This window comes from Catenulispora yoronensis (assembly GCF_039531695.1).
Lineage (GTDB): Bacteria > Actinomycetota > Actinomycetes > Streptomycetales > Catenulisporaceae > Catenulispora > Catenulispora yoronensis.
The window spans coordinates 56,688-114,358 of record NZ_BAAAQN010000015.1 but is presented as its reverse complement, the minus strand read 5'-3'; the positions used below and the strand labels follow the sequence as shown (position 1 = coordinate 114,358).

At 72.0% G+C, this 57,671-nt stretch carries 45 protein-coding genes and 4 pseudogenes (2 of these 49 cut by a window edge); 26 read left to right on the top strand and 23 right to left on the bottom strand.

The window, feature by feature from the left end:
- A protein-coding gene (locus tag ABD481_RS15350; RefSeq protein WP_344666314.1) for a sigma-70 family RNA polymerase sigma factor crosses the window boundary here: on the top strand, positions 1-740 show its 3' portion. 247 nt of this gene lie to the left of the window's left edge; the window shows 740 of its 987 coding nt (coding positions 248-987); its start codon lies off the left edge, out of view; it ends in the stop codon at positions 738-740.
- On the opposite strand, the gene ABD481_RS15345 is transcribed toward ABD481_RS15350, so the two are convergent.
- From ABD481_RS15345 to ABD481_RS15330, 4 genes are all read right to left on the bottom strand, one after another.
- Positions 646-1,824: an alpha/beta hydrolase gene (locus ABD481_RS15345; RefSeq protein WP_344666313.1), complete on the bottom strand. Its 1,179-nt coding sequence runs from the start codon at positions 1,822-1,824 to the stop codon at positions 646-648. The genes ABD481_RS15350 and ABD481_RS15345 overlap by 95 nt on opposite strands.
- A gap of 71 nt (positions 1,825-1,895) precedes the next feature.
- Complete coding sequence (locus ABD481_RS15340; protein ID WP_344666312.1) at positions 1,896-3,266, bottom strand: M56 family metallopeptidase; 1,371 nt, start codon at positions 3,264-3,266, stop codon at positions 1,896-1,898.
- Positions 3,263-3,649 carry a BlaI/MecI/CopY family transcriptional regulator gene (locus ABD481_RS15335; RefSeq protein WP_344666362.1) on the bottom strand — a complete coding sequence of 129 codons (387 nt, stop codon included), beginning with the start codon at positions 3,647-3,649 and terminating at the stop codon, positions 3,263-3,265. Before ABD481_RS15335 ends, ABD481_RS15340 begins: the two co-directional genes overlap by 4 nt.
- A 42-nt stretch (positions 3,650-3,691) precedes the next feature.
- Positions 3,692-4,042 carry a hypothetical protein gene (locus ABD481_RS15330; protein ID WP_344666311.1) on the bottom strand — a complete coding sequence of 117 codons (351 nt, stop codon included), beginning with the start codon at positions 4,040-4,042 and terminating at the stop codon, positions 3,692-3,694.
- Between the two features lie 451 nt (positions 4,043-4,493).
- On the opposite strand from ABD481_RS15330, the gene ABD481_RS15325 reads away from it, so the two are divergent.
- Positions 4,494-5,168 (top strand): response regulator transcription factor, encoded by a 675-nt coding sequence (locus tag ABD481_RS15325; protein WP_344666310.1) that lies wholly within the window; start codon positions 4,494-4,496, stop codon positions 5,166-5,168.
- Here the strand turns inward: ABD481_RS15325 and ABD481_RS15320 are convergent.
- Complete coding sequence (locus ABD481_RS15320) at positions 5,145-5,606, bottom strand: MarR family winged helix-turn-helix transcriptional regulator (RefSeq protein ID WP_344666309.1); 462 nt, start codon at positions 5,604-5,606, stop codon at positions 5,145-5,147. The two genes, ABD481_RS15325 and ABD481_RS15320, sit on opposite strands and share 24 nt — an antisense overlap.
- 102 nt (positions 5,607-5,708) lie before the next feature.
- On the opposite strand from ABD481_RS15320, the gene ABD481_RS15315 reads away from it, so the two are divergent.
- Positions 5,709-6,425 (top strand): NAD(P)H-dependent oxidoreductase, encoded by a 717-nt coding sequence (locus ABD481_RS15315; protein WP_344666308.1) that lies wholly within the window; start codon positions 5,709-5,711, stop codon positions 6,423-6,425.
- 57 nt (positions 6,426-6,482) lie between these two features.
- Here ABD481_RS15315 and ABD481_RS15310 read toward each other — a convergent pair whose 3' ends face one another.
- Complete coding sequence (locus ABD481_RS15310; RefSeq protein WP_344666307.1) at positions 6,483-7,070, bottom strand: GbsR/MarR family transcriptional regulator; 588 nt, start codon at positions 7,068-7,070, stop codon at positions 6,483-6,485.
- Between the two features lie 75 nt (positions 7,071-7,145).
- Here ABD481_RS15310 and ABD481_RS15305 point away from each other — a divergent pair, with 75 nt between their 5' ends.
- The 3 genes from ABD481_RS15305 to thrS all read left to right on the top strand — a co-directional run bounded on the left by ABD481_RS15305 (position 7,146) and on the right by thrS (position 11,097).
- Positions 7,146-8,042 carry an ABC transporter ATP-binding protein gene (locus tag ABD481_RS15305; RefSeq protein ID WP_344666306.1) on the top strand — a complete coding sequence of 299 codons (897 nt, stop codon included), beginning with the start codon at positions 7,146-7,148 and terminating at the stop codon, positions 8,040-8,042.
- Positions 8,039-9,697 carry an ABC transporter permease gene (locus ABD481_RS15300; protein ID WP_344666305.1) on the top strand — a complete coding sequence of 553 codons (1,659 nt, stop codon included), beginning with the start codon at positions 8,039-8,041 and terminating at the stop codon, positions 9,695-9,697. The genes ABD481_RS15305 and ABD481_RS15300 overlap by 4 nt, the downstream gene beginning before the upstream one ends.
- Before the next feature lie 170 nt (positions 9,698-9,867).
- The gene (gene thrS, locus ABD481_RS15295) at positions 9,868-11,097 is read left to right on the top strand and encodes a threonine--tRNA ligase (protein WP_344666304.1); all 1,230 of its coding nucleotides are present in this window, start codon (positions 9,868-9,870) and stop codon (positions 11,095-11,097) included.
- 16 nt (positions 11,098-11,113) lie between these two features.
- Here thrS and ABD481_RS15290 read toward each other — a convergent pair whose 3' ends face one another.
- Positions 11,114-11,518: a bpX5 domain-containing protein gene (locus tag ABD481_RS15290; protein WP_344666303.1), complete on the bottom strand. Its 405-nt coding sequence runs from the start codon at positions 11,516-11,518 to the stop codon at positions 11,114-11,116.
- 112 nt (positions 11,519-11,630) lie between these two features.
- Between ABD481_RS15290 and ABD481_RS15285 the strand changes: the two genes are divergently transcribed.
- Both ABD481_RS15285 and ABD481_RS15280 read left to right on the top strand, forming a co-directional pair.
- Positions 11,631-12,095, top strand: a complete 465-nt coding sequence (locus tag ABD481_RS15285) for a DUF5990 family protein (RefSeq protein ID WP_344666302.1) — start codon at positions 11,631-11,633, stop codon at positions 12,093-12,095.
- A gap of 102 nt (positions 12,096-12,197) precedes the next feature.
- Positions 12,198-14,489 carry a protein kinase domain-containing protein gene (locus ABD481_RS15280; RefSeq protein WP_344666301.1) on the top strand — a complete coding sequence of 764 codons (2,292 nt, stop codon included), beginning with the start codon at positions 12,198-12,200 and terminating at the stop codon, positions 14,487-14,489.
- A 44-nt stretch (positions 14,490-14,533) separates the two neighbouring features.
- Here the strand turns inward: ABD481_RS15280 and ABD481_RS15275 are convergent, their stop codons facing one another.
- From ABD481_RS15275 to ABD481_RS15235, 10 genes and pseudogenes are all read right to left on the bottom strand, one after another.
- Positions 14,534-15,715 (bottom strand): 4-hydroxybenzoate 3-monooxygenase, encoded by a 1,182-nt coding sequence (locus ABD481_RS15275; RefSeq protein WP_344666361.1) that lies wholly within the window; start codon positions 15,713-15,715, stop codon positions 14,534-14,536.
- Between the two features lie 308 nt (positions 15,716-16,023).
- The gene (pcaDC, locus tag ABD481_RS15270; protein ID WP_344666300.1) at positions 16,024-17,157 is read right to left on the bottom strand and encodes a bifunctional 3-oxoadipate enol-lactonase/4-carboxymuconolactone decarboxylase PcaDC; all 1,134 of its coding nucleotides are present in this window, start codon (positions 17,155-17,157) and stop codon (positions 16,024-16,026) included.
- A pseudogene (locus ABD481_RS47375) lies at positions 17,154-17,834 on the bottom strand (lyase family protein); the annotation flags it as partial. The gene pcaDC and the pseudogene ABD481_RS47375, both read right to left, overlap by 4 nt.
- 504 nt (positions 17,835-18,338) lie before the next feature.
- Positions 18,339-18,791, bottom strand: a pseudogene (locus ABD481_RS47370) (lyase family protein); the annotation flags it as partial.
- A 148-nt stretch (positions 18,792-18,939) separates the two neighbouring features.
- Positions 18,940-19,467, bottom strand: a complete 528-nt coding sequence (locus tag ABD481_RS15260; protein ID WP_344666298.1) for a peptidase associated/transthyretin-like domain-containing protein — start codon at positions 19,465-19,467, stop codon at positions 18,940-18,942.
- Complete coding sequence (pcaH, locus tag ABD481_RS15255; RefSeq protein ID WP_344666297.1) at positions 19,464-20,246, bottom strand: protocatechuate 3,4-dioxygenase subunit beta; 783 nt, start codon at positions 20,244-20,246, stop codon at positions 19,464-19,466. Before pcaH ends, ABD481_RS15260 begins: the two co-directional genes overlap by 4 nt.
- On the bottom strand, positions 20,246-20,986 hold the full coding sequence (locus ABD481_RS15250) for a 3-oxoacid CoA-transferase subunit B (protein WP_344666296.1): 741 nt from the start codon (positions 20,984-20,986) through the stop codon (positions 20,246-20,248). Before ABD481_RS15250 ends, pcaH begins: the two co-directional genes overlap by 1 nt.
- Positions 20,986-21,744, bottom strand: coding sequence for a CoA transferase subunit A (locus ABD481_RS15245; protein ID WP_344666295.1), 759 nt, complete (start codon positions 21,742-21,744; stop codon positions 20,986-20,988). The genes ABD481_RS15250 and ABD481_RS15245 overlap by 1 nt, the downstream gene beginning before the upstream one ends.
- A 53-nt stretch (positions 21,745-21,797) precedes the next feature.
- A complete protein-coding gene (locus ABD481_RS15240; RefSeq protein WP_344666294.1) occupies positions 21,798-23,258 on the bottom strand; it encodes an aldehyde dehydrogenase family protein in 1,461 nt (486 codons plus the stop codon).
- Positions 23,259-23,393: 135 nt separating this feature from the next.
- The gene (locus tag ABD481_RS15235) at positions 23,394-24,212 is read right to left on the bottom strand and encodes an IclR family transcriptional regulator (protein ID WP_344666293.1); all 819 of its coding nucleotides are present in this window, start codon (positions 24,210-24,212) and stop codon (positions 23,394-23,396) included.
- A 117-nt stretch (positions 24,213-24,329) separates the two neighbouring features.
- Here ABD481_RS15235 and ABD481_RS15230 point away from each other — a divergent pair, with 117 nt between their 5' ends.
- The 4 genes from ABD481_RS15230 to ABD481_RS15215 all read left to right on the top strand — a co-directional run bounded on the left by ABD481_RS15230 (position 24,330) and on the right by ABD481_RS15215 (position 29,179).
- On the top strand, positions 24,330-25,634 hold the full coding sequence (locus ABD481_RS15230; protein ID WP_344666292.1) for an NADH-quinone oxidoreductase subunit D: 1,305 nt from the start codon (positions 24,330-24,332) through the stop codon (positions 25,632-25,634).
- A gap of 290 nt (positions 25,635-25,924) precedes the next feature.
- Positions 25,925-27,475 (top strand): flavin-containing monooxygenase, encoded by a 1,551-nt coding sequence (locus ABD481_RS15225; RefSeq protein ID WP_344666291.1) that lies wholly within the window; start codon positions 25,925-25,927, stop codon positions 27,473-27,475.
- Positions 27,472-28,395 (top strand): SDR family NAD(P)-dependent oxidoreductase, encoded by a 924-nt coding sequence (locus ABD481_RS15220; RefSeq protein WP_344666290.1) that lies wholly within the window; start codon positions 27,472-27,474, stop codon positions 28,393-28,395. The genes ABD481_RS15225 and ABD481_RS15220 overlap by 4 nt, the downstream gene beginning before the upstream one ends.
- A gap of 232 nt (positions 28,396-28,627) precedes the next feature.
- On the top strand, positions 28,628-29,179 hold the full coding sequence (locus tag ABD481_RS15215) for a TOPRIM nucleotidyl transferase/hydrolase domain-containing protein (RefSeq protein WP_344666289.1): 552 nt from the start codon (positions 28,628-28,630) through the stop codon (positions 29,177-29,179).
- Between the two features lie 490 nt (positions 29,180-29,669).
- Here ABD481_RS15215 and ABD481_RS15210 read toward each other — a convergent pair.
- A pseudogene (locus tag ABD481_RS15210) lies at positions 29,670-30,956 on the bottom strand (chitinase); the annotation flags it as partial.
- A gap of 296 nt (positions 30,957-31,252) precedes the next feature.
- Between ABD481_RS15210 and ABD481_RS15205 the strand changes: the two are divergent.
- Complete coding sequence (locus ABD481_RS15205; protein ID WP_344666287.1) at positions 31,253-32,575, top strand: chitinase; 1,323 nt, start codon at positions 31,253-31,255, stop codon at positions 32,573-32,575.
- A 127-nt stretch (positions 32,576-32,702) separates the two neighbouring features.
- On the opposite strand, the gene ABD481_RS15200 is transcribed toward ABD481_RS15205, so the two are convergent.
- Complete coding sequence (locus tag ABD481_RS15200) at positions 32,703-34,259, bottom strand: MFS transporter (RefSeq protein WP_344666360.1); 1,557 nt, start codon at positions 34,257-34,259, stop codon at positions 32,703-32,705.
- Between the two features lie 117 nt (positions 34,260-34,376).
- Here ABD481_RS15200 and ABD481_RS15195 point away from each other — a divergent pair, with 117 nt between their 5' ends.
- Complete coding sequence (locus ABD481_RS15195) at positions 34,377-34,829, top strand: MarR family winged helix-turn-helix transcriptional regulator (protein ID WP_344666286.1); 453 nt, start codon at positions 34,377-34,379, stop codon at positions 34,827-34,829.
- 28 nt (positions 34,830-34,857) lie between these two features.
- Here the strand turns inward: ABD481_RS15195 and ABD481_RS15190 are convergent, their stop codons facing one another.
- Positions 34,858-35,556: a DUF1275 family protein gene (locus tag ABD481_RS15190; protein WP_344666285.1), complete on the bottom strand. Its 699-nt coding sequence runs from the start codon at positions 35,554-35,556 to the stop codon at positions 34,858-34,860.
- Positions 35,557-35,654: 98 nt separating this feature from the next.
- On the opposite strand from ABD481_RS15190, the gene ABD481_RS15185 reads away from it, so the two are divergent.
- Positions 35,655-38,618 carry a protein kinase domain-containing protein gene (locus ABD481_RS15185; protein WP_344666284.1) on the top strand — a complete coding sequence of 988 codons (2,964 nt, stop codon included), beginning with the start codon at positions 35,655-35,657 and terminating at the stop codon, positions 38,616-38,618.
- A 281-nt stretch (positions 38,619-38,899) separates the two neighbouring features.
- A complete protein-coding gene (locus ABD481_RS15180) occupies positions 38,900-39,100 on the top strand; it encodes an MbtH family protein (protein WP_344666283.1) in 201 nt (66 codons plus the stop codon).
- Positions 39,101-39,134: 34 nt separating this feature from the next.
- Here ABD481_RS15180 and ABD481_RS15175 read toward each other — a convergent pair whose 3' ends face one another.
- The 3 genes from ABD481_RS15175 to ABD481_RS15165 all read right to left on the bottom strand — a co-directional run bounded on the left by ABD481_RS15175 (position 39,135) and on the right by ABD481_RS15165 (position 41,296).
- On the bottom strand, positions 39,135-39,800 hold the full coding sequence (locus ABD481_RS15175; protein ID WP_344666282.1) for an MBL fold metallo-hydrolase: 666 nt from the start codon (positions 39,798-39,800) through the stop codon (positions 39,135-39,137).
- 62 nt (positions 39,801-39,862) lie between these two features.
- On the bottom strand, positions 39,863-40,477 hold the full coding sequence (locus tag ABD481_RS15170; RefSeq protein WP_344666281.1) for an MBL fold metallo-hydrolase: 615 nt from the start codon (positions 40,475-40,477) through the stop codon (positions 39,863-39,865).
- A 45-nt stretch (positions 40,478-40,522) separates the two neighbouring features.
- Entirely contained in the window at positions 40,523-41,296 is a 774-nt protein-coding gene (locus ABD481_RS15165; protein WP_344666280.1) for a maleylpyruvate isomerase family mycothiol-dependent enzyme, read from the bottom strand.
- Positions 41,297-41,464: 168 nt separating this feature from the next.
- On the opposite strand from ABD481_RS15165, the gene uvrA reads away from it, so the two are divergent.
- From uvrA to ABD481_RS15115, 10 genes and pseudogenes are all read left to right on the top strand, one after another.
- A complete protein-coding gene (gene uvrA, locus ABD481_RS15160) occupies positions 41,465-44,560 on the top strand; it encodes an excinuclease ABC subunit UvrA (RefSeq protein WP_344666279.1) in 3,096 nt (1,031 codons plus the stop codon).
- Between the two features lie 82 nt (positions 44,561-44,642).
- Positions 44,643-45,098, top strand: coding sequence for a Rieske (2Fe-2S) protein (locus tag ABD481_RS15155; RefSeq protein WP_344666278.1), 456 nt, complete (start codon positions 44,643-44,645; stop codon positions 45,096-45,098).
- Positions 45,099-45,280: 182 nt separating this feature from the next.
- Entirely contained in the window at positions 45,281-48,841 is a 3,561-nt protein-coding gene (locus tag ABD481_RS15150; protein WP_344666277.1) for an nSTAND1 domain-containing NTPase, read from the top strand.
- Between the two features lie 141 nt (positions 48,842-48,982).
- On the top strand, positions 48,983-49,525 hold the full coding sequence (locus ABD481_RS15145; protein ID WP_344666276.1) for a hypothetical protein: 543 nt from the start codon (positions 48,983-48,985) through the stop codon (positions 49,523-49,525).
- A gap of 67 nt (positions 49,526-49,592) precedes the next feature.
- Positions 49,593-51,593, top strand: a complete 2,001-nt coding sequence (gene uvrC, locus ABD481_RS15140) for an excinuclease ABC subunit UvrC (RefSeq protein ID WP_344666275.1) — start codon at positions 49,593-49,595, stop codon at positions 51,591-51,593.
- Positions 51,594-51,791: 198 nt separating this feature from the next.
- Positions 51,792-52,778: an RNase adapter RapZ gene (gene rapZ / locus ABD481_RS15135; protein ID WP_344666359.1), complete on the top strand. Its 987-nt coding sequence runs from the start codon at positions 51,792-51,794 to the stop codon at positions 52,776-52,778.
- A gap of 89 nt (positions 52,779-52,867) precedes the next feature.
- Positions 52,868-54,298 (top strand): gluconeogenesis factor YvcK family protein, encoded by a 1,431-nt coding sequence (locus tag ABD481_RS15130; RefSeq protein ID WP_344666274.1) that lies wholly within the window; start codon positions 52,868-52,870, stop codon positions 54,296-54,298.
- A 342-nt stretch (positions 54,299-54,640) separates the two neighbouring features.
- Positions 54,641-55,591 (top strand): annotated as a pseudogene (gene whiA / locus ABD481_RS15125) (DNA-binding protein WhiA); the annotation flags it as partial.
- A gap of 822 nt (positions 55,592-56,413) precedes the next feature.
- Positions 56,414-57,439, top strand: a complete 1,026-nt coding sequence (gene gap / locus ABD481_RS15120) for a type I glyceraldehyde-3-phosphate dehydrogenase (protein WP_344666273.1) — start codon at positions 56,414-56,416, stop codon at positions 57,437-57,439.
- A 107-nt stretch (positions 57,440-57,546) separates the two neighbouring features.
- Positions 57,547-57,671 carry the start of a phosphoglycerate kinase gene (locus tag ABD481_RS15115; RefSeq protein WP_344666272.1) on the top strand. 1,069 nt of this gene lie beyond the right edge of the window, so only the first 125 of its 1,194 coding nucleotides appear in the window; its start codon is at positions 57,547-57,549; its stop codon lies off the right edge, out of view.

Sequence of the window (57,671 nt, the reverse complement as noted above, 5' to 3'; positions counted from 1 at the left end):
AGGGCCCGGCCGGCGCCGCGGCGGCCGAGACCGCCGACCGCGACGCGCTGGCCGACCCGGAGCTGGCGGCCGAGCTGTCGGACTCGCTGGGCCTGGCCCTGCTGGTGGTGATGGACACCCTCGGTCCGTCCGAGCGCCTGGCCTTCGTCCTGCACGACCTGTTCGCGGTCCCGTTCGAGGAGATCGCCCCGATCGTCGGCAAGAGCACCGCCGCGGTCCGCCAGCTGGCCAGCCGCGCCCGCCGCCGGGTCCGCGGCCAGGCCGAGGAGACCGAGAACGACCGCGCCCGGCAGCGCCAGGTGGTCGGCGCCTTCCTGGCGGCCTCGCGCGGCGGCGACTTCGCGGGACTGCTGCGGCTGCTGGACCCCGACGTCGTGCTCCGCGCCGACCTGACCGCCGCCGGCTTCGGCGCCCCGGCCGAGGTCCGCGGTGCCGGCGACGTGGCCGAGCAGTTCTCGGGCCGGGCCCAGGCCGCGCAGCTGGCGCTGGTCGACGGGACGCCGGGCCTGGCGTGGGCGCCGGGCGGCGCGGCGCGGGTGGTCTTCGACTTCACGGTGGTCGGCGGGCGGATCGTGGCGATCGAGATGCTGGCCGATGCCGGGCTGCTGGCGGGGCTGGAGATCGAGCTGGTGGGGCCGGTGGGGGCTACCGAGTCGGTCGAGTCGGTCGAGTCGGCGGGGTCGTCGGAGTCGGTCGGGTCGGCGGAGTCGGTCGAGTCGTCGGAGTCGGCGACAGGGTGAGCTCCGCGAAGCGGACGACGGCGTCGGTGACCGCATGGAACCGCGGCGACTGGAAGAAGTCGAAGTTGTGCTGCGTGCCGGGTAGTTCGGCGTAGACGACCGGCTGAGCGGAGGACGCGCGCAGCCGGTCGGCAAAGGCCCGGGCGTCGCGGCGCAGCACCAGGGTGTCCAGCGTGCCGTGGACGATCAGGAACGGCGGAGCGTCGGGGCTGACGCAGTCCTGCGGGGACGCCGGCGCGCCGGGCTCGGAGCGGCCGACAGGTCCGTAGTACCCGTAGAACCCGATGACGCCGCGCACCTCGGTCCCGGCTCCGCCTTCGGACGGCGGAGCCATCGCGGCCATCGCTGCCAAATGCGCTCCCGCAGAACCGCCGGCCACGAAGATCGCCTCGGGGCTGCCGCCGTACGCCGGCACGTTGGCGCGCGTCCAGTCCAGCGCGGCCCGCACGTCGGCGAGCTGATCCCCGTAGCCGACGCGAAGGAGCCGGTAGTCGATGCTGATACAGACCCAGCCCTGTGCCGCGAGCCGGTACAGCAGAGGCCTGGCACCCAGCATCTTGCTGCCTATCAGAAACCCGCCGCCGTGGATGTAGACCAGCACCGGCGCCTCTGACCGTCGGCGCCGACGGGAGACGTACACGTCCAGCCGGTTGCCGCGCCGGGCCGGGCCGTAGCGGCGGTTGCGGACCCGGCGCACATCCGGTCGCCACGAGATGATCGGCACCACCAGACGCCACCACGGCGGTCGGGTGGGGCGGGGCGCGCTGTCGGGCCCGTAGACCGCCCGGAACGCCTCGGACAGCGCCGGTCGCGCCGACCGGGCCCGGACCGCGATCCGGCCGAGCAGCAGTGCGTCCAGCGCGGTGAGGGCCACGAGCAGCCACCACACCCCCGGCCGCGGGGCGACCAAGGTGCCGACGGTCCCCGCGACCAGCCAGCACAAGCCCAGCACTGGCAGCTCGTTGATCCACCAGCCCAACACGAACTGGATGTTGAACGGCGAGGAGTGGCGCGGCATCGGAGGGAACAAGGCCAGCAAGGCGAACAGAGCCAGGTTCAGCGTGGTGGTCAGCGCGCCGGACATGTCCTCACCCTGCCTGCGGGGACACGCCCAGGTCGCTCCTGGCCGCGTGCTCCGTATCGTACAACGCTGATTCAGTGCGCGATGTCCGCCAAGGGCTGGATCCGCGAGTTCGGCGCCGGGAGGTGCGGCCAGCAGTCGACCGACGCGCCGCAGCCAACGGGAGCGTCGGCGTCGAGGAACACGGCGGTCACCGCCGCCGGGCCCGCGTCGTGGTCCTCAGTGTCGGGCGGACAGTGGGTGATCAGCGACGCGCCGGAGACACCGATCAGCGTGATCGGGAGCGCGATCATGAAGACGGCGGCGGTCAGGCTCAGCGCGCGGGCCCGGCCGGTGAGGGCGCGGTCCAGCCGCAGCAGGCGGCGCACGCGGCGCAGGGTCGGCGAGGAGTCGATGCTCAGCGTGCTCGGGTCGGCGGTGAAGGCGGTGTTGGGGGACGGCACCGGGGCGGCCTTGGCAGCCGTGCCAGCCGCACCCTTCGAGCCTGCCGCGCCGACTCTGGCCGCTGCGCCGGCCGGACCCTTCGAGCCTGCCCCGCCAGCCGCACCCTTCGAGCCGGTCGCGCCGGTCGCACCTTCCCGGCCCGCCGCCCCCGAACCAGTCCTGACCTCGCCCGCAGCGCCATCGGGACCCGCAGTACCCCGGTCCGGCGTCAGCGCGGGCAGGAGCATCGGCATCGGCGTCGCCGTGGGGTCCAGGTCGGGCGCGTGCCCGGTCCCGATCACCGCCAGCGCCGCCGCGACCGCCGGGGCGCTGGTCCGCGCCACCGCCGCGTCGTCGGCGATCAGCTCCACCAGCCGCCGCGTCTCGCGCTCCGCGTAGGTCAGCAGCCGCACGTGCGGCACCGTGCGCCCGATCGCCGCCGCCAGGGCGATGACCACGTGGTGGTGGCCGGAGACGTGCGCCCGCTCGTGCAGCAGCACCGCCTCCAGCTGCGTGGCGTTGAGCCGGGACAGCGCGCCGGTCGTGATGACGATGTCGCCCGGGAGGCAGTAGCAGGCCGGCGCCGGGTGGTCCAGGACCAGGACCCCGAGTTCCTCGTCGCGGGTGGCCAGCATCCGCAGGACCCGCAGGTGCGCCCGGCGGCGCAGCCGGGCCCGGCCGAACGTCACCAGCAGGCAGTACAGGATCCGCAGCACCAGCGCGCCGGCCGAGACCAGGCCGATGTGGCCCACCCAGGTCGCCACCGAGCTGTGCTCGCCGACGGGCAGAGTGTCGGCGCAGCGGTCCAGCGCCGGGCTCAGCTCGGACAGCCCCTCGACCAGAGTCAGCGCCAGCGCGAGCCCGGCGCCGACCGAGGCGGCCAGGAACGAGCAGCTCAGGATCTGCAGCAGCAGCACCGTCAGCCGGGGCGCGCGGTCGGAGGGCCAGAAGCGGGCCAGCAGCGCCGGGGCGAACAGGGCCACGGCCACCGCGTACAGGCCGAGGATCAGTGCCGCTATCACTGCCGGGGGTCCGCCTGGGGCTCGGGCTCCGGCGGGAAGATCTCCAAGGCGGCGCGCAGGGCCCGGGCCTCGTCGTCCGAGAGCTGCTCCAGGAAGTGGACGAACGCGACGGCCTGGTTGTCGCTGGTGGCCCAGGCGTCCCGCATCAGGCGCGCGGTGTACGACTCGCGGGAGGCGACCGCCTCGTAGACGTACGCCCGGCCCTGCGGCTGCCGGCGCAGCCAGCCCTTGCGGTGCAGCTTGTCCATCACCGTCATCACGGTCGTGTAGGCGAGCGCGCGGTCGGTGTTGAGGTCGTCGAGCACGTCACGGACCAGCACCGGGCGATTGCGCCGCCATATCCGGTCCATGACGGCGGCTTCGAGATCTCCGAGTTGTCGCATCGCCACGCCCGCAAGCCTAATCCACGCTGGTCGCTCCGGGAATCAGTGCTTTGGCGCGGGCGTCACCGAGCCGGGCTCCGGCCCCGGCTCCTGCTCCACCGGAGACGGCCGGGGACGCGGCTTCGGCTTCGGACGCGGCCGCGCACTGGCCGAGGGCGAGGGCGGCGGCACCTTCGAGCCCGTCCCGCCGACCCCCGTCCCGCCGACAACCGACAGGTCCGCGGTCCGCTCCACCGGCGCGGTCACCGGCGCGGTCACCGCCGCCGACCCCCGGCTCCCGATCAGACCGGACATGGTGAGCACGACGCCGGTGAGGGTCATCCCCACGGACAAGGCGAAGTGGACCCGGCGCGCGGGCCGGACCCACGCGAGATACGAGGCGTCGACGAGCATGCCGCCACGATCTCCGAAGGCGCGCGCCGAACCGGGCCCAACCACGTCACGGCGGCGCGCGGCGCCGAACGAGCCACTCGCGTGGTCCAGTTGTTGGACTGGTGGTCGTCCGCTTGTCGGACTACATCCGCTCAGTTTGCCCGATGCCGTGACCAATGGCGCGGATGCGGCATCCTCCACCGGTTCTCAAGTGCGGCCGCCGATCTGTCGCGCCGCAGATCAGTGCCCGGTCGGCGGCCCGGGGGCGCCCGATCGGCCCCGCTGGGCCCCGGTGGGGCCGCTGGCGGGTTTGAGGCCGGCTTGAGATTTCCTGCACGCGCGGTATTGCAATCGGGCACTGTGGGTGAGGAGAATGACAGGACCCTGGTTAACATGATTAACGAATGACCCCCTGATTGTTCGTCTTGTGTTCGTCCGCGCCAAACGCGCGAGCGCTGTGAGGTGACAAGCGATGAGGCTTGTGGTGGCTGGTCGCAGGGATGACCGACCGCAGCCGGCATTGGACAACGCACTGCGCCTGGACGGGTTCGCGGTGCGCCGGCTGCGTGCCGACGACCTGCCCGGGATGGCGGCGTTCTCGCCGCACGCAGTGCTCATTGACCTCGGGCTGCTCGACGAGGAGTCGTTGGCGCTGTGCGAGCGCATCCGGCGCCGCACCGACGCCGCGCTGGTGGCGATCACCGCGCGCGCCGACCGCGGGCTGTGGATCGAGGGCCGCCGGCTGGGCGTCGACGACTTCGTGGTGAAGCCGTACGGCCTGACCGAGCTGACCACTCGGATCCGGGCCGCGGTCCGGGCCCCGGCCGACCGTCCGGACCACCTCGGCGTCGGTCCGGTGGTGGTGGACGCCGACGAGCGCCGGGTGAACGTCCACGGCCAGCCGGTGGTGCTGACCCGTAAGGAGTTCGACCTGCTGCACCTGCTGGCCAGCACTCCGGGCGCGGTGCTGTGCCGGGAGTTGATACTGCGCAAGGTCTGGCACACCACGGAGAAGTCGGCGAACCGGACCCTGGAGGTGCACATAGCCACGCTGCGCGCCAAGCTCGGGGTGCCGGACCTGATCCGCACGGTGCGCGGGATCGGCTACGTGGCCGACGCCGAGTTACCGCGGAGCGTGAAGGTGTGAGAGCGCGGCGTTCATCGCCGTCAGCACCCTGATCGTGGCCTGAACGTCGGCCGGATCGAGCTCCGGCCGGCTGGCCGCGCCCTCCCGTTCGAACGCCGCGTCGCCGCGCCGCACCAGCTCCGTGCCGGCGGCGGTGAGCGTGACGACGTTCTCCCGCCGGTTCCGCGGTGCCACGGTCACCGTCATCAGCCCGGCCGACACCGCGTTGTCGATCTGCCGGCTGACCGTGCCCTTGGTCAGTCCGAGCCGGTCGGCGACGGTCTGCTGGTTCAGCGGCCCGGGGTGCGCGTCGACGACCGACAGCACGAGGAACTGGGCCAGCGAGATGCCGAGCTCCCGCTGGAACAGCGCTTCGCCGCCGCGGTCGAGCAAGCCCGCGACGCGGCGGATCAGGTACCAGAGCGTGGCCTGGTCGTCGGGGAACTGGGGCACGTCCATGGGCCCAGGATAACGGGCCGGTTTGACAGGCAACAGTTTTGAATGCAACCGTTGCAGATGCAACAGTCATGCGGTTCCGGCCGGTCGCTCCGAGGAGTCCCTGTGCGGGTCCTGATAGTCCTCGATCATCCCTACACGCTGGCCTCGGCCGACAACGTCCCCCACCGCCGCAGCTTCACGGCGGCCGTCACCGCCGCGGCGATCCGCGGCCTGGAGGCCGCCGGGCACGACGTCGACCTCGTCGATCTGGCCGCCGACGGCTTCGCGCCCGCGATGACCGCCGCCGACCTGGCGGCCTGGCGGCAGGCCGGGGTCGTGGACCCGAGGGTCGCCGACTACCAGCGGCGCCTGCTGGCGGCCGACCACCTCGTATTCGCGTTCCCGGTCTGGTGGGAGGCGATGCCGGCCGCGACCAAGGGGTTCCTCGACCGCGTGCTCACCAAGGGCGTGGTGTTCGAGGAGCTGCCCGGGGCGAAGGGCAACCCCTTCCGCAGCCTGATGCCGCGCCTGTCCGGCGTCACGGTCCTGTCGGTGATGACGACGCCGGACAAGGCCTACCGGTGGTGGTTCCGCGATCCGCTGACGAAGATCCTGTTCAAGGGGACGTTCGGCAAGATCGGCGTCAAAAGCCTGACGTGGGTGAACTACGATCGCGTCACGGACCGCACCGCCGAGCAGCGGCAACGGATGCTGCACGACACCGAGGCGCGGTTCGCCGGGCTGGCCGTGCGGAGCCCGGTGGGCCCGGCGGCCTCGGCGGGTGCCGGGAGGGCCGGGAGCCCTACGAGTCCTACGAGCCCTACGAACCCTACGAACTGAGCATCCGCGCCACCGGGCCGCCGAGTACCGCGAGGGTCGTGGCGTCGTCCATGGCGATCAGTGTTCCGCCTCCGGATGCGCCTCCGCCTCCGCCTCCGGATGCGGCTCCGGATGCGCCGCCAGCGCCCGCCCGACCGCGTCGTCCCGCGTCGCCGCGGCCCGCAGCTCCGCCCGCTGCTCGTACCAGCGCTTGAGCAGGCCCGGCAGCTCGCCGCGCAGGAACTGGAACATCACCACCGACTCCGCGAGCCGCCGGCCGGCCGGGCTCTCCGCGCCGACCACGGCGACGCCCTCGGCCAGGCTGGTCTCCCAGCGGACCAGGATGGCGTCGCGCTGGAGGATCGCCTCCTGCCACACCTCGTCCAGCACCCGATAGCGGTCGCGGCGCGAACCCGGTTCGCGCTCCCGGGTCACCAGGCCGACCTGGCTCAGGTAGCGGATGGCGCCGGAGACGGCGGCCGGGGAGATGTCCAGCATCCCGGCGAGCTGCTGCGAGGTCAGGCGGCCGTCGTCGGCGGTGAGCAGGGCGGCGAACACCCGGGCCGGCATCCGCGGGATGCCGCTGTCGCTCAGCGTGCTGGCGAAGCGCTCGATGTACGCCAGCAGCTGGGCCGGGTCCGGGCCGGGGGCTTGGTCCGTGCTCATGACCCCAAAATAGCGCCCCTCCTCGCGATTTCATAACATTCACAAAATTCTGAAAGTTGGAGTAGCCTGAGGGCTATGACGACAGCGATCAGCGCGTCCGGCCTGGTGAAGACGTTCGGCCGGACCCGTGCGCTCGACGGCCTGGACCTGGCCGTCGAAGAGGGCGAAGTCCTGGGCTTCCTGGGCCCCAACGGGGCCGGGAAGTCGACGACCATCCGGGTGCTGCTGGGCCTGATCCGCGCCGACTCCGGCACCGCGACCCTGCTCGGCGGCGACCCCTGGCGGGACCGGGTGGCGCTGCACAAGCGGCTGGCGTACGTCCCCGGCGACGTCACGCTGTGGCGCAACCTCTCCGGAGGAGAGGTTATCGACCTGTTGGGCGGCCTGCATGGCGGAGTCGACGCGAAACGCCGCGCGGACCTGCTGGAGCGCTTCGAACTGGATCCCACCAAGAAGGGCGGCCAGTACTCGAAGGGCAACCGCCAGAAGGTGGCCCTGATCGCCGCCCTGGCCTCCGACGTGGAGCTGCTGATCTTCGACGAGCCGACCTCCGGCCTGGACCCGCTGATGGAGGACGTCTTCCGGCAGTGCGTCGCCGACGAGCGCCGCCGCGGCCGCACGATCCTGCTGTCCAGCCACATCCTGTCCGAGGTCGAAGCCCTCTGCGACCGGGTGAACATCATCCGCGCCGGCCAGAGCGTCGAGACCGGCACGCTCGCCGAGCTGCGGCACCTGACCCGCACCACCGTCGAGGCCGAGCTGAGCGGGCCGCCGTCCGGGATCGAGGCGCTGCCCGGGGTCCACGACCTGAAGGTCGACGGCGCCAAGGTCGGCTGCCAGGTCGACACCGACCACCTCGACGGGCTGCTCAAGGCCCTGACGGCGGTCGGGGTCCGGACCCTGGTGAGCCGGCCGCCGACGCTGGAGGAGCTGTTCCTGCGCCACTACGAGCCCGAAGGCGCCGGCCGGTGAGCGGCCCGGAGGCGAGCCCCGCCGAGCCCGCCGAGCCCCGCCGCGGCGCCACCGACGGCGGCCTCAGAACCCTGATCAAACTCGGCACCCGCCGCGACCGGATCATGCTGCCGGTCTGGATCTACGCCCTGCTGGCCACCGTCGGCAGCACGGCCTACTCGCTGAAGCAGCTGTATCCGACCCAGGCCGACCGGGACCAGCTCGCCGTCAGCATCTCCTCGAACCCGTCCCTGCGCGCCCTCTACGGCCCGCTCTACGACACCCACAGCCTCGGCGCACTGACCGCCTGGCGTGTGCTCGGCTTCGGCGGCCTGCTGATCGGCATCATGGTGATGCTGCTGATCACCCGGCACACCCGCGCCGAGGAGGAGTCCGGCCGGCTGGAGCTGCTCGGCTCCGGCGCCGTCGGCCGCAACGCGCCCCTGACCGCGGCCCTGGTCATCGCCGGCTCCGCCTGCTTCGGCATCGGCCTGCTGGCCGCCGTGGTGATGGTCGCCCTCGGCGAGGGCTGGGCCGGCGCCCTGGCGTTCGGCGCCTGCCTGTTCGCCGTCGGCGTGGCCATCGCCGGCACTCAGGCGGTCGCAGCGCAGCTCACCGAGACCGGGCGCACCGCCAACGGGATCGGCGCGCTGATCCTGGGCCTGGCCTACCTGCTGCGCACCGTCGGCGACGCGGCCGGGAACAGCGGCGGCGCCGGCTGGGTGGCGTGGCTGTCGCCGTTCGGCTGGATCGAGCGGGTGCACCCCTGGGCCGGGGACCGCTGGTGGGTGATCGGCCTGACGTTGGCCGCCGGCGTGGTCGCCGCCGCCGTCGGATACCGGCTCCAGGGCGCCCGCGACCTGGGCGGCGGACTACTGCCGCAGCGCCCCGGACCGCCCGCCGCCGGACCGGGCCTGCGCGGCGTCCACGGCCTGGGCCGCCGGCTCCAGTTGCCGACGCTGCTCGGCTGGACGGCCGGGCTGCTGGCCTTCGGCGTCGTGATGGGCACCCTGGCCAAGGGCATCGACCAGCTGCTGAACGACAACAAGCAGGTCGAGGACATCATCGCCCGCTACGGCGGGGTGCAGGGGCTCACCGACTCCTACCTCGCGACCGCCGTCAGCTTCCTGGGAATGGCCGCGGCCTTCTACGCGGTGCAGGCCGTCCTGCGGCTGCGCGGCGAGGAGACCTCCGGCCGGGCCGAGCCGATCCTGTCCGGCTCCGCCGGCCGCCTGGCCTGGGCCGGCAGCCACCTGGTCTACCCGGCGGTCGGCAGCGCGCTGGTGATGGCCTGCGCCGGCCTCGGCGTGGGCATCGGCGCCGGAGCGGTGCTGGGGGACTTCTGGGGCTGGGTCGGCCGGATGCTGCGCGCCGGGCTGGTCACGACCCCCGCGCTGTGGATCATCGCGGCCGTCGGCGTCGCCCTGTTCGGACTGCTGCCGAAGTGGACGCCGGCCGCCTACGGCGTCTTCGGCGTCCTGGTCTTCATCGCCTACCTGGGGCCGGCGATCAACGCCTCGCACTGGCTGCTGGACCTGACGCCGTTCACCCACATCCCGAAGATCCCCGGCGGGGCGTTCCACTGGGCGCCCCTGATCTGGATGACAGCCGTCGCCGCGGTCCTCGCCGCCGCCGGCCTGCTGGGCCTGCGCGGCCGCGACGTGTCGTCGGCGTGATCTGCTACCTTGGACGCATGAAGCGCGCCATGCAGACGACGACGCCGGACTCCGTCCCGGCGCGCTGAATCCTGAAGCGTTAACGAAGCCCCGGGGCGAGTGCCCCGGGGCTTCGCCGTTGTCCGGGACCCTCGCCCTCCCAGCACTTCCCAGTACTGAGGAGAGGTCCCATGAGCCAGAACCCGCACGACCACCGCAAACTCGGCCGCGAACTCGGCCTGTTCGACACCGACCCGCTGATCGGCGCCGGCCTGCCGTACTGGCTCCCCGACGGCGCCGTGGTCCGGCACACCATCGAGGAGTACATCCGGGCGGTCGAGCGGCGCGCCGGGTATCAGCATGTGTACTCACCAGTGCTCGGCAAGCGCGAACTCTACGAGATCTCAGGGCACTGGTCCCACTACAGCGACGACATGTTCCCGCCGATGGACCTCGGGGCCGAGCAAGTCGTCCTGCGGCCGAGCCTGTGCCCGCACCACGCACTGATTTACCGGTCCCGCGCACACAGCTACCGCGAGCTGCCGCTTCGCATGGCTGAGATCGGCGGCATGTACCGTGCTGAGCTCTCCGGCGCTCTCGGCGGCCTGACCCGAGTCCGAGCCATCACCCTCAACGATGCGCACATCTTCTGCACCCTGGAGCAGGTCGCCGCCGAGGCCTCGTCGGCGCTGAGCCTGATCCAGGACGCGTACCAGGCCCTCGGCATCGACGCGGCCCGCTTCCGGCTTTCCCTGCCGGGGCCCGGCGGCAAGTACATCGACAAACCCGACATGTGGCGTCGCGCCACCGAGATGCTTCGCGAGGTCCTCACCGCATCAGGCCTCGACTACTACGAGGCCGAGGGCGAGGCAGCGTTCTACGGCCCCAAGATCGACGTCCAGATCACCGACCCCACCGGCCGCGAATCGACCCTGTCGACCGTCCAGATCGACTTCCACCAACCGGAACAGTTCGCTCTGGAGTACATCGGCGCGGACGGCGCGCGACACCGTCCGGTGATGGTGCACCGCAGCATCGTGGGGAGTCTGGAACGGGTGGTGGCGCACCTGATCGAGCAGCACGGCGGCGCCTTCCCGGCCTGGCTGGCTCCGGTCCAGGTAGCGGTGCTGCCGGTCGGGGAGGGCGAGATCCCGGCGGCGCGCGCGTTCCACGCGCAGTGCTTGGACCTGGGTCTGCGGGCCGAGGTGGCGTTCCCGGAGCGGGGGAGCCTTGGCGCCCGGATCCGGGAGGCGCGGCTCGTGCCCTATCAGGCGGTGATCGGCGGGCGGGAGGCGGCGGACGGCGCGGTCGCGCTGCGGCTGCGGGACGGGAGGCGGCTGGAGCCGCTGGGGGTGGCGGAGGCGGGGAAGCGGATCGCCGAGCGGGTGGCGGGGCGGGGGAGGGGGTTGTGGGAGGGGTGAGGGTGGCTGTTCGCCCTCACCCCGCGAACACTGCCGCCAGCGCCACGGGATCCGCGTCCACGATGGCGCTCCCGGCTATCAACACCTGTTCCGGCAGCACGATCACCAGCGCCGCCACGTCCGCAGCCCCGCCTCGTGCTGCCAGCGCCGCCGACCGCCACAGGTCGGCGGACGGCAGCACCTGGTGCGTGGTGAGGGTCAACGCGGCGCCGTCCCAGCCCAAGTACCGTGCGCCTTCGACCCACGGCAGCGCCGCCTCGTCGCCGAGCACCACCAGGTACTCGGGATCTACGACGGTCCGCAGCGCGGCTCCGTCCGCGACGCGGCGATGGGTGGCCGCGGCGAGCGCGGTGGCCACGGCGCCCACGCCGAGTATCGCCACCGCCTGCAACGGCGGTTCTCGCCGACGCCACGACTCCACGATGCGCTCATTGGAGGCTGTAGCCGTCATCGCCCCGACACCGCCCCCGTCATCGCCCCCGTCATCGGATCATTCACCGGAAAAGGATACGCACGGCCAGAGTGACACGGAGATGTCCGATCGGCATGCGAGCATGGAGGCCATGCTGCTCCGCATCGAGGGCCACACCCTGCCCGGCCTGCCCGGCGTCCGCGTGGCCGTGCAGGTCAGGGACAAGCCGTCGGAGCTCCTCGATCCCCAGTCCGCCGACGCCGCCGCCGTGTCGTGGGAGCTCCCGGTCGAGCCGTTCACGACCAAGGACGGAGTGCGCACCCTGCGCGGCCGCCACGTCCAGGACGGCATCGGCGGCCGGTTCGTGTACCTGACGTGGGGCGAGGCCGGTGCCGACGGGACCGGATTCGCGATGTTCCGGCGCGCCAAGCTGATGATGTCCGGCATCCCCGAGGAGGTCCTGGCCGCCGGCGTCGAGTCTGGTGTGCTGCGCGTACGCCTCGGCCTGACCGACGCCAAGGGCATGCCGGTGTGCGCACGCCTGCTGCCTCCCGACGTGGAGTGGTCGGCCCTCCCCGCGTCGTGAGTCGCCGCGCCACCCTGTGAGGGGGTTGGCAATCCCGGCCCTTTTCAGCCGGAGTACTAGACTCCCGGGGAAGTTTTGTCTGGCAGCGGGTGGGAGTTCAGCGTGACGGACGGCGCAGCGGACCGCGCAACCAACGAACCGACCGAGTCGATACCCGGCTACAGCGACCTGACACAGATCGGCATGGGCGGCTCCGGCATCGTCTACCGGGCCCGCCAACAGGCCTTCGACCGCGACGTCGCCGTCAAGGTCCTGCGCGGCGACTTCGACGAGTCGGCCCGCCGCCGCTTCCTGCGCGAGGCCCGCCTGACCGGGCGCCTGACCGGCCACCCGCACGTCGTCACCGCCCTCGACGCGGGCACCACCGCCGGCGGCCACCCGTACCTGGCCATGGACCTGTTCGAACAGGGCTCGCTCCAGGACCGCCTCACCGCCACCGGCCCCCTCCCCGCCCCCGAGGTAGCGGCGATCGGCGCCAAGATCGCCGGCGCCCTGTCCGACGCCCACGCCCTGGGCATGGTCCACCGCGACGTGAAACCGAACAACATCCTGGTCTCCCGCTTCGGCGAACCGGCCCTCGCCGACTTCGGCGTGGCGGTGGTCCCCGAATCCGCGACCGTGGTGACCATGTTCCGCGCCTTCACCCCCCACCACGCCGCCCCGGAGGTCCTGGAAGGCGCCGACGCGACCGCCCTGTCCGACGTCTACTCCCTGGGCTCGACCCTCTACCACCTCCTCACCGGCCGGCCACCGTTCTACGGCGACGACGGCGGCGCCCACCTCTCGGCCCTGATGTTCCGCATAGTGAACACACCCCCACCACCCCTGGACTGCCCCGACCTCCCAGAACTCGCCCAAATCGTGACCCGCGCACTCGCGAAACCCCCGACCGAGCGCCCCGACAGCGCCTCCGCGATGGCCGCGGAGCTACGAGCACTGGTCGGCGCAGGCGTGCGAGTGTCGGGCACGGTGATCACGATGCCACCGCTGACCAGCGACGACCCGACCCATCGCGCGCAGACGCAGGGAGCGGGGCCGGCGTTCGCTGGGGCGCCGGGGGTGGTGGCGGCTGCGGGGCCGAATGGGACGGTGGAGGATTCGGGACCTGGGGAGGTTACGGTGCGGGGGGATGAGGGCCTGGCGCCGGTTGACTCCGGGACTGCTGGTTCCGGACTGGTTGGCTCCTCGGCAACTGGCGGTCCGGCTACTACGGGTCCGGCCACTGCGGGTCCGGCGGCTGCTGGCTCTGCTGCGCCTGGTCCAGTGCGGACAGGGGCGGTGCCGGTTGACCCTGCGGCTGCTGGCTCGGCCGCAGGTGGCCCTGCGACTAGTGGGCCGGTGCCGGTTGGCCTTGCGGCTAATAGCCCGGCGCCGGTTGGCTCGGCTATTGCTGGCTCTGGATTGGCCGGTTCGGCAAATGGTGGCCATGCTGCCGCTGGTCCGGTGGCTGCTGGTTCTGGACTGGATGGCTCGGTTGCTACTGGTCCGGTGGCTGCTGGTCCGGTCATATCAGGTCCGGCGCCCACCTATCCGTCTGCGACCCCGACTCGCTCGGCCTCCGGTTTCGAAGCCCCGCCCCTCGAACTCTCGCGCCCTCCACAACCCATCGCCCCCGAACCTCCCGCCCCGCACAACCGCCGCCGTCCCCTCATCATCGGCGCCAGCGCGGCCGCCGCCCTCGCGGTCGCCATCGGCGCGATCGCGCTGTCGCAGGGCTCGTCGTCGCCCACCGCCGCGTCCACGACTCCACGCTCCGGCGCCGCCATCGGCCCTGGTGGCGGGGCCACCGACACCACCGATCCCACCGACGGTTCCTCGCGCCCCGTCGGTCAGGATGTCTCTGCGGGCGGTCCCATGCCCGCCGCGGGCGATTCGTCGTCGCCAGCTGTCGGCGTCAACCAGCCCGGCAGCATTGCCCCGACCGCCGCCGGCAGCGCTACCGCCACCGCCTCGGCTCCCGGCACCACCGCCCAACATCCCGCGTCCTCCTCGCCCGGCAGCACCACGAAGGCGCCGACCACCAAGCCCAGCGGTACCGCCTCCGCCCCCGGCGCCACCACCGCGCCTCCGCCGAGCACCGCGCCGGCCAAGCCGCCGTCCACGTCGACCAGTTCCAAGAACATGAGCTGCACCGGCTGGCACATCACCCACGTCGTCGCCGACGACGGCAACGGCTACGCCGCCACCGGCAGCTTCAACATGCGTTCCGGCCCCTACGCCTCCTGCGCCGCGACCGGCAAGTTCACCACCGGGCAGCACATGTACATCTGGTGCCACGTCACCAATGGCTACGGCAATGTCTGGGTCTACGGCCGCATCGACGGCACCGACACTCCGTATTGGCAGTCGCTCGACAACTTCAAGAGCGGCACCACGCTGGGTCCGGCCTGCTGACCGTCAGCGTTCGACATCAACGGTGGCATCACTCCATAACTCCATCACTCCATCGGCAAACCCGTGTAGTTCTCAGCCAACATGGTCGACCCCGCGACCGACGCCGCCACGTACTCCAGCTGCGCGAGGTGCAGCCGCGCGCTGAACGCGTCCTCGCGCGGATCCGGGTGCAGCATCGTCGTCATCCAGTTCGAGAAATGCTGCGCCCGCCACACCCGCCTCAGCGCCCGCTCCGAGTAGGCGTCGAGCCCCGCCTCGTCAGCGTGCGCATACCAATCACCGAGCGCCCGAGCCAGCAGCGTTACGTCGGCAGCGGCCAGGTTCAGCCCCTTCGCGCCCGTCGGCGGCACGATGTGCGCCGCGTCGCCGGCCAGGAACAGCCGTCCGTGCCGCATCGGCTCGGCGACGAAGCCGCGCATCGGCGTGATGCCCTTCTCCGTGATCGGCCCCCGGTGCAGCTTCCAATCACCGCGGACGGCGAACCGCAGCTCCAGCTCCTCCCAGATCCGCTCGTCGGGCCAGTTCTCGACCCGGTCGTCCGGCGCCACCTGGAGATACAGCCTGCTGACATGCTCCGAGCGCATGCTGTGCAGGGCGAACCCGCGCTCGTGCCGGGCGTAGATCAACTCCTCGCAGGACGGCGGCACGTCGGCCAGGATCCCGAGCCAGGCGAACGGATACTCGCGCGAGTACGTCGTGAGCGCGTCCTCCGGGACGGTCTGCCGCCCGATGCCGTGGAAGCCGTCGCAGGCCACGACGAAATCGCACTCCAGCGTCCGCTCGGCGTCGTCGTGGAAGTAGCGGATCACCGGCCGCTCGGTGTCGATGTCGACGATCTCCTGTGCCACCGCCTCGAACAGCAGCGGCGCGCCCGCCTCCAGCCGCAGCGCTATCAGATCCTTGACGATCTCGGTCTGCGCGTAGACCGTGACCCGGCGGCCGTCGGCCAGCGACGGGAAGTCGACGCGGTGCGAGCGGCGGTCGAAGCGCAGCTCTATGCCTTCGTGCACAAGACCTTCGCGGTCCAGGCGCGCGGCCGCGCCGGCCGAGCGCAGCACGTCGACGGTGCCCTGCTCCAGCAGTCCGGCCCGCTGCCGGTGCTCGACGTAGTCGCGGTTGCGGGCCTCCAGCACCACGGCGTCCACGCCCGCGCGGTGCAGGAGCTGGGCCAGCAGCAGCCCGGCCGGACCGGCGCCGACGATGCCGACGCTGGTGCGGAGGGGCACGGCGGCGGGCGTGGACGGGGACGCGGGCTGCGGCGTCGGCCGGGATGTGGGCTGCGAGACGACCCGGGACGTGGGCTGCGGCGCGGACTCGGGTCCGGGAACCTGGGCCGGGATCTGGGTGACGGCGGGCGGGGCGGTGCCCGTGACCGCGGGCTGAGCCGTGGTCGTGGTCGTCGCCGATGCCGATGCCGATGCCGACGCCGACGCCGTGGCTGTGGTCGTGGTCGTGGTCGTCGCCGTCGTGCCCGGATCAGCGGCCGTACTCACGCCCGGAGCGCCGCCGATGCCCGAAGAGAGTGAGGGGTCTGTCATGCTGGGGCTTCCTCATCGCTGCTGTTCAAGATCTCCTGCGCGACGGCGAACGCGCTGTTGGCCGCCGGAACGCCGCAATAGACAGCGGTCTGGAGCAGGACTTCCTCGATTTCCTCGCGCGTCAGCCCGTTCGTCAAGGCGGCGCGGACATGCAAGGCGAGTTCCCTCTCATGGCCGCCGGCCACCAGCGCGGTGAGCGTGACGGCCGACCGGAGACGCCGGTCCAGGCCGGGACGGGTCCAGATCTCGCCCCAGGCGTAGCGGGTGATGAAGTCCTGGAAGTCGGTGGTGAACGCGGTGGTGGCGGCGACGGCGCGGTCGACGTGCGCGGCGCCGAGCACCGCGCGCCGCACCTCGAGCCCTGATTCGCGTCGGTCGCCCTCAAAGTGCCGCAGCAGCGCCTCGGTCACGGCGGCCGACTCCTCGACGCCCGGCAGGTGCGCGGCGCCCGGCAATTCGAGAAGCGCAGCTCCTGGAATGCCGTCGGCGAGCGCGCGGCCGTGCGGCGGGGGTGTGGCAGGATCCTGACGACCCTGCACGACCAGAGTCGGGGCCTGGATCCGGCCCAGCTCGACGGTGATGTCGTGCTCCGCGACGGCTTCGCAGCACCGGGCGTAGCCCTCCGCGTCGGCCGCCGCGAGGTCGCTGAGCAGGGCGCGGCCGAGCGTGGTGTCGCCGGTCGCGGGGTCGGCGAACCAACGTCCCGGGCTGGTGGTCAGCAGCGGCGCGGTGCCCTCGGCGCGGACCAGCGCGGCGCGCTCCAACCAGGGCCGGCTGCCGCCGAAGTCGGCGGAGGAGGCCAGCAGCGCCAGGCGCGTCACGCGCTCGGGGTGGTCGACGGCGATGCGGGCGCCGATCGCGCCGCCGAGCGACACGCCCGCGTAGGCGAACGTCGGCCAGCCCTGCGCGTCGGCGAAGGCGAGGACGTGCCCGGCCAGGTCGGCGGTGGTGCGGGCGTCGACGCCGGCCGGGGAGCCGCCGTGGCCGGGAAGGTCGAATCGCAGGACACGATGACGGCGCGCGAGGGCGTCGAGCTGCGGCTCCCAGAGGCGCAGCGACGTGCCGATCGACGGTCCGAGGATCAGCGGCCTGCCGGCGGCCGGTCCGTCGAGCCGGTGGTGGAGCTTCATGGATTCTCTCTTGGTGTGCGGTCCGGTGAGCGATCCGGTCCACGGTCCGGTGCGCGATCCGGTGCGCGGCTCAGGGTGCGGTTCAGCGCGCGATCGACGAGCGCGGGGGCAGCGCCGAGATAGTCGCGGGGATCAGTGACGTCGCGGTTCGCGAACTTCCGGGCTTCGGCGAGATCGAGCGCGGCGAGGTTGGCGGCCATCCGCTCCGGGTCCACACGCAGTTCCGAGAGCAGCTCGGCGACCGTCGCGGCCGAGCCCCCGACCAGCCGCAACGCCTCCCGCAACGGCTGCCACTCGGCATGCCAGGCCCCGGCCGGCCGCTCGTCCTCGGCCGCCACCGACCCGAACAGGATCGAGGCCAGCGCCGGCACCTGCCGCGCAGCGCCGGCGATCATCACGGCACGCACCGGATTCGCCTTGTGCGGCATGGTCGACGACACACCCCCGACGCCCTCGGCAACCTCACCGATCTCGCTCCGGGCCAGCACCAGCACATCCGCCGCGATCTTGCCCAGCGCGCCCGATGCCAGCGCCAGGCTCGACGCCAGGTCGGCGATCGGCACCCGCAGAACGTGCCACGGCAACAACGGCTCGGCGAGGCCGAGGATCCGCGCATAGCGGCCGACGAGGGCGAGCGCGGCGTCGGCGGGGGACTGGACGACCGCGGCCCGGTCGCCCTGCCCGGACTCAACGCCCGGCCGGGCCGCCGAGTCGGTGAGGAGCTCGGTACCGGAGTGGATGCCGGTTCCGGGCAGCGGCGCAGTGCTCGGACTGGGAAGGCCCTCGCCGGTCGGCCCGTGTCCGGTGTCGATGAGCAGCTCGATGATGAGATCGGACTGCCGACCGGAGCTGAGGACCAGGGGACGCTCGGGCTCGGTGTCCGCCGACTGCTCGGACGCGGGATCAGCGTGCCGGGAGCCGAAAGCAGCGCAACGTTTGGGCGTGCCGACCTCGGTTGACTGGCCAGAGCCGAAGCCAGCGCTGGAGCCGGAGCTGGTGCCGGTGCCGGTGTCGAAGCTGGAGTCGGAGCTGAGGTCGGAGTCGGAGCTGGAGTCGCTGTCCTCGGCCGCACTCCCGCTGGCACTCCCACTCGAAGTCTCGGCCGCGTCGTTCGTCCGCTCGGGCGAACCGTTGTGCGGAGCGTTGTGCGGAGCGTACGGCACATCGTCCTCGGCCTGAGCCACGAAGCTCGCGAGGGTGCCCGCGGCGCCGCCGAGCTGGGCCGGGAGGGATTGGGCGGTGGCGGTCAGGGCTTGGCGGGCGGTGAGCAGCAGGTGGCGCCAGCCCGCGGCTTTGAGGCCGAAGGTGGTCGGGACCGCCTGTTGGGTCAGGGTGCGGGCGGCCATGGGGGTGTCGCGGTGGGTGGCGGCCAGGCGGGTGGCGGCGGCGATGGCGGTGTCGAGGTCGAGGGCGGCCAGGGTGAGGGCGCGGCGGGCGGTGAGCATGAGGGCGGTGTCGAGGATGTCCTGGCTGGTGGCGCCGTTGTGGAGGCGGGGATCGGCCAGGGCGGTGAGCAGCGGGGTGACCGGGTTGCCGCCGGCCCGGGCGCGGGCGGCCAGCGTGGCGGCGTCCGCCAGCGGCGGCGTGATGCGCACGCCTTGGGCCCGCGCCAGGGCCAGCTCGGCCTCGATCATGGCGTCGACCAGGGCCGCGTCGCCGGTCACCGTGGCCACCGGGCGGCCGGCCCAGATCGGCGACAGCAGACCGTAGTCGGCACCGGCGCTGGAACCGGTCGCGGCGCCGTAACCGACCCCGTCACCAGCGCCGAAGCCGAAGCCGTCGTCAGCGGAACTCAAGGAACACCGTCTCCTCGGCCCCCTGAAGGTGCACGTCGAAGCGCCACACGCCCTCCCGCTCCGCGGTCGCGACCAGAGTCGCACGCCGCGCGGCGGGCAGCGAGCCGAAGTCGGCCTCGGCGGCGGCGGGGTCCAGGTAGACGCGGGTGTACAGGTGGTGCAGCAGGCCGCGCGCGAACACGCAGACCGAAACGTAGCGCTCCGGCCGGGCGACCCGCACCGCGAACGAGCCGTCGGCGTCGGTCGGCACCCGCCCGAAGCCGGTCAGCGTCACGCCGTCGCGGCCCAGGAGCCGGTCCGACGTCGGGTCGCGGCGCAGCGAGCCCGGGGCGCCGTCGCCAGTCCAGAACTCCAACAGCGCGTCCGGGATCGGGGCGCCCGCGCCGTCGCGGACCACGCCGTGGATCGCCACCGCGTCGGGATGGCCGGCCGGTACGACGTCCCCACCGCCGGGGAACGGCAGCGCGTAGCCGTAGAACGGCCCGACCGTCTGCGAGGGAGTCGGAGCGGTCATCGGCCTTCCTCCATCCACGTCGCGCCCGGACCGTCCAGCACGATGTCCCACCGATAGCCCAGCGAGAACTCCGGCTGCGACAGCTCGTGGACGTACGCCGCCACCAGCCGGGCCCGCGCGGCGTCGTCCGTCACCGACTGGAGGATCGGGTCGTAGGGGAACAACGGATCGCCGGGGAAGTACATCTGCGTCACGAGCCGCTGGGCGAAGGCCTCGCCGAACAGCGAGAAGTGGATGTGCGCGGGACGCCACGCGTTCGTGTGGTTCCGCCACGGATACGCGCCGGGCTTGATCGTCGTGAACGAATAAGCACCCTGATCGTCGGTCAGGCAGCGGCCGACGCCCGAGAAGTTCGGGTCCAGGGGTGCCGGATGCTGGTCCCGCTGGTGCGCGTACCGGCCCGAGGCGTTGGCCTGCCAGATCTCCACCAGCTGCCCCCGCACCGGCCGGCCGTCGCGGTCCAGCACCCGCCCCGACACCGTGATCCGCTCCCCGAGCGGCTCGCCGACGTGCTGCCGGGTCAGGTCCCGGTCCAGCTCGACGACGTCGGTGACGCCGAACACCGGCCCGCTCAGCTCCAGCGCCTCCGGGTCGGCGACGGAGACCAGCGGCTGGAGCGGGTGCCGCAGCGCGGTGCTGTGGTAGGCCGCGTAGGCGCGGTCGGGGTGCGCCGAAGGGGCGCCGCCGTCGGCGAGGTGCTTCTCGTAGCGCAGCCGCCACTCGGCGATCTCGCCATCGGTCGACGCCTGATCCGCCACCGCCTGATCCGCCACCGCCATCACACGCTCCTCGCGTCGAGCACCGAACCCGCCACCGAACTGGCTGACCCCGCCCCCGAGTCGACCGACCCCGCCCCCGAACCGGCCGACCCCGCCACCGACCCCACCACCGCCACCCGCACCGCCGCCGCCGTCCGCGCCACCACGTCCTCGACCCGGACCCCCGGCGCCGTCTCGACCAGCACCAGTCCGTCCTCCGCCACGTCCAGCACCCCCAGATCGGTGATCACCCGGTCCACACAGCCTCGCCCGGTCAGCGGCATCGTGCACTCCGGCACCAGCTTCGCCGCCCCGTCCCGCGCCACGTGCTCCATCACCACGACCACCCGCCGCGCCCCGTGCACCAGGTCCATCGCCCCGCCCATGCCGCGCACCAGCTTCCCGGGCACCGCCCAGTTCGCCAGGTCCCCGCGCTCCGACACCTGCATCGCCCCCAGCACCGCGGTGTCGATCTTGCCGCCGCGGATCATGCCGAAGGACAGCGCCGAGTCGAAGAACGCCGCCCCCGGCAGCACCGTCACCGTCTCCTTGCCCGCGTTGATCAGGTCCGGGTCGACCTCGTCAGGGTCCGGATACGGCCCGACGCCCAGGATCCCGTTCTCCGAGTGCAGCACCACGTTCACCCCGGGCGGCAGGAACGAGGGGATCAGCGTCGGCAGCCCGATCCCCAGGTTCACATACGTCCCGTCCCGCAGCTCCCGCGCGGCGCGCGCCGCCATCGCGTTCCGGTCCCACGCCATCAGATCCGCACCGTCCGCTTCTCGATCCGCTTGTCGCCCCGCTGTTCCGCGGTGAGCACCACGACCCGCTGCACGAACACCCCCGGCAGGTGCACCTCGTCCGGGTCCAGCTCCGTCACCAGCTCCTCGACCTCGGCGATCCCGATCCGCCCGGCCATCGCGGCCAGTGGGTTGAAGTTCCGTGCCGACTTGCTGAAGACCAGGTTGCCGTGGCGGTCCGCGCGGTGGGCCCGGACCAGGCCGAAGTCCGCGACGATCGAGTGTTCGAGCACGTATTCGCGGCCGTCGAACTCCCGCGTCTCCTTCGGGGGTGACGCCACCGCCACCGCGCCCGGCTCGGTGCTCGAATACCGCCATGGCAGACCGCCCTCGGCGACCTGGGTCCCGACGCCGGCCGGGGTGAAGAACGCCGGGATTCCGCTGCCGCCGGCGCGCAGCCGCTCGGCCAGCGTGCCCTGCGGGATCAGCTCGACCTCCAGCTCTCCGGCCAGGTACTGCCGGGCGAACTCCTTGTTCTCGCCGATGTAGGAGCCGGTGACGCGGCGCACGCGCCCGGCCGCCAGCAGGATCCCCAGGCCACCGCCGTGCGCGTCGCCGCAGTTGTTGGACACGACGTGCAGATCGCGTGCGCCCTGCTCGTGCACCGCCTTGATCAGCGTCTCGGGGATGCCGGCCAGGCCGAAGCCGCCGACGGCCAGCGTGCTGCCGTCCGCGATGTCGGCGACCGCCGACCGGGCGTCCGGGTAGACCTTGTCCATGTTCCTCGTCGTCCTCGGTGTTCCTGGCTTGTCGTTCAGAACGGATCCGCCGCTCAGAACGGATACGTCGGCGCCTGCCCCCGCACCGTCACCCAACGCGTCTCGGTGAACGCCTCCACGTTCGCCGCCGCCCCGCCGGCCCGGCCTCCGGTCCCGGACGCCCCGACCCCGCCGAACGGGCTGTTCGCCTCGTCGCTGACGGTCTGGTCGTTGATGTGCACGATCCCGGTCGGCACCAGATCGGCCACCGCGAGCCCGCGCATCACGTCCCGCGTGACGATCCCCAGCGACAGGCCGTAGCCCCCGGCCGTCGCCAGCCGCACCGCGTCCTCGGGGGCTGAGAACCGCGCCACCGGCGCCACCGGGCCGAACACCTCCTCGGCGAATGCCGGAGCGTCGGCCGGCACGTCGGCCAGCACCGTCGCCGCGTAGAACAGGTCGCGATAGGTCCCGCCGGCCACCGCCTTCGCGCCGGCCGCGGCGCTCGCCGTGACCAGGCCGTGCACCTTGTCGCGCTGCCCGGCGTCGATCAGCGGGCCCAGCATCACCGGCTCGCGCGCCGGGTCGCCGACCGGCAGCGCCGCGGCCTTGGCGGCCAGGCGCTCGACGTAGTCGTCGTAGAGGCGCTCGTGCACCACGTGCCGGCCGGTGGTCATGCAGATCTGGCCCTGGTGGAAGAACGAGCCGAAGGAGGCCAGGTTCACGGCCGCGTCCAGATCGGCGTCGTCGAGCACGATCAGCGCCGAGTTGCCGCCGAGCTCCAGGTGCGCGCGCTTGAGATGGCGGCCGGCCAGCTCGGCGACGCGGCGGCCGGCCGCCGTGGAACCGGTGAAGGCGATCACGCGCACGGCCGGGTGTTCGACCAGCGCCTCGCCGACATCGGCGCCGCCGGGTAGTACGTGCAGGACCCCCGGCGGCAGTCCAGCTTCCTCGAATATACGCGCGATGGTGACGCCGCCGGTGACGGCCGTGCGCGGATCCGGCTTCAGGATCACGGCGTTCCCGAGCGCCAACGCCGGGGCCACCGCGCGGATCCCCAGGATGATGGGCACGTTGAAGGGGGAGATGACGCCCACGACCCCGACCGGCATGCGCCGCGCCAGCGAAAGACGGGGCTCCTCGCTAGGCAGGAGTTCTCCGTATGGGCGGCTGGGCAAAGCAGAGGCCTCATAGCACTCCTGCTCGGCGGTGTGGAGGGCGAACTCGGCCATGCCCCGGATCGCGCCGACCTCGCGGATGTTCCAGTCCGCGATCTCCGCGGCGTGTTCGCTCCACAGCTGCGCGGCCTTGCGCAGCACGGCGGCGCGCTGGGTGTGGGGCGTCGCAGCCCACTGCTTCTGGGCCTGCGCGGCGGACTCGGCGGCGCTCGCGACGTCGGCGGCCGAGGCGCGTCCGACCGCGCCGAGGACGGTGCCGGTGGCCGGCTCGACCACGTCGATCGTGCCCCCGCCGCCGGCCGTCCAGGCCCCGCCGAGGAAGACCTTGTCCCGCCAAATGGTCTCGTCAAGCAACACGTCGTCTTCCTTCCACTGGCCGGCCCGGAGTGGATCAGACGCTAGGCCGAGGTGGTGCCGGATTCAACGAAGTGTTCCGAATGTTCGAACGGTCTTCGAAAGAGTGGGACGCCCGACGGGACGCCGCAGCGGCGGCTACCGGCCCGGTTCGGGGCGCCACCCGAGCCGGGCCGAGATCTCGGCGGCCGTGGCGCGCAGCGGGCCCTCCAGCCGCACCACGACCGTCTCCACCGGCGCGTTCCAGGTGGTGAGGTGCACCGCGAGGTTCACGGCGGCCACCACCGCGCCGGACCGGTCCCGGACCGGCGCGGCCACCGAGCGCAGGCCCGGGGCGAGTTCCTCGTCGTTGACCGCGATGCCGTTCGCCCGGACCCGGTCCAGCACGGCCAGCAGCTGCTCGCGGCCGGTGATGGTCTTCGGGCCGCGGCGGCTCAGGTCGGAGCGGTCCAGCAGCGCGGCGAGCTGCTCGGGGTCCTGGTCGGCGAGCAGGACCTTGCCCATCGACGTGCAGTAGGCCGGCAGGCGCGAGCCGACGTGCAGGGTGATGTCCATCGGGAAGCCGGTGGCGCGGCGGGAGCGGCGGCGGTCGACGTAGACGACGTCCGCGCCGTCCAGGACCGCCATGCTCGCCGGGTAGCCGGTCTCGTCGGACAGCGCCTGGAGCGGCTGCGCGGCGATGCGGGTGATCTCCATCGAGTTCAGCGCGGCGAAGCCCAGGTCGATGACGCGCGGACCGAGCGAGTACTTGCGCGTGTCCGGGTCCTGGAGCACGTAGCCGAGCTTGGCCAGGGTGGCGACGTAGCGGTGCGCCGTGCTCTTGGTGAGGCCGGCGGCGCGGGCCAGGTCCGCGATCCCGAGGACGGGGCGGTGCTCGGTGAAGGCCGAGAGGATCAGCAGGCCGCGTTCCAGGGACTGCGAGAAGCCGCCGGGCGCCCGGTCTTCTGACGTGCTCATACGGCCACGCTAGCCGCGAGGGCCGGGGACGGGCAGCCCGGGGTCGGGCACGGGTGGCGCTTCGGCATTCAGGGGATCTGTCCGTTTCGTTCCCGGCAATCGGGAGAAAAGCGCCATGTGTACGACTGGGACGAATTGCTGCGCCAGGCCGAGCGCCGGTCCGGGGCCGGCGCCGACGGCGAGGACCGGCTGATCGTCAACATGGGGCCGCAGCACCCCAGCACGCACGGGGTGCTGCGGCTGATCCTGGAGATCGAGGGCGAGACGGTCGTCGAGGCGCGGTGCGGGATCGGCTACCTGCACACCGGGATCGAGAAGAACCTGGAGTACCGGAACTGGACGCAGGCCGTCACGTTCCTCACGCGGGCCGACTACCTGATGCCGCTGTTCAACGAGACCGTGTACTGCCGCGCGGTGGAGGCGCTGCTCGGCATTCAGGACGACGTGCCGCCGCGCGCCACCGTCATCAGGGTCCTGCTGATGGAGTTGAACCGGATCTCCTCCCACCTGGTCGCCATCGGCACCGGCGGGATGGAACTCGGCGCGCTGACCGTGATGACCAACGCCTTCCGCGACCGCGAGCCGGTGCTCGACATCCTGGAGGCGGTCACCGGGAACCGGATGAACCACGCCTACATCCGCCCCGGCGGACTGGCGCAGGACCTGCCGGAGGGCACGATCGCCGCTGTCCGGGACCTCATTCGCGAGTTCCCGAAGCGGCTGCGGGATTACGAGCGGCTGCTGAACGCCAACCCCGTGTTCCTGGCCCGGACCAAGGGGGTCGGCCACCTCGATCTGGCCGGCTGCATGGCGCTGGGCATGACCGGCCCGGTGCTGCGCGCCACCGGGCTGCCGCACGACCTGCGCCGGGCCGAGCCGTATCTGGGCTATGAGACGTACGACTTCGAGGTGCCGACCGCTGATGGCTGCGACGCGTACAGCCGCTACCTGGTCCGGCTCGCCGAGATGGCCGAATCGCTGCGGATCGTCGAGCAGTGCCTGGACCGGCTGGAGCCGGGGCCGGTCATGGTCGACGACCCGAAGATCGCCTGGCCCGCGCGCCTGGCGCTGGGCGGCGGGAACGGCGCGGCCGGCGCGAGCGACGGGCTCGGCAACTCCGAGGAGTGGGTCCGGCACATCATGGCGCAGTCCATGGAGGCGCTGATTTACCACTTCAAGCTGGTGACGGAGGGCTTCGCGGTGCCCGCCGGACAGGTGTATTCGTGCGTTGAGTCGCCGCGCGGGGAGCTGGGGGCGCACGTGGTGAGCGACGGCGGGACCCGGCCGTTCCGGGTGCACCTGCGGGATCCGTCGTTCACGCATTTGCAGGCGGTGCCGGTGATGGCCGAGGGCGGAATGCTGGCGGACGTGGTGGCGGTGCTGGCCTCGCTGGACCCGGTGCTGGGAGGAGCGGACCGGTAGCGGCGGAAGCGGTTCGGCGATGGTTCGCGGTGTCCTGGAAGCGCGGTGCTCTTGACTGCCCACGTTCCGTGACTAAGTTCGAGTCACTCGAACTCTGCGAAAGGGGACACCCGTGAACCAGAGGCAGAAAACGCGGCGACGCCACGGGAAAGTACGGCGGCACCGGACCATCGCGCACATCCGGAAGCACCATCTGCACGGACGGCACCTCGGATAGCGAAGGGCGACTCGCTCGAATCTTCTTTACATCGAGTCTTGTCGCGTAAAGTTCTTTCGGCCAGACTGGCGGTATGGAGCACTTCGACGTGGTCGTGGTCGGCGCCGGGCTGTCCGGGATCGGCGCCGGATACCGGTTGCAGACCGAGTGTCCGGAGCGGAGCTACGTGATCCTGGAGGCCCGGGACGCGATCGGCGGGACGTGGGACCTGTTCCGCTACCCGGGCGTGCGGTCGGATTCCGACATGTTCACGCTCGGGTACCCGTTCCGGCCGTGGCGCGCGCCCAAAGCCATCGCGGACGGCGACACCATCCGCGACTACATCCGCGACACCGCGAAGCAGTACCGGATCGAGGACAAGATCCGGTTCGGGACGCGGGTGGTCGGAGCCGACTGGTCGAGCGAACAGGCGCGGTGGACGGTCACGGTCGAGCAGGTCGAGCAGGTCGAGCAGGTCGAGCAGGTCGAGCAGGTCGAGCAGGTCGAGCAGACCACCCCGGCTGCGGACGGCGCGCGCCGCACCGTCCAACGCCGCACCCTGACCTGCGACTTCCTCTACTCCTGCGCCGGCTACTACGACTACGAGGCCGGCTACACACCCGACTTCCCCGGCCTCGCCGACTTCGGCGGCACCGTCGTGCACCCGCAGTTCTGGCCCGAGGACCTGGACTACGCCGACCGCCGCGTCGTCGTCATCGGCAGCGGCGCCACAGCTGTCACGCTGGTGCCCTCGCTGGCCCGCGACGCCGCGCACGTCACCATGCTCCAGCGCTCCCCGACCTGGATCAGCCCGGTGCCCGGCCGCGACAAGATCGCCGACCGGCTGCGCGCGGTGCTGCCGCCGAAGGTCGCGCATCGTGTCATCCGGGCCAAGAACATCGCCTTCACCATCGGCGTCTACCAGTTCTGCCGCCGCCGGCCCGAGGCCGCGCGCCGCCTGTTCACGAAGCTCGCCACCCGCTTCCTCAAGGACGAGCAGCTGGTGCGGGAGCACTTCACCCCGAGCTACAACCCCTGGGAGCAGCGGCTGTGCGCGGCGCCCGACGCCGACTTCTTCCGCGCCATCCGCGGCGGCAAGGCCGACGTCGTGACCGACCACATCGAGCGGTTCGTGCCCGAGGGCATCCTCCTGACGTCGGGGAAGGTGCTGGAGGCCGACGTGGTCGTGACGGCGACCGGCCTGCGCCTGCTGGCCTTCGGCGGCATCGCCCCGCGCGTCGACGGCGAGGAGGTGCCGCTGTCCGAGCAGTTCGTGTGGCGCGGCGCGATGGTCACCGGCATCCCGAACTTCGCAGTGTGCATCGGCTACACCAACGCCTCGTGGACGCTGCGCGGCGACCTGACCTCCCGGCTGGTGTGCAAGGTGCTGAACCACATGGCCGCGCGCGGCTACCCGGCGGTGGTGCCGGTCCCCGACGGCACGCTGCGCGAGCGGCCGCTGCTCGACCTGAACTCCGGCTACATCCAACGCTCGATCCAGGAGTTCCCGCGCGCCGGGCACCGCAGCCCTTGGCGGGTCCGGCAGAACTACATCGTCGACGCCGCGACGACGATGCGGACCGACCTCGACAAGACGCTGCGTCCGGCGCGGCGTGAAGCAGCGAAGACGGGAGCGCGGTCGTGAGCGGAACCGATTCGGCAGAAGGAGCCGGGGACCCGGCGGGTGCGGAAGAGAAACTCCCGCAGCAACTGGCGCGACCCGCACACCTCCCACCCTTCCGCTTCAACGGCGCGGTGGCGGTCGTGACCGGCGCCGCCGGCGGCATGGGCGAGCAGCTCGCCTACGGCCTGGCCCTGCGCGGCACCCACCTCGTGCTCGTCGACCGCGACGCCGAGCGGCTGGCGGCGGTGAGCGAAGCGGTGGCGCGGCGCCGTCCCGAGACCCGGGTCCGGACCTTCGTCGCGGACCTCGCCGATCCCGACGCCGTGCGCCGTCTCGCGGCGGACATCCTGGACGCCGAGCCGGTCCTCAACCTGCTGATCAACAACGCGGGGGTGGCGCTCGCCGGGACGTTCGAGGAGACCTCGGCCGAGGAGTTCGACTGGGTGCTGGCCATCAACTTCGCCGCGCCGGTCGCCTTGACGCGAGCCCTGCTGCCCCGGCTGCGGGCGTCGGCGGGCAGCCACATCGTGAACCTCTCCAGCCTGTTCGGCCTCATCGCGCCGCCCGGACAGACGGCCTACTCCGCCAGCAAGTTCGCGATCCGCGGCTTCACCGAGGCGCTGCGGCACGAGCTGGCCGGCGAGGTCGGCGTCACGAGCGTGCATCCGGGCGGCATCAAGACCCGCATCGCGCTGGACGCGCGCGTGGCCGCGGCCGCGGATCAGGAGCAGAGCGCGAAGGCGATGCGGGCCTTCAACAAGGTGCTGACGTACCCGGCCGACCGGGCCGCCGGGCAGATCATCGAGGGTGTGCGGCGGCGCCGGGGCCGGGTGCTGATCGCCATGTCGGCGCGCATTCCGGACGTACTGGCCCGCCTGTTCCCGACGACCTATTGGGAGCAGTTCGAGCGCCTCAACCCACGGTCCGGTCGGCGGCGCTGACGGTCAGCGGTCCGATCGGGCGTCGATGAGCAGCAGGAATGCGAGGGCGACGGCGATGATGCAGGCGATGAGGATGACCAGGCCCATGGGGAACATGCGGGACTCCTCGGCTGGGGGTTTACTTAGAGCTTCGAACCGCCGGCGCCAGGAGTCCAGTGCCTCATGAACCGGTGCCGAACCGGTGCCTAATAAGGACGAGTTCGGACGTTGGTTCTGATCTATCCTCGACTCCATGCGCGCGGCCATCCTCGTCGAGGGAGTGAGCGATTCCGCGGCTCTGCACGCCCTGGCCGCGCGCCGGGGCCGGGATCTGACGGCCGAGGGCATCGAGATCCTGGTCATGGACGGTGCCACCAACGCCGCGCGCTACCTCCAGCAGTACGGCCCCACCGGGCAGGGCCTCAAGCTGGCCGGGCTATTCGACGAGGCCGAGGAACGCTTCTTCCGCCTCGGCCTGGAGCGCGCCGGCTTCGCGCCGGGGCCCGCCACCGAGGACCTGGAGGAACTCGGCTTCTTCGTCTGCCGCGCCGATCTGGAGGACGAGCTCATCAGGGCGGTGGGCGCCGACCAGGTGCTGCGCATCGTCGCCGAGGAGGGCGAGGACCGCTCGTTCCGCACTTTGCAGCGCCAGCCCGCGATGCGCGACAAGACCCTGCTGCACCAGCTGCGGCGCATGATGGGCGGCCGCTCCGGCGGCAAGGAGCGCTGGGCGCGGCTGCTGGCCGAGACGGTGCCGTTGGACTTGGTGCCGCGGCCGTTGGATCTGGTGCTGGCCCAGTTGTAGTCCGCGCGGGTGGTCGCCGTGGTCGCCAAGGCCGCCGTGATCGCCGTGGTCGATGCGGCGCCAGCCGTGGGCGGTCGCCGTGACCGATGGGGTCGGCCAGGGCGGCGCGAATGTCACAATTGTTACGAGCGTCAGGAGCCTGACGCCCCGCAGCGGGGTCAGCGTGCGGGGCGCCAGGGTTCTCAGACGGCCCGGCCTCCAGCGGTCCGGCCTCGATTTACGAGGCCTGGTGACCGGCCGGGCTCCGAGCGGACGGGCCGTCGGCGGAGCGGATGCCTAGCCGGCTCTAGCTGCCGCAGACACCGCCGTCGGTCCACACGCCGGAGCTGTTGCTGCCGGGAGTGTCGCCCTGGGTCCACCACTTGGCGGTCCACTTGTGGGCCGGAGTGCCGTACTGGACCACGGCGCCGCCGCTGTAAGCGGTGGCCGAGTTCCACAGCGCCAGGGTGCAGGTGCCGGCCGGCGGAGTGCTCGACGAACCGCCGCCGCCGCACGCGCCGTTGTCCTGCCACACGTTCTGCGTGTTGGCGCCGGGGGTGTCGCCCTGGGTCCACCACTTAGCGGTCCAGGTGTGGCTGTTGTAGGAGACGATCGCGCCGCCGCTGTAGGCGGTCGAGGAGCTCCACGGCGCCGCGCTGCACGTTCCGCCCGGGGACGAGGACGTGGAGGTCGACGGCGAGGTGCTCGGCGAAGTGCTCGGCGAGGTGCTGGGCGACGTCGACGTCGTGCTGCTGTTCGGCGGCGGGGGCGGCGTGGCCACACCCGCGAACTTCGCGGTGAACTTGGTGAAGTCCCAGTCGTTCTGGGGCACCGAGGAGCACGCGCCGGACAGCTGGCCGTTGTTGGACGGCGGGTTGCACTGCCGGTCGCGGTTCACCGACCAGTACGTGTACCGGGCCAGGCCGTGGCTGGTCGCGTAGTCCAGGACGGTCTGGAAGTCGGCCTGGTAGAAGTACTCGGACGCGTCGGTGCGCCCGTTCATCATCGACACGCCCTCGTGCTGGTAGGCGGTCGTGGAGTCCCAGCCCATGTGCGAGACCAGCAGGCCGTGGAAGGCCTCCAGCGCCGAGACCTGAGCCGCCGCGCCGCTGAAGCCGCCGTCGAACGGCATGATGGAGAAGTTGGCGGGCGTGAACCCGATGGACTTGGCCTGGTCCAGCAGCTGGGTGCCGAACCAGCCGGTGCCGGCGTTGGTGCCCGGCATCGTCACCGACACGTACAGGCCCGGGTTGTTCTTCTGCAGGGCCTGCGCCGCGCCGAGCTCGTTGGCGATGGCCTGGGTGTTCTCGTACTCCGGCTCCTCCAGGTCGAAGTCGATCGCCTTCAGCCCGTACTTGTCGACCACCTGCTGGTAGGCGGCCGCGGTGGCGGCGACCGTGCCGCAGGTCTGGCCCAGCTTGGTGCCGCCGTAGCCGCCGACCGAGACCGAGACGTCGCCGCCCTTGCCGCGGATGGTGGAGATCACCGACGGGATCGTGCTGTCCGAGCCGATCGGGCTGGTGCCGCCCCAGGTCGGCGAACAGCCGCCGCCGTTGGGGGCCAGGATGAACGCCAGCTGGAAGGCCTTCTGGCCGGTGGCGTCCATCACCGCCGAGACGTCCGGCGGGGAGTTGTCCTCGGGCATCAGGTAGGGCGCCGAGGCGTACCAGACGCTGCTGAGCGCGTTCGGGCTCGGCGCGGCGCTGGAGTTGGCGGCCAGGGCGATGGTGGTGCCGGCGGCGAGGGCCAGTGCCGTGACCGGCAGGGCCAATCGCCGCTTCAAACTCGCGGTTGCCATAAAGGGTCTCCGAGGGTGGCGGGGAGTGAGGTGGTGGGGACTCCGGAGTCGCGGAATATGATTGGACTAGACCAGTTCCCTGTCAAGGGTTACGGGTAAAGGGCTGGCAAACAAGGGTCAAGTAAGGGTCCACGGCGGATTGACCTGCGAGAAAAGATCAATGGTTTAGACCCTTGACAGACCACATTGGTCTACTCCACTTTGTGTGTCAGGGCGTTACTTCCTCGCATCCGCGCCTCGCTTCGCCCTTCCCCTCGTTACTTTCCCGCCACCACGGAAAGGTACGGACCCACACAATGACTCCCACAGCACCGGGCCGCCGCCGCATGGCGGTGCGCACCGGCGCACTGCTCGTCGCGGCGGTCGCCGCGACCGCGACGGCGCTGGCGCACAGCGCCTCCGCCGGGCCGGCGACCCCCGCCGCCGGCAGCAGCGTCTACTCGGTCGCGCCCTACGTCGACATGTCCAACGGCCAGGAAGGCCTGCTGGACACGGCGATCACCGGCCACGGCCTCAAGGCGTACACCGCGGCCTTCGTCATCGGCGCCGGCTGCAACCAGATCTGGGGCGACACGCTGCCGATCGGCAACGACTCCTACACCGACCCGGAGATCGCCAGGGCCAAGTCCGAGGGCGCCTCGGTGATCATCTCCTCCGGCGGCGCCGCGGGCGAGGGCCTGGCCTGGACCTGCACCACGCAGAGCACGATCAACTCCGGGTACGCGGCGCTCGTCGACGACTACGGCGTCACCCAGCTCGACTTCGACGTCGAGGGCGCCGCGGTGGCCGACGGACCGTCGATCGCGCGGCACTTCGTCGCGATCAAGGCCTTGAAGGCCTCGCACCCGAGCGTGAAGTTCTCCATGACGCTGCCGGTGCTGCCCTCCGGGCTGACCGGCGACGGCGTGAACCTGCTCAAGGCGGCCAAGACCGCCGGGGTGAAGATCGACGTGGTCAACGTCATGACCATGGACTACTACCAGGGCCAGCAGGACATGGGCGCGGCGGCGATCAAGGCCGCGCAGAGCACCCTGGCGCAGATGCAGTCCGTGGACTCCAGCTACACCTGGGCCAACGTCGGCATCACGCCGATGATCGGCACCAACGACGACGGCTCGACGTTCACCAGCGCCAACGCGCGCTCGGTGGAGTCCTTCGCGGCGAGCAACGGCGTCGGGCGGCTGGCGTTCTGGTCGATCAACCGCGACCAGCCCTGCGGCGGCCTGGCTCCCAGCGGCACCGTGACGCCGGCGGCCTCCTCGACGTGCAGCGGGGTCGGCGACGGCAAGTTCGCGTTCACCGACGCCTTCGTGCCGTACACCGGCTCCGGCGGCGGCACCACCGGCGGGACGACGACCGGCGGGACCACCGGTGGCACCACCGGCGGGACCACGGGCGGCACCACGGGCGGCACCACCGGCGGGACGACCGGCGGCACCACCGGTGGCACCGGTGGCGGCGGCTGCACGGCCACGGCGTGGAGCGCGACCGCCTCCTACGTGCCGAACGACGTCGTGTCCTACAACGGCCACAAGTACACGGCGACCTACTGGTCGACCGGCGTGACGCCGGGCTCGGCGATCGCGTGGAACATCTGGAAGGACAACGGCGCCTGCTGATGTCCTGACGGCCAAGAACGGCCGGCGTCGCCCGGCGCTGGGTGGTGCCGGGCGACGGCGGCTTCCATTGTCCGTGGAACAACCGTTGTCTTCTTGAACAGCGAGCCCGGCCGCGCCGGGCAGCGGATCAGGCCTCGGCCGGCGCGGCCAGCGTCCCGGGCGCCGCTTCGGGCGCGGTTCCCGTCCCCGGCCGCGTCCCCGTTCCAGTCGCCGGCCACGTCTCCGTTCCCGTGCCCGGCTGCGCCCCCGGCTCCGGCACCGCCGGCGCGGAGTGCGGCCGCCGGGTCGGGATCGTCGCGGCCACCGCGGCGGCCACCACCGCGACCGCGCAGCCGATCAGCAGCCCGGTCTCGAACCCGTTCTTGGACGGCAGCGCCCGGCCGCCGAAGTCGATGGTCAGGTGGGCCAGCACGATGCCCATCACGGCCGCCGAGGTCGAGGTGCCGACCGAGCGCATCAAGGTATTGAAGCTGTTGGCCGACGCCGTCTCGGACATCGGCACCGCGGACATGATCAGCGCCGGCATCGCGCCGTAGGCCAGCGCCACGCCGGTGTTGATGACACAGCTCACCACCAGCAGCGTCCAGGTCGAGCCGATCAGGCCGACCGAGATGCCGTAGCCCAGGGCGATGACCAGGGAGCCGGCGGTCAGGGTGAACTTCGCCCCGCGCCGGGCCGAGAGCTTCGCGCCCAGCGGCGAGACCAGCATCATCACCAGCCCGGCCGGCGCCATCCACAGGCCGGCCGCCTGCATGGACTGGCCCAGGCCGTAACCGGTGGCCTTGGGCAGCTGGAGCAGCTGCGGCATGATCAGCGACTGCGCGTACATCGAGAAGCCGACCACCACCGAGGCGGCGTTGGTCAGCAGCACCTGCTTGCGGGCGGCGACCCGCAGGTCCACCAGCGGCGCGTCCTGGCGCAGCTCCCACCAGCCCCAGAGCACGAACACCACCGGGGCGGCGAGCAGCAGCCCGAGCGTGGAGCCGGCGCCCCAGCCCCAGTCCGCGCCCTTGGACACGCCCAGCAGCAGGCAGATCAGGCCGACCCCCAGGCCCACCGCGCCGACGCCGTCGAAGCCGCCGCCGGCGCGCGGCGGGACCGCCGGGATGACCAGCCAGATCAGCCCGCCGACCACGGCCGAGAGCACCGCCGAGACCCAGAACAGCACGTGCCAGCTGGCGTGCTCGGCGATCGCCGCGGACAGCGGCAGGCCCAGCGCGCCGCCGATCCCCAGCGAGGAGCTGATCAGCGCGATCGCCGAGCCCAGGCGCTCGGCCGGGACCAGGTCGCGCAGGGCGCTGATGCCGATCGGGACCAGCCCCATGCCCATGCCCTGGAGCCCGCGCCCGGCCACCATCGTGACCAGCGAGCTGCCCAGCGCGCACACCACCGAGCCGGCGACCAGCGGGACGGTGCAGACCAGCAGCATCAGGCGTTTGCCGTAGAGGTCGCCGAGGCGGCCGGTGGCCGGGGTGGTGACGGCGCCGGCCAGCAGGGTGGCGGTCACCGCCCAGGAGGCGTTGGAGGCGCTGGTGTCCAGCAGCGTGGGCAGCTCGCCGATCAGCGGCACGATCAGCGTCTGCATCAGGGAGGCGACGATCCCGGCGCCGGCCAGGACGGCGACGACGAGGTGGGTGGGGGGTGCGGGGCGTCCGGAGCGCGGGCCGGCGGTCGCGGCGGTCACGGCGACGGCTCGCGGAGCGGCGGTCCCGGGCGACGAGAAGTTGTGTGCAGCATACACATAATAATGTGCACCATACATATGATGTGCATGGCGCACAAGGCTCCGTAGGATGGGACCATGGACAAGCACACCGACCTGGTCGAGTTCGAGAGCATGCTGCTGGGGCGCCACGTCCACATGAGCATCCGCTCGATCGGCGACGACGGCGGGCTGGAGCGCGGCGCGTACATCCTGCTCAGCCGGCTGCGGGTGGAGGGTGCGATGTCCATCGGCCAGCTGGCCGAGGCCTTCGAGCTGGACGTGTCCACCCTCAACCGGCGCACCGCGGCGCTGTCCCGGGGCGGCCTGATCGAGCGGATCCCCGACCCCGAGGGCGGCATCGCGCGCAAGTTCCGGCTCACCGAGGCCGGGGAGCGGGAGCTGGACCAGGCGCGGTCCTGGAACGTCGCCGGGCTGGACCGGGTGCTGGAGGGCTGGAGCAGCGAGGACGTCGACGCCTTCGCCGACTACCTGCGGCGGTTCAACACCGACATCGAGCGGATCTCGGGGCGGCCCTGGCCGCGGCCGTAGGGCAGTGGGCGGTGGCGGGAATCAGCCGTCAGGCGCCCCGCCTGGCGCTTTCCCGCCACACGCCGAACGCGGCGGCTCCGGCGGCCAGCGCGGCGATGCCGTGCACGGTGCCGATCGACCAGGTCAGGCCAGCCGCGGCCCCGCCCCAGGCGCCGATCGTGTACGCGGCCCAGACGGCGGTCAGCAGGACGATCGCCCGGCGGGCCTTGCGGCCGGGATCGTCGGCGAACGTGGAGATCAGGGCGACGAGGGTGCCGGTGAGGGTGGTCGTGGTGACGCCGCGCATCGCGACGCCGGCGGCGTACACGCTCTGCAGGCCCATCGCCGCCGCGGCCAGACCGAGCCGGAGCTCACGCGGCGCGCCCGCCAGGAGCACCACGGCGGCCAGCAGCACCGCCTCGATGGCCAGCAGGAGCCAGGGTGCCGCGTCCTCGCCGCTCAGCCGCGCGCGACGGAGGGGAATCACTGAAGCAGCAACCCCGAGACAGAACCCGACAAGTGAGGCAAGCGGGCCATAGGTGTCGTCGCCCGGAGTGACGGACTCCTGGGCCGTGCCGGGAAGTACGCGTTCTGCGATCTGGACCGCCAGGAAGACGGCGTTCCCGGTCTGGTTGGCCACGAAGACCGCGCCCAGCCGCACGTAGGCGACCGCGTCGACCCAGCCCGCGATCCCGGTGAGCAGCACCATCAGCCACGCCGTGCCGTGCACTCTGGGCGTTCGCGTCACGGGTACCAGGATGCGGGGACGCGCCTCGGGGGCCGGGCAGGCGCGCTCGCCGGAAGGTGATTCCATACTTCTGCCATGACCTGACAGAATGACCGGCCATGCAGCGCGATCTGACGGGTCTGGTGCTGGACGGCCGCTACCTTCTTCAGGAGCGGCTCGGGGCCGGCGGCATGGGCGAGGTGTGGCGGTGTCGGGACCAGCGCATTGGGCGCGATGTGGCGGTGAAGCTGCTCTTGGATGTGCGGCTGAACACCGAGATGGAGGCGCGCTTCGAACGTGAGGCGCGGGTCGCGGGCAACTTGTCCAGCTCGCTGATCGTGACCCTGCACGACTACGGACACGGCGACCTGGACGGCCGCGACGTGCCGTACCTGGTGATGGAGCTGTTGCAGGGCCGCACGCTGGCGCAGATCCGCAACGACGAGCGCAACTCGCGCCGGGTCCTGAGCTGGGGCGCGCAGGTGTGCGCCGCGCTGGAGGCCGCGCACCGCGCGGGCGTGGTCCACCGCGACATCAAGCCCAGCAATGTGATGATCACCGACGACGGCGCCCTGAAGGTCCTGGACTTCGGCATCGCCCGGGTGATCGAGGACGGACACACCCGCGGCGGCCTCACCGCCGACGGCACGGTCATCGGCACCGCCGACTACATGTCCCCGGAGCAGGCGGCGGGGCAGCCCACTGACGCCCGCAGCGACCTGTACTCCTTCGGCTGCCTGCTGTACTTCCTGGTCACGGCGCGGCCGCCGTTCGTCGCCGACTCCTTCTTCGGCATGCTGCAGAAGCAGCTGAACGAGACGCCGGCGCCGCCGAGCAGCTACCGCCCCGGCCTGCCGCCGGAGCTGGACTCGCTGATTCTCGCGCTGCTCGCGAAGGACCCGGCGGCGCGGCCGCCGGGGGCGAAGGTGGTGCGCGAGGCGCTGGAGCGGATGCTGCCGACGCCGAAGCCGGACGCCGCGGCGAAGGCCGCGGGCGCGGCGCGGGCGGGAGGCCCGACCGGGGAGGAGCCGACGCGGCCGGACCAGTCTTCGGGCGCTGCCACGGCGGTGGTCGGGGGAGCGGCCGCTGGCGCTGCCGCCGGTGCTGTGGCCGGGGCCGTGGCGGCTGTCGCGGCGGCCGGTACCGGCCCTGCGGCCGGGCCGTCGGCGCCTGCTCCTGGCACTCCTGGCACTCCTGGCGGCCCCCAAGGCAACCAGGGTCCTCAGAGCGGCCACGGTAGCCAGAGCGGCCAGGGTAGCCAGGGCCCTCAGAGCGGCCAAGGCGGCCAAGGCGGTCAGGGCGGCCAGAGCGGCCAGGGTGGCCAGGGCAGCCAGAGCGGTCAGGGCCCTCAGAGCGGCCAGGGTGCCGGCCGTCCGGCGAACCAGCCCGGTCCCGGGCCGGCTCTCGGCGCGATCCCGTCCCCGGTCGCCGGATCCGCTCCGGCAGCGGCCCAGACCGCGCCCTCCGGGGCCGGACAGCCGCCGCACCAGGGCAGCGGCAGCGGCAATGGCAACGGATTCGGTGCCGTGGCCGGAGCGAAGCCCTCCGCCGACGTGCCGGCCGTGATGGGCTCCGGCCCGATCCCGCCGCCCAACATTCCGCCGCACGTCCCGATGCAGCCGCCGACCCATCCGCCGACGCAGGTCGGCGAGACGGACCCGACGCGCGTCGTCCCGGCGGAGTTCGGCGGGCGCGGCGTCGCCGAGACCGAGCAGGCCCCGGCCAAGTCCACGTCCGGCTCCCGCATATCCCGGCGCAAGCTGCTGGTGGGCGCCGGCGGGCTCGCCGGCGTCGCGGTGGCCGGCGGCGGCGCCTACGTGGCTCTGGGCTCGAAGAAGGACGTCAAGACCGGCGACACCACGAACCTCGCCGCCGGCAGCGCCACCACCCCGAGCCCGACCGGGTCGCCGTCGAACGCCGACGCCTCCGGGCCGTCGAGCTCGGACTCGTCGTCGGACGCGGACACGGCCTCCTCGTCGAGCTCGTCCTCGGCCTCGGAGTCGCCGTCGACGTCCCCGTCGTCGGCCGCCGGGTCGCTGCCGCCGCTGACGCCCAGCAGCGTGCCGGTCGGGCAGATCGAGCTGCCCGGCAACCCGCAGCTGGTCTACGCGTTCATCAACGGCGGCAAGCACCTGATCGTCTCCGACGACGCGAACGGGGTGCAGATCTTCGACATCACCAACGCCGCCGCCGCCCTGAAGGTCGGCAGCATCCCCATCCCGCTGGCCGACGGGAAGCTGCAGGAAATGCTCAGCATGGACTACAGCCCCGCCCGGGGTCTGCTGGTCCTGGGCGGCAAGGGCGGCCTGTACCTGTGGGACGTGAAGGACCCGACCAAGCCGGTCCAGCTGTCCGCGCGCGGCGACGTCAACGGCAAGCGGGTCTCGGACCTGGCCCTGAGCTCCGACGGCATGAAGCTGGCCATCGCCACCGTCGACGACTCGACCCCGACCGTCGGCAACTGCGTGCTGGACCTGGCCGACCCCAAGCAGCCGGCCCAGATCAGCACCCTCACCCCGTCCGACAAGGACAGCCTGGAGCTCGTCGCGTTCGCCGCCGGCGACAAGTACATCGTCACCACCGGCCACGGCGAGGACAGCCGCGCGGCGATCTTCCAGCTCTGGGACGCCGGGAACGCGCGCAACGTCGTGCCGATCAACTCCGCCTCCTGGTACGACCCGGCCGCGACCAAGCTCACCGGCGCCCTGTACGTGGCGACCTCCGGCCCGTGGAACACCCTGGTGCTGGGCGTCTCCGGCGCCGACGACCAGAGCCAGGACATGCAGTTCCTGGACTTCCGCAAGCCGCAGTCCCCGGCCAAGCAGTGGAAGTTCACGAACATCTCCGGCGCGCTCGGCTTCCACCCCACCCACCCCGTGGTGGTCGCCGGCGACTCCCGCTCCGGCGCCGCGACGATCTACGACATGACCGACCCGGGCCACCCGCTGCCGATCACACAGCTGGTGAAGGAGACCGGGCGCGTGCTGTCCCTGGGCTTCAACCCGGACGGCAGCCTGCTCGCCATGGCCCTGCGGCGCAGCGACTACAGCGACAAGGCGGTCATCTACTTCTGGAAGATGTGACGGCCCGCGTTTTTCACAGCGTTCCACGAAAGAATCCGCCCGCCCGGTGCCTGTGCACCGGGCGGGCGGATTCTTTCGCGTCCAACTGCGACGTCCAACTGCAACTGACGTCCAAGTGTAATCGTTCAAGTGCAGCGTGCTTGACATGCCTTCTGGCCGAACGTAGAAATGGCATGATCGTGTGCCGCTGCCGATATTAGAGCGATAGCTCTGTTGTGCAATGCCGATTTATTTCCTGGCACCGCTTCCGCACATCATTGCATCACTTGGAGGAGAGTCATATGTCGAATCCGTACGAGCCGGAGGAAGGCGTCTACCGCGTCCTGCGCAACCAGGCGGGCCAGCACTCCTTGTGGCCCGCGTTCCTCCAGGTGCCGGAGGGCTGGGCCGTCGTCCACGACAAGGACACGCGCAGCGCCTGCCTGGACTATGTGGAACGCAAGTGGACCGATCTGAAGCTGGTCGCCGTCGCCGGCGAATAGAGCACCGACACCGGCTCGGCGCGGATTCCTCACATCACCAGCCCCGCTCCCGCCACTCGTCCAGGTGCGGACGCTCGGCCCCCAGCGTGGTGTCCTTGCCGTGGCCGGGATACACCCACGTCTCGTCCGGCAGCCGGTCGAAGATCTTCGCCACCACACCGCTGTACAGCGACTCGAACCGCTCCTGGTCCTTGTTGGTGTTGCCGACGCCGCCGGGGAACAGGCAGTCGCCGGTGAACAGGTGCGGGATCCCGTCCGGGTCGGCGGCGTCCCGGTAGAGCAGGGCGATCGAGCCCGGCGTGTGGCCGACCAGGTGGATCGCCTCCAGCTCGATGTCGCCGACCCGGACGGTGTCGCCGTCGTCGACGAGGTGGGCCGTGGGGACCGGGATGCCCTCGGCGTCGGCGCGGCCGGCGTGGGTGGCGGCGCCGGTCGCGGCCACCACGTCGGCCAGGCCCTGCCAGTGGTCGCCGTGCTGGTGGGTGGTGATCACCGCGTCGAGGCGGTCGCCGGCCAGGGCCAGCACGGTGGCCGGCTCGGCGGCCGCGTCGATCAGGACCCTGGTGCCGCTGGTCCTGCTCTCCAGCAGGTAGGCGTTGTTGTCGAAGGGGCCCACCGAGACCTTGGTGACGGTGAGGGCCGGCAGGTCGCGTACGGCCGCCGGGCCGCCCTGCGTGACGTCGCCGGTGTAGTCGGACATGGCTGTTTGCCTCCCGGGTCGCTGACTCTGGTCGGTGCTGTGGCTGAGCTTGTCGCTGGTGACTAGTCCCCGAGCCCCTGCCCGGCGCGCGCGGCGCCGAGGGTGCTGTCGTCCCCGTGCCCGGGATAGACCCACGTCTCGTCCGGCAGTCCGGCCAGCGGGCCGGCGGCCAGGTCCAGCGGCGCCGGTCCGTGCGGTTCCTTGCCGGACAGGCAGTCGCCGGTGAACAGGTGCGGATGCCCCTTCGGGTCGTCGTAGAGCAGCGCCACCGCGCCCGGGGTGTCGCCGCCGAGCTGGACCGCGGTGAGGGTGGAGCGGCCCACCTGGATCTCGTCGCCGTCCAGCAGCGGCACCGCGGTCGGGACCTCGATCGCCCCCATGTCGTAGGCCCCGGCCATGGTCACCGCGCCGGTGGCCGCGGCCAGCTCGGCCAGCGCCCGCCAGTGGTCGTGGTGCCGGTGGGTGGTGACCACCGCCGCCAGCGAGCCGTTGACCAGCCGGATCAGGGCCGGCGCGTCGTCGGCGGCGTCCACCAGCAGCTGCTCGCCGGTGAGCCGGTCGCGCAGCAGGTAGCAGTTGGTGGCCGCGGGGCCGACGGCGAGCTTGGTGACGATCAGCCAGGCCAGTTCGTGCACGGCCGGGGGGCCGCCGACGTGGACGGAGCCGTGGTAGGTCATGTCCGGCGCTCCTTGACGGGGACTCTTACTGGTGACGGTAAGGGCTCAGCCCCAGCTCGGCAGCTCCGGCAGCGGGCCGCGCCCGCCCTCGGGCAGCGCCGCCACCAGGCCGTCGCCGGAGGCCCGGCCCAGCAGCCAGGCCAGCAGTGCCCGCTTGGGCCCGCGCACGGTCAGCACCTCGGCGTCGCCGGCCGCGGCCTTGACGCCGTAGACCTCGTCCTCCTCCTCGACGTCCAGGCGCAGCGGCGGGAACCCGTCCCGAGCCTGGAAGCGCTCCAGCGTCAGGGCGAACCAGCGGTCGGTGAACGCGTCCGACCAGTGCGCCGGGGTGAAGTCGGCGTCCAGGTCCACGTGGTGGATCAACAGCTCGCCCAGGCGCTTGGCGGGCACCTCGAAGGCCGGGAACGGCTCGGCGCCGGGCACCCGGACCACCCCGCGGCCCCAGGCGTCGGCCATCGCCACGGCGGCGTAGGCTTCGGCGAACCGGGCCGCCGACTCCCGCAGGTCGGCCAGCTGGGTCGCGGCGTCCCGGGAAGAACCCGCCTCGATGTCGGCGTTGCGCTGGGCATCGGATGCGTACATGGGCGTGACCTCGCCGGTGGCCGCGGTGTTGAGCAGGTTGGCGTGGCCGTCGGCGTTGCGGGCGATGTGGGCCAGGACGTGCCCGCGTGTCCAGCCCGCGCACAGCGAGGGTCCGCGCAGGTCCTCGTCGGTGAGTTCGGCGGCGGTGGCCAGCAGGTGCGCGGTGGCGTCGGAGATCTGCGCGAGCGTGGCGGCGGCGTCGAAGGAGGCGGGCACGGCGGTGGAGGATTCGGTCACGGCGGTAACTCTTCCGCACTGGGGCCGCGTCTGCCACACCGTTCCCGCCCTCGGACCGCCGCGGCGACCGCCGCCGGGGCGCGGACCTGCGAGTACGGCGAAAACCAGAACTTGTCGGAGCCCCCGTCTAGCATCGGTGCGAGTCATGTCTCCAGGAAGGTTTCACTAGTGGATCGGCTGATCGTCCGCGGCGCGCGGGAGCACAACCTCAAGGACGTTTCAGTGGACCTCCCTCGGGACGCCCTGATCGTGTTCACCGGCCTGTCCGGCTCGGGCAAGTCCTCCTTGGCCTTCGACACGATCTTCGCCGAGGGCCAGCGGCGTTACGTGGAGTCGCTGTCGGCCTACGCGCGCCAGTTCCTCGGGCAGATGGACAAGCCCGACGTCGACTTCATCGAGGGGCTGTCCCCGGCGGTGTCGATCGACCAGAAGTCGACGTCGAAGAACCCGCGGTCGACCGTCGGCACCATCACCGAGGTCTACGACTACCTGCGGCTGCTCTACGCGCGCGCCGGCCGGCCGCACTGCCCGGTGTGCGGCCGCCCGATCGCCCGGCAGAGCCCGCAGCAGATCGTGGACCGGGTGCTGGAGCTGGAGGAGGGCACCCGGTTCCAGGTGCTGGCGCCGGTGGTGCGCGAGCGCAAGGGCGAGTACGTCGACCTGTTCAACGAGCTCCAGGCCAAGGGCTTCAGCCGGGCCCGGGTGGACGGCGTCGTGGTGCAGCTGACCGAGCCGCCGACGCTGAAGAAGCAGGAGAAGCACACCATCGAGGTGGTGGTGGACCGGCTGGCGGTGAAGTCCTCGGCCAAGCGCCGGCTCACCGACTCGGTGGAGACCGCGCTCCAGCTCGGCGGCGGCATGATCACCCTGGAGTTCGTCGACCTGGCCGACGACGACCCGAACCGCGAGCGCATGTACTCCGAGCACCTGTACTGCGTCTACGACGACCTGTCGTTCGAGGAGCTGGAGCCGCGCTCGTTCTCCTTCAACTCGCCCTTCGGCGCCTGCCCGACCTGCTCGGGCCTGGGCGTGAAGATGGAGGTCGACCCGGAGCTGATCATCCCGGACCCGTCCAAGACGCTGCACGAGGGCGCGATCATCGCCTGGGGCGCGGCGGCGATGGGCGCGGAGTACTTCTCGCACATCCTGGAGGGCCTCGGCGAGGTCATCGGCTTCGACATGCACACGCCGTGGGAGCGGCTGCCGGCCAAGATCCGCAAGGTGATCCTGGAGGGCTACCCGAAGAAGTACACGGTGCGCCGGGTCAACAAGTACGGCCGCGAGCGCACCTGGGAGGCCCGGTACGAGGGCGTCATCCCGTGGGTCACCCGCCGCTACGCCGAGGCCGAGACCGACTCCGCGCGCGACCGCCACGCCGGGTTCATGCGCGAGGTGCCCTGCGAGGCCTGCGACGGCACCCGCCTGAAGCCGGTGATCCGCGCCGTGACCCTGGGCGGCGAGCGCGGTGAGGGCGGCCTGTCCATCGACGAGGTGGCCGGGCTGCCGGTGGGGGAGTGCGCCCAGTACCTGCGCGACCTCAAGCTCACCGACCGCGAGGCGCAGATCGCCGCCCGGGTGCTCAAGGAAGTCAACGAGCGCCTCCAGTTCCTGGTCGACGTCGGCCTGGACTACCTGTCCCTGGACCGGGCCAGCGCCACCCTGGCCGGCGGCGAGGCCCAGCGCATCCGCCTGGCCACCCAGATCGGCTCCGGCCTGACCGGCGTGCTCTACGTCCTGGACGAGCCCTCGATCGGCCTGCACCAGCGGGACAACCACCGCCTCATCGAGACCCTGATCCGGCTGCGCGACCTGGGCAACACCCTGATCGTGGTGGAGCACGACGAGGACACCATCGCCATCGCCGACTGGGTGGTCGACATCGGCCCCGGCGCCGGCGAGCACGGCGGCCAGGTCGTGGTCTCCGGCACCGTGGAGGACCTGCTGGCCTCCGAGGACTCGCTGACCGGCATGTACGTCTCGGGCCGGCGCCGGATCGAGATCCCGGCGCTGCGCCGGCCGATCGACCCCGAGCGGCAGCTGGTGGTCCGCGGCGCCCGGGAGAACAACCTGCGCGACATCGACGTGGCGTTCCCGCTGGGAGTCTTCGTCGCGGTCACCGGTGTGTCCGGCTCCGGCAAGTCCACGCTGGTCAACGACATCCTCTACACCACGCTGGCCCGGGAGCTGAACGGCGCGCGCGGGGTGCCCGGCCGCCACGTCCGGGTGGACAACGTGGACCTGCTGGACAAGGTGGTGCACGTCGACCAATCGCCGATCGGCCGCACCCCGCGCTCCAACCCGGCCACCTACACCGGCGTGTTCGACCACATCCGCAAGCTGTTCGCGAACACCACCGAGGCCAAGGTCCGCGGCTACCAGCCGGGCCGGTTCTCGTTCAACGTCAAGGGCGGCCGCTGCGAGAACTGCCAGGGCGACGGCACGATCAAGATCGAGATGAACTTCCTGCCGGACGTCTATGTCCCCTGCGAGGTGTGCCACGGCGCCCGGTACAACCGGGAGACGCTGGAGGTCCACTTCAAGGGCAAGAACATCGGCGAGGTGCTGGACATGCCGATCGAGGAGGCCGCGGACTTCTTCGAGGCCGTCCCGGCGATCGCCCGGCACATGCAGACGCTGGTGGACGTCGGGCTGGGCTACGTCCGGCTGGGCCAGTCGGCGACCACGCTGTCCGGCGGCGAGGCGCAGCGGGTGAAGCTGGCCGCCGAGCTCAAGCGCCGGGCCACCGGCCGCACGGTCTACGTCCTGGACGAGCCGACCACCGGTCTGCACTTCGAGGACATCAACAAGCTGCTCGGCGTGCTCCAGCGGCTGGTGGACCAGGGCAACTCGGTGATCGTCATCGAGCACAACCTGGACGTCATCAAGACCGCGGACTGGATCGTCGACATGGGTCCGGAGGGCGGCCGCGGCGGCGGCCTGGTGGTGGCCGAGGGCACTCCGGAGCAGGTGGCCGAGGTGGCCGGGAGCCACACCGGCCGGTTCCTGGGGCCGATCCTGGGCGGGGAGGCGAACGCCGCGACGGCGGCGCTGACCGCGGCCCAGGAGCGCAAGCCGAAGGTCGCGAAGGCGATCGCGGCGGCGAAGAAGAACAACGCGCCGGACAAGGCGGTCGCGGCCAAGGCGGCCGGGGCGAAGGCGGTTCCGGCCAAGGCGGTTCCGGCCAAGACCGTTCCGGCACAGTCGACCGCGAAGAAGGCCGCCGCCAAGAAGGCGCCGGCGAAGAAGGCGGTGGCCAAGAAGTAGTCCGGGTGCGATCCCGGGTGGAGCGGCGGCTCGTCCGGACCCTCAGCGCGAATTCATAGGTGGACATGATGGACTACTCCCCATGTCTGAAGAACTCGAGGTCGAGGAGTCCGGTCCGGACCGCCGCTCCCTCATGAAGGCCGCCGCGCTGGTCGCCGTTCCGGTCGTCGGGGTCGGGACGGTCGCGGCCTGCTCGTCGAGCAAGTCCGGCGGTTCCGGTCCCAGCACCGGCGCCGGTGCCACCCCGGTGACGGTCCCCTCGTCCTCGGTGCCGGTCGGCGGCGGGACGGTGAACGCCGGGGTGGTCGTGACCCAGCCGCAGGCCGGCGTCTACAAGGCGTTCAGCGCCGTGTGCACGCACCAGGGCTGCACGGTCAAGGAAGTGGCGAACAACCAGATCCACTGCCCGTGCCACGGTTCGATCTTCAGCGCGCAGGACGGTTCGGTGGTGATGGGCCCGGCCACCCAGCCGCTGGCGGCCATGACCGCCACGCTGAGCGGGGCGGACGTCACCGTGTCCGGGGCGGCCAAGAGCTGAGATCCCGCTCTGATACCAGGTCAGCGGCATACCGTGGAAATGCATCCCTGTCACCCGAGAGGGCGAAAACTCTCAACTAGTTGATGCTGGCGACGACGGCGACCGCGTGTCGGACTCCCGCGCACGTCCGCGGATCCCCCAGTGTGGGCACCCAAGCACCCATACCCGCGGGGGTCCTCCTCTTGTCCGACACCGGATCCGCCGTCGACCCGCGTCCAGGACGCCGGCTGCGCGCGCTGCGCGACAGCCGCGGTTGGTCGCTGAGCCGGCTGGAGCGCGAGACGCATTACTCGCGCGGCTATCTCAGCCGGGTGGAGAACGGTCTCCAGCGCATGACCGAGGACCTGGCGCAGTCCTGCGATCGTGCGCTGGGCGCCGGGGGCGAGTTGCTGGCCGCCGTGCGGAGTGGGCTGGGCCAGGAGTGTCCCTATCCCGGGATGTCGTCGTATTCGGAGCACACTGCGCGGTGGTTCTTCGGGCGCGAGGAGGCAGTGGCGCGCTTGTCGAGCCAAGTCCGGAGGCAGGTGCGGCGGGGATATGGGCTCTATGCCGTGGTCGCGCCTTCTGGTTCGGGTAAGACGTCGCTGCTGCGTGCGGGACTTGTTCCGGCGCTGCGCGATGCGGACGCCGCGGTGACTGTGCGCGTCGCGAATCCCGGACCCGAGCCTGAGCTGCCCGCCGACAACGCCGATGTGTTGGTCGTGGACCAGTTCGAAGAGGTGTTCACTCAGTGCGACGACCCTAAGCGGCGCGAAGCGTTCGTCGAAGGGCTCTGCCGGAGAGCACAAAACACTACGTGTGTAGTACTCGGGATTCGCGTCGACTATCTGGGACGCTGCTTAGAGGATCCCTATCTGCTGCCTCTCCTTCAGGAACACACCTACCTGCTCCCGCCACTGACGGACGCGCAAGTACGCCTGGCCATCACGGGCCCTGCGGACAGCGTCGGTCTCGCCGTCGATCCGGACCTCCCAGATCTGATCCTGCGCGATCTGCACGACCGCAAAGGCGCCGTGAGCCTGCCGTTGCTGGCGGAGTGCTTGCACGGGATGTGGCACGACAAGCGGCGGCAACGCTTAGGGCTGGCGGAGTACATCGCCTCCGGCGGCGTCGGGGGAGCGTTGGCACGCTCAGCCGATAAGGCGCTCGCAGACCTTGGAGCCGACGGCTCTGCCATCGCGCGCCAGGTACTGCTCCAGCTCGTACGTCTAGGCGATCGCCAGGACGACACCCGGAGATGGATTCCACTAGCGGTACTTGTGGGACGGACCGTGGGGGATCCGGAGGTCGTTGATCGCGTCGTGGAGCATCTCATCGCGTCGCGCCTTCTGGTGGTGGACGACGAGCAGCGGGTCAGCCTGACGCATGAAGCGTTGCTCTGGGAGTGGCCGACACTGCACGCCTGGATCCGCGACGGCAAGGACGAACTGCGCGATCGCCAGGAGTTCGCCGATGCTGCCGCGCGGTGGCTCCAGGGAGAACGCGACCCCGGACTCCTGGCGCGAGGACGCCTATGGGAGCGGTCCGAAGGGCGTGCCGAGCACCTCAGCCCTCTGGAACAAGACTTCTACGCGGCCTCGCTGACCGCTCACCTGTCGGAACAGCGCGGGCGGATCCGGAACCGGAGGCTGCGCGCGTCGCTGGTCGCGGCATCGGCAGCGGCCCTGGTGGCGGTGGCTGTCGTGATCGGCCAGCTCGGCCGGAACCTCGCCTTGGAGGACCAAGAGAGCGCGGACCTGCTCGCCACCCAGTCAGTACAAGCGCTGCACACCCGTCCTGAGGACGCGACGCGAATGGCGATCGCCGCACTGGAGACGGCAGAGAATCCAGCGACCCGCAGCGCGGTGCTGAGCGATCAGGCCACCGGGTTCTTAGGACTCTTCCATCAGCATCGATACGCGGTGAACGCTTTAGCGTTCCGCGCGGACGGTACCGAGGCGGCCTCCGGAGACGAACAAGGCGAGGTCTGGCGTTGGAACCCTGATAACCGCCGACCAGTAGGAAAGCCACTGGAAGTCGGCGCCGCTGTTCACGCAATCGCCTATAACCCCGTGTCAGGAGCCATGGCGGTGGCGGCCGGGGAACGAGGCGACGTCCTCGTCGTTCCCGCCAGAGGTCCTGAGCTCCACCTGCGCGGCCACACACGCACCGTGCGCTCGCTCGCCTACAGCCCCGACGGCCGCTGGCTCGCCACCAGCGGCGACGACGGCACCGCGCGCGTCTGGAACACGGCGGACGGAACCCAGGTCGGCGCGCCGATCGCACCCGGAGACGGCAACATCTACGCCGTCGCCTTCAGCCCCGACGGCCGGCTGCTCGCCACCGGCGGCGAGGACGGGAAGGCGGCGACGTGGAACGTCGCGGACCGGAGCCGAGCCCAACTCTTCGCGGGCCGGCACACCGACGCCATCCGCACCGTCGCCTTCAGCCCCGACGGCGCCACCCTCGCCACCGGCGGCTGGGACGGCCTCACCGGCGTGTGGACCGCCGCCACCGGGGGTTTCGTCGTCGGTCTCGGCGGTCACACCGACTCGGTCACCGCTGTCGCCTTCGACACCGACGGCGGACTGCTGGCCACCGCCTCGCAGGACGACCGCGCCGACGTCTGGAGCACCGCCACCTGGCACCAGGTCGCCCAGTTCGCCGGGCACGCCGCCCCGATCAACACCCTGGCGTTCCGCCCCCGCACCACGGGCCTCGCGACCGGCAGCGAGGACCACACCGTCGCACTCTGGGACCTGACCGCCGGCGGCGCCGTGGGCCGCGTGCCCGGCCAGCCCGCCTTCCACGCCCTCGCCGCCGCCCCGGGCCTGCTCGCCACCGCCGACGCCGACGGCTACGCCACCTTGTGGACGCCCACCGGAGCCACTCCCGCCCGCCGCCTCGGCGACGGCGCCGCCCCGATCACCGCCGTGGCCCTCACCCTCGACGGCAGCCGCCTGGCCACCGGCGGCCTCGACGGCTCGGTCGACCTCTGGGACCCCCGCACCGGCCGCCGCCTCACCCGCGTCGCCGCCCCGAACGGCACCGACCGCACCAAAGTCACGGCCCTGGCCTTCAGCCCGGACGGAACCCGCCTCGCCGCCGGCGGCTGGGACGGCACCCTGCGACGCTGGGATCTGTCATCGGCTCCGGCCCCGGCGCCGGCCTCGGCTCTGTCCTCGGCCCAAGCCCCAACCCCGGCCCTGGCCCCAACCCCGTACCCGGCCCCGCGCCGCCTCCCCACGATCACCATCCCGCACCGCATCTTCTTCGCCGTCGCGTTCGAAGCCGACTCCCGCACCGTCGTGACCGGCAGCCAGGACGACACGGTCTCGTTCTGGGACTGCGACACCGGCGCGCGCCGCGACACGCTCGGGTCGTCGTTCGCCGACTCGGTGCTCTCCGTGGCCGTCAGCGGGCGCCGCCTCGTCGCCGGCGGCCGGGACGGCACCGTCCGGCTCTGGGACCAGCGTTCCGGGCCCGGCTTGCTCCTGGGCTATGCCGGCCAGGTCGGCGCCGCCGTGTTCGCCCCCGACGGCTCGCTCGTCGCCACCGGCGACCGCGACGGCACCATCCGGCTCTGGGATCCGCGCGGCCACCGCCTAGTAGCGACCCTGACCGGCCACGGCCGGGCCGTCACCGGCCTGGCCTTCGTCGCCGCCGACCAGCTCGTCAGCGCGAGCGAGGACGGCACCCTGCGGCACTGGGACCTGCGCCCGGACCGCGTCAGCCGCCTGCTGCGCGGCCGCCTCGCCGACTGAGCCGCGGACCCGCGAAGAAATACCCTGAAACCCCGCCCCGATCAGGCGACTCCGGCAGCGGTCCGACTCCGCCGATACCCCTAATGGGTCGCGTCAGCGACTCGGGTCAGCGAACCGTGCCAGACACCTGAAGGAGCCCCCATGATCATCCGCCGCCGCCCGCGCACCGCCCGGGCCGCCCGGTCCGTCCTCGCCGCGTTATCGCTGCTCAGTGCGTCGTTGTCCGGCACCGCACTGGGCACCGCCTCGGCCGCCGCCGACACCGTCCGGACCGTCCCGATGCAGCCCGCGTTCCCCATGCAGCTCGACACCTGCCGCGACCACGGCGCCTACCTCGGCACCGGACTGCACCGCCTCGGCGGCGGGCAGAACCTGGTCGTCGTCGAGGTCTGCGGCGACCCGGCCAAGCACAGCATCCGCAAGGTCGCCGCCACCTACCTCAAGGTCGAGGGCCCGCACGCCGACGGCCTGCGGCTGCACTGGCGCTGGGCCGACGCCGGCGGCACGGTCCGCGGCGGCGGGGACGACGACAACGGCACCTTCGCCGCCGACGCCCAGAGCCAGCGCTTCTTCACCTGGAACTACTCGCACCCCGTCACCGCGCAGGACCCCGGCGCGCGCTGCCTGGTCGGGGTGCTGAGCCAGGGCCAGGTCCAGTACATCACCGAGCCCGTCTGCCCCTGATCACCGGCCACTGACCCCTGACCACTGCCCGGCCGGTCATGTCCCCCCGGCCGCGTAGGCTTTCCTTGTGGCAGACCCGGCAACCTATCGCCCGAAGCCCGGCGAGATCCCGACCTCGCCCGGCGTCTACAAGTTCCGCGACCCGCACGGCCGGGTGATCTACGTCGGCAAGGCCAAGAACCTGCGTTCCCGCCTGACCAGCTACTTCCAGGACCTGGCGAACCTGCACGTGCGGACCCAGACGATGGTGACCACGGCGTCGGGCGTCGAGTGGACCGTGGTCGGCACCGAGGTGGAGGCGCTCCAGCTCGAATACACCTGGATCAAGCAGTTCGAGCCGCGGTTCAACGTCAAGTACCGCGACGACAAGTCCTACCCCTCGCTCGCCGTCACCGTCGGCGAGGAGTTCCCGCGCGCGCAGGTGATGCGCGGGCCCAAGCGGCCCGGCGTCCGCTACTTCGGCCCCTACTCCCACGCCTGGGCGATCCGCGAGACGCTGGACTCCCTGCTGCGCGTCTTCCCGATCCGTACCTGCTCCGGCGGGGTGTTCAAGCGCGCCGCGCAGACCGGGCGGCCGTGCCTGCTCGGCTATATCGGCAAGTGCTCGGCGCCGTGCGTGGGCCGGGTCAGCGCCGAGGAGCACCGGGAGATCGTCGACGATTTCGTGTCCTTCATGGCCGGCCGCACCGACCGGTTCCTCAAAGGGCTTGAGGACGAGATGAAGGCCGCTGCCAAGGAGCTCGAGTTCGAGAAGGCGGCCCGGCTGCGCGACGATCTCCAGGCCCTGAGGCAGACCTTGGAGAAGAACGCCGTGGTGCTCGGCGACGGCACCGACGCCGACGTGATCGCGCTCGCCGAGGACCCGCTGGAGGCCGCGGTCCAGATCTTCCACGTGCGCGGCGGCCGGATCCGCGGCCAGCGCGGCTGGGTCGTGGACCGCGTCGAGGACGTCGACACCGCCGGCCTGGTCGAGCACTTCCTCCAGCAGCTCTACGGCGCCGAGCAGGGCGACGCGGGCGAGGCCGCGGCGGACACCGAGACCATCCCGCGCGAGATCCTGGTGCCGGAGCTGCCGGGCAGCACCGAGGCGATAACGGAATGGCTGGCCGAGCGCCGCGGCGCGAAGGTCGAGATCCGGGTGCCCCGGCGCGGCGACAAGGCGGCGCTGATGGAGACCGTCGCGCAGAACGCGAAGCAGGCCCTGGCCCTGCACAAGACCCGCCGCGCCTCGGACCTCACCACCCGCTCGGTGGCGTTGCAGGAGCTGGCCGACGCCTTGGGCATGGACCAGGCGCCGCTGCGCATCGAGTGCTTCGACATCTCGCACTTGCAGGGCACCAACGTGGTCGCGTCCATGGTGGTGTTCGAGGACGGCCTGCCGCGCAAGAGCGAGTACCGGCGCTTCACGATCAAGGGCACGGAGGAGGCCGGCGCCTCCAACGACGACGTGCGTTCCATGCACGAGGTCGTCACGAGGCGTTTCAAGGCGTACCTGAAGGAGCAAGAGGACGCGAAGCTGATCGACGAGACGACCGGCGACCGCAAGAAGTTCGCCTACCCGCCGCAGCTGCTGGTGGTGGACGGCGGGCAGCCGCAGGTTGCCGCGGCCGCCGCGGCCCTGGCCGACCTGGAGATCAGCGACGTGACGCTGGTCGGCCTGGCCAAGCGGCTGGAGGAGGTGTGGCTGCCCGACGACGAGGACCCGATCCTGCTGCCGCGCAGCAGCGAGGGCCTCTACCTGCTCCAGCGGGTGCGGGACGAGGCGCACCGCTTCGGCATCGCCTTCCACCGGCAGAAGCGGTCGAAGTCGATGGTGGCCAGCGCCCTGGACGATGTGCCGGGTCTGGGGGAAGTGCGGCGTAAAGCCTTGTTGGCCCATTTCGGAACTTTGCGCAAACTGCGCGCGGCCTCGGTAGAGGAAATCTCCGAAGTGCCTGGTATCGGACCTGCGACAGCCCAGCAGATCCGTGGAGCGCTGGCGGAGCTTCCGGCAAGTCGTGCGGTGAACGCCGCCACAGGTGAGATCCTGGACGGGGGAGAGAGCAGGACCAGTCCGGACGAGGAGTGAGCGGGAGTGAGTGACGAGGACAGGCCGAGCGAGCAGGACGGCCGGGACAGCGGCGGGCGCGGGGGTCGGACCCCGGGCGCCGAGGCCGTCCCGGGTCCCGCGGGCACCGCTGACGTGGCGGGTGTCGCCAACCTCGCCGGGGCTTCGGACGCCGCCGGCGCCGGCGGCGTGGAGGACGTTCCGGACACCCGGCACCGGCTGACCGCCGACGGCGGAGCGGCCGGCGACGGGGCCGAGGGCGGCTCCGAGGCCGATGCCACCACCAATGCCGACGCGGACGCGGATGCCGACGCCGACGCCGACGCCGACGCCACCGAGGGCCTGCACGCCCCGGAGCTGGTCATCATCACCGGCATGTCCGGCGCCGGCCGCTCCACCGCCGCCAAGGTCTTCGAGGACCTGGGCTGGTACGTGGTGGACAACCTGGCGCCGACCCTGATCGCGCCGATGGTGGACCTGGTGATGCGCGAGTCCGGCGGCACCGACCGCCTGGCCTTCGTCGTCGACGTGCGCGGCCGCGCCTTCTTCGACACCCTGCGCAGCACCCTGGACGAGCTGGACTCGGCCGGCCTGAACCACCGGATCGTGTTCCTGGAGTCCGACGACGACGTGCTGGTCCGCCGCTACGAGGGCGTGCGCCGCCCGCACCCGCTGCAGGGCGAGGGCCGGGTGCTCGACGGCATCGGCCGGGAGCGGGAGCTGCTGCGCGAGCTGCGCGGCGAGGCCGACCTGGTGATCGACACCTCGGCCCGCAACGTGCACGAGCTGCGCACCACGCTGGAGTCCGCGTTCGGCGACCCCGGCGAGGTCCCGCTGCGCGCCACCGTCATGAGCTTCGGCTTCAAATACGGTCTGCCCGTCGACGCCGACCTGGTCGCGGATGTACGGTTCTTGCCAAACCCACACTGGGTTCCGGAGCTCCGCCCCCGCACCGGTCAGGACCCTGAGGTCAGCGGCTACGTGCTGTCCCAGCACGGTGCCAAGGAGTTCCTCGACCGCTACGCGGAGGTGCTGAACATCGTCACCGAGGGATACCGTCGCGAGGGCAAGCGCTACCTGACCCTGGCGATCGGCTGCACCGGAGGCAAGCACCGCAGCGTGGCGATGTCCGAGCAGGTCGCCGCCCGGCTCTCGGCCGAGGGCGTGGACACCGTGGTGGTCCACCGGGACATGGGCCGCGAGTGACGGCGGCCGATCCGTCGGCCGGCTTCGCGGGGGCGGTACCGGGGCCCGGCGTGCCCTGGACCGGGTACGGTGGGAACGGTGTTACTGATGTGTCTGGTGCGGCGGACGGGGCCGGCGTGGTCGGAGCGACCGGCGCGACCGGTGAGTCGTTCATGACCGGCGGCTCCTTCCTGCCCGACGACTCCTACCTGCCCGGCGGTCCCTTCGCGGCCACCGACGCCTTCGCGGCCACCGACGCCTTCGGCGCGGCCGGCGCCTTCGCGGCGCCCCCGGACCGGTCGCCGCCGCCCGGGCTGCCGCGCGGCTACTTCGCGGAACTGACGATCGGCGACGAGCAGCCCCCGCCGTCCCACCGGCACCGGCACTCCGAGCCGCGGCATTCCGGGTCGGGGCATTCCGGCTCGCAGCATTCCGGGTCCGGGCCGGTGCCCCTGCCCGGGGCCGGGCAGCCGATAGCCGGCGCGCTGGCGGCGGCCGCGGCCTGGCGGGCGCCGGCCGAGGACGCGCCGACCGTCGAGTTCAAGGCCTTCGCCCACACCCCCGACGGCGCCCCGGCGCCGCGCGTCGTCGCGCTCGGCGGCGGCCACGGCCTGTCCGCCACGCTGTCCGCGCTGCGCACCGTCACCGACGCGCTCACCGCGATCGTCACCGTCGCCGACAACGGCGGCTCCTCCGGGCGGATCCGGCGCGACCTCGGCGGCCTGCCGCCCGGCGACCTGCGGATGGCGCTGGCCGCGCTGTGCGGCGACGACGAGTGGGGCCGCACCTGGGCCGACGTGCTCCAGCACCGCTTCGGCGGCCCCGCCGACGGCGGACTGCACGGCCACGCCGTGGGCAACCTGCTCATCGCCGCGCTGTGGGAGCGCCTCGGCGACCCGGTCGGCGCCCTGGACTGGGTCGGACGGCTGCTCGGCGCGCGCGGCCGGGTGCTGCCGATGTCGACCGTGCCGCTGGAGATCGAGGCGCTGGTGGCCGGGGCCGACCCGGCCGACCCGGCGGCCACCGGGGTGATCCGCGGCCAGCACGAGCTGGCGGTCACGCCGGGCCGCGTGCTGTCGGTGCGGCTCAGCCCGCAGCAGCCGCCGGCCGCGCCGGAGGCCGCCGCCGCCATCCGGGCCGCCGACTGGACGGTGCTGGGCCCCGGCTCCTGGTTCACCAGCGTGATCCCGCACCTGCTGGTGCCCGAGCTGGCCGCGGCGCTGGCCGAGACCCGGGCCCGCAAGGTCCTGGTGTTCAACCTGTCGCCGCAGCCGGGCGAGACCGACGGCTACTCCGCCGAGCAGCACCTCGAAGTCCTCGCCGACCACTGCCCCGGCCTGCGCCTGGACCTCGTCCTGGCCGACGAGATGTCGTGCGGCGCCCCGCGCGTCCACGGCCCGCTCGACAAGGCCGCGGCGGCGCTCGGCGCGCGCGTGGTGCTGGCACCGCTGGCCGCGCCGTACCGCAACGGCGACAAGAGCCCGCGCCACGATCACGCGCTGTTGGCGCAGGCGTTCCGCGGCGTGTTCGCGGGGGCTTAGCCGGTCCGGCCTGCTCGGGCCTCTGGTCCGATCCGGTCCGGCCTGCTCCGATCCGGAGTCTGGTTGTCCTATCAGACTCCGGATCGCGTAATCACCCTCCAGGGTGATTGTCACCGCGACCTGGCACAGTCCCCAGGGAACCGGAAACCCCTCCCGTCCGTCTTATTCCGAAAGGCCCATGCGTCCCGCTAGGCCGAACGAGCGTCATCCGACCTCGTGAATGCGCCGGGCGGAAGCACGCGGGCCTGCGCGGCGTTGGCTAGGGTGGACCGGTCACGGGACAGGTTCCAGCTCGGCTGTTCTGAGCTGCGAGAACAGGCGAAAAAGGGGACGAGGCACGCGATGGCGATGACGGCCGCGGTCAAGGACGAGCTGAGCCGCCTGGCGGTGACCAAGCCCTGTTGCCGCAAGGCCGAGGTGGCTTCGGTCTTCCGGTACGGCGGTTCGCTGCACATCGTCGGCGGGCGGATCGCCATCGAGGCCGAGCTCGACACCGGCGCGGCGGCCCGCCGCCTGCGCAAGGACATCTGGGAGGTCTACTCCCACCGCGCCGACCTGGTCATCCAGTCGCCCGGAGGGCTGCGCCGCGGCCACCGCTACCAGCTGCGCGTGACCGCCGGCGGCGAGGCGATGGCCCGGCAGATCGGGATGGTCGACGGCCAGGGCCGCCCGGCCTTCGGCCTGCCGCCGTACCTGGTCAACGGCCCGCTGTGCGACTGCGAGGCGGTGTGGCGCGGCGCGTTCCTGGCGCACGGCAGCCTCACCGAGCCCGGCCGCAGCTCGGCGCTGGAGATCACCTGCCCGAACATGGAGTCCGCGATCGCCCTGGCCGGCGCCGCGCGCCGCCTCGGCATCGCCGGCGCCAAGCACCGCGAGGTCCGCGGCAGCGACCGCGTGGTGATCCGCGACGGCGACGCGATCAGCGCCCTGCTCACCCGCCTCGGCGCGCACGAGTCGGTGCTGGCCTGGGAGGAGCGGCGGATGCGCCGCGAGGTCCGCGCCACCGCCAACCGGCTGGCCAACTTCGACGACGCCAACCTGCGGCGCAGCGCCCGGGCCGCGGTCGCGGCCGGCGCCCGGGTCTCCCGCGCCCTGGAGATCCTCGGCGAGGAGGCCCCGGAGCACCTGGCCGCCGCCGGCCGGCTGCGCCTGGACCACAAGCAGGCCTCCCTGGAGGAACTGGGCACCCTGGCCGACCCGCCGCTGACCAAGGACGCCATCGCCGGCCGGATCCGCCGCCTGCTGGCGATGGCCGACCGCCGCGCCTTCGAACTCGGCATCGACGGCACCGACGTCCCGGCCGCCGCCCAGGCCGGCCACGCGATCCAGACCGCGCACGCGATCCAGGTCGCCCAGGCCGCGCAGGCCGCCGCCCAAGCCGCACAGGCCGCACTGATCGCGCAGGCCGGGGCGGGCTCTGCTGCCGTGCCGCTGATCCCGGGTTCGACCGGTGGCCACGCGCCGCAGGCTCCGGCGCTCGCCGTCGACTCGAACAGCGCGGCGCCCACGGTGTCGGTGTCGGCGCAGGCATCGGCATCCGTGCCGCAGCAGGCGCAGCCGGTGCCGTCGGGCCAGGCCGGGCTGTCTGCCCAGTCCGCGCCGTCGGGCCAGTCCATGCCGTCCGGCCAGGCCGCATCGTCGGGCCGGCCGGTGCCGCCGAGCCAGTCCGGCCAGCCCGCACTGTCCGCCCACTCCGCGCCGACTACTCCGTCCGGGCAGGCGCCCCAGCCGCTTCCGCCCGCTCCGCTCGCGCCCCAGCCCACGGCCCCTGGCGCGCCGTCCGCCACACTCTCCGTCACCCCGCCGGCCGCGCCGCGCGCCGCTAGCGGACCTCGGTCCGGTTCGGTCGCGGACCCTTCCGGCAGCCTCGCGGCGACCGTCCCCGCGCAGGCTGGCGCCGGTGCGGCGGAATCGGTTACGGCCCAGCCCGCCGGTCTACCGGCGGGTACGGATTCTGCGATCGTCTCGCAGGTCGGGCCGGGTGCGCTGACTTCACCGGGTTCACGATAGGCTCGAGATCGTGCGCGGTCCGGTTCTCGGATCGCGCCTGGTATGCGTCGACTCTGGACCGGGTGTGCACAAGGCGCCCGGCAACCTGAAGGGAGCCCTGCGACAGTGACCGTCCGGGTAGGCATCAACGGATTCGGCCGCATCGGCCGCAACTTCTTCCACGCGATCGTCGCCTCCGGTGCTGACGTCGAGGTCGTGGGGATCAACGACCTCGCTGCCGCCCCGATCCTGGCGCACTTCCTGAAGTACGACTCGATCCTGGGCCGGTTCGAGGGCTCGATCGAGGCCACCGACGGCGAGCTCGTCGTCAACGGCAAGGCCATCAAGGTGCTCTCCGAGCGCGACCCCGCGGCGCTGCCGTGGAAGGAGCTCGGCGCGGACGTGGTCGTGGAGTCCACGGGCCTGTTCACCAACGCCGACGACGCGCGCAAGCACATCGAGGCGGGTGCCAAGAAGGTCATCATCTCGGCGCCGGCCACCAACGAGGACGTCACCATCGTGATGGGCGTCAACCAGGACAAGTACGACGCGGCGAACCACAGCATCATCTCCAACGCGTCCTGCACCACCAACTGCCTGGCCCCGCTGGTCAAGGTGCTGCTCGACGAGTTCGGCATCGAGCGCGGCTACATGACCACGGTGCACGCCTACACCACCGAGCAGCAGCTGCTGGACCAGATCGCGCTGACCCGCAAGGGCACCATCGACCTGCGCCGCGCCCGCTCGGCCCCGCAGTCGATCATCCCCACCTCCACCGGCGCGGCCAAGGCCATCGGCCTGGTCATCCCGGAGGTCAAGGGCAAGCTCGACGGCTTCGCGATGCGCGTGCCGGTCCCCACCGGCTCGGTCACCGACCTGACCGTGGACCTGGGCCGCGAGACCACCAAGGACGAGATCAACGCGGCGTTCAAGAAGGCCGCGGAGTCCGGTGCGCTCAAGGGCTTCCTGAAGTACACCGAGGACGAGATCGTCTCCCGCGACATCGTCACCGACCCGCACTCCTGCATCTTCGACAGCAAGCTGACGATGGCCAACGGCAACCAGGTCAAGGTCGTCGGCTGGTACGACAACGAGTGGGGCTACTCCAACCGCCTCGTCGACCTCGTGAACTTCGTCGGCGCCTCGCTCTGAGCAAGACCCCGTGCCCGCACGAGTATCCGGCGACGGATACACGTGCGGGCTTTCTCGTGGATCCGCATAGCCCCGGCAAGTAGTCAAGTAGTAGAGAAGAAGGACTCATGAAGACCCTCGACGACCTCGACGTCGCCGGCAAGAAGGTCCTGCTCCGGTCGGACCTGAACGTCCCGCTCGACGGGGACCGCATCACCGACGACGGCCGGATCCGGGCCTCGCTGCCCACCAT

Excerpts from the sequence above, each read along its gene's own strand:
- ABD481_RS15180 (WP_344666283.1), top strand. The coding sequence starts at position 38,900 with ATGTCGAATCCGTACGAGCCGGAGGAAGGCGTCTACCGCGTCCTGCGC.
- pcaDC (WP_344666300.1), bottom strand. The coding sequence starts at position 17,157 with ATGAAGCTCCACCACCGGCTCGACGGACCGGCCGCCGGCAGGCCGCTG.
- ABD481_RS15155 (WP_344666278.1), top strand. The coding sequence starts at position 44,643 with ATGTCTGAAGAACTCGAGGTCGAGGAGTCCGGTCCGGACCGCCGCTCC.
- ABD481_RS15235 (WP_344666293.1), bottom strand. The coding sequence starts at position 24,212 with ATGAGCACGTCAGAAGACCGGGCGCCCGGCGGCTTCTCGCAGTCCCTG.
- ABD481_RS15185 (WP_344666284.1), top strand. The coding sequence starts at position 35,655 with ATGCAGCGCGATCTGACGGGTCTGGTGCTGGACGGCCGCTACCTTCTT.
- ABD481_RS15170 (WP_344666281.1), bottom strand. The coding sequence starts at position 40,477 with ATGACCTACCACGGCTCCGTCCACGTCGGCGGCCCCCCGGCCGTGCAC.
- ABD481_RS15205 (WP_344666287.1), top strand. The coding sequence starts at position 31,253 with ATGACTCCCACAGCACCGGGCCGCCGCCGCATGGCGGTGCGCACCGGC.
- ABD481_RS15305 (WP_344666306.1), top strand. The coding sequence starts at position 7,146 with ATGACGACAGCGATCAGCGCGTCCGGCCTGGTGAAGACGTTCGGCCGG.
- ABD481_RS15175 (WP_344666282.1), bottom strand. The coding sequence starts at position 39,800 with ATGTCCGACTACACCGGCGACGTCACGCAGGGCGGCCCGGCGGCCGTA.
- ABD481_RS15215 (WP_344666289.1), top strand. The coding sequence starts at position 28,628 with ATGCGCGCGGCCATCCTCGTCGAGGGAGTGAGCGATTCCGCGGCTCTG.
- ABD481_RS15250 (WP_344666296.1), bottom strand. The coding sequence starts at position 20,986 with ATGGCGTGGGACCGGAACGCGATGGCGGCGCGCGCCGCGCGGGAGCTG.
- thrS (WP_344666304.1), top strand. The coding sequence starts at position 9,868 with ATGAGCCAGAACCCGCACGACCACCGCAAACTCGGCCGCGAACTCGGC.
- pcaH (WP_344666297.1), bottom strand. The coding sequence starts at position 20,246 with ATGGCGGTGGCGGATCAGGCGGTGGCGGATCAGGCGTCGACCGATGGC.
- ABD481_RS15225 (WP_344666291.1), top strand. The coding sequence starts at position 25,925 with ATGGAGCACTTCGACGTGGTCGTGGTCGGCGCCGGGCTGTCCGGGATC.
- ABD481_RS15335 (WP_344666362.1), bottom strand. The coding sequence starts at position 3,649 with ATGCGACAACTCGGAGATCTCGAAGCCGCCGTCATGGACCGGATATGG.
- ABD481_RS15310 (WP_344666307.1), bottom strand. The coding sequence starts at position 7,070 with ATGAGCACGGACCAAGCCCCCGGCCCGGACCCGGCCCAGCTGCTGGCG.
- ABD481_RS15325 (WP_344666310.1), top strand. The coding sequence starts at position 4,494 with ATGAGGCTTGTGGTGGCTGGTCGCAGGGATGACCGACCGCAGCCGGCA.
- ABD481_RS15345 (WP_344666313.1), bottom strand. The coding sequence starts at position 1,824 with ATGTCCGGCGCGCTGACCACCACGCTGAACCTGGCTCTGTTCGCCTTG.
- ABD481_RS15285 (WP_344666302.1), top strand. The coding sequence starts at position 11,631 with ATGTCCGATCGGCATGCGAGCATGGAGGCCATGCTGCTCCGCATCGAG.
- ABD481_RS15245 (WP_344666295.1), bottom strand. The coding sequence starts at position 21,744 with ATGGACAAGGTCTACCCGGACGCCCGGTCGGCGGTCGCCGACATCGCG.
- ABD481_RS15145 (WP_344666276.1), top strand. The coding sequence starts at position 48,983 with ATGATCATCCGCCGCCGCCCGCGCACCGCCCGGGCCGCCCGGTCCGTC.
- ABD481_RS15320 (WP_344666309.1), bottom strand. The coding sequence starts at position 5,606 with ATGGACGTGCCCCAGTTCCCCGACGACCAGGCCACGCTCTGGTACCTG.
- ABD481_RS15260 (WP_344666298.1), bottom strand. The coding sequence starts at position 19,467 with ATGACCGCTCCGACTCCCTCGCAGACGGTCGGGCCGTTCTACGGCTAC.
- ABD481_RS15195 (WP_344666286.1), top strand. The coding sequence starts at position 34,377 with ATGGACAAGCACACCGACCTGGTCGAGTTCGAGAGCATGCTGCTGGGG.
- ABD481_RS15330 (WP_344666311.1), bottom strand. The coding sequence starts at position 4,042 with ATGCTCGTCGACGCCTCGTATCTCGCGTGGGTCCGGCCCGCGCGCCGG.